Source organism: Deinococcus sp. KSM4-11 (assembly GCF_004801415.1).
In the GTDB taxonomy this organism is placed as follows: Bacteria; Deinococcota; Deinococci; order Deinococcales; family Deinococcaceae; genus Deinococcus.
The window spans coordinates 115,343-171,590 of the sequence record NZ_SSNX01000006.1 but is presented as its reverse complement, the minus strand read 5'-3'; the positions used below and the strand labels follow the sequence as shown (position 1 = coordinate 171,590).

Annotated in this window: 54 protein-coding genes (2 of these 54 cut by a window edge); 32 read left to right on the top strand and 22 right to left on the bottom strand. The window is 67.3% G+C overall.

Features of this window, described 5'->3' with window-relative positions; translation table 11 throughout:
• A protein-coding gene (locus E7T09_RS16455) for a GDSL-type esterase/lipase family protein (RefSeq protein WP_136390278.1) crosses the window boundary here: on the top strand, positions 1-985 show its 3' portion. 71 nt of this gene lie to the left of the window's left edge; 985 of the gene's 1,056 nt are visible here — the last part of the coding sequence; the start codon falls outside the window, past its left edge; it ends in the stop codon at positions 983-985.
• A 103-nt stretch (positions 986-1,088) separates the two neighbouring features.
• On the opposite strand, the gene E7T09_RS16450 is transcribed toward E7T09_RS16455, so the two are convergent.
• Both E7T09_RS16450 and E7T09_RS16445 read right to left on the bottom strand, forming a co-directional pair.
• Positions 1,089-2,150: a medium chain dehydrogenase/reductase family protein gene (locus tag E7T09_RS16450; RefSeq protein ID WP_136390277.1), complete on the bottom strand. Its 1,062-nt coding sequence runs from the start codon at positions 2,148-2,150 to the stop codon at positions 1,089-1,091.
• A 112-nt stretch (positions 2,151-2,262) separates the two neighbouring features.
• Positions 2,263-2,823 carry a TetR/AcrR family transcriptional regulator gene (locus E7T09_RS16445; protein ID WP_136390276.1) on the bottom strand — a complete coding sequence of 187 codons (561 nt, stop codon included), beginning with the start codon at positions 2,821-2,823 and terminating at the stop codon, positions 2,263-2,265.
• A gap of 89 nt (positions 2,824-2,912) precedes the next feature.
• Here E7T09_RS16445 and E7T09_RS16440 point away from each other — a divergent pair, with 89 nt between their 5' ends.
• Positions 2,913-3,686 (top strand): hydroxypyruvate isomerase family protein, encoded by a 774-nt coding sequence (locus E7T09_RS16440; protein WP_136390275.1) that lies wholly within the window; start codon positions 2,913-2,915, stop codon positions 3,684-3,686.
• 92 nt (positions 3,687-3,778) lie between these two features.
• On the opposite strand, the gene E7T09_RS16435 is transcribed toward E7T09_RS16440, so the two are convergent.
• The 3 genes from E7T09_RS16435 to E7T09_RS16425 all read right to left on the bottom strand — a co-directional run bounded on the left by E7T09_RS16435 (position 3,779) and on the right by E7T09_RS16425 (position 8,677).
• The gene (locus E7T09_RS16435) at positions 3,779-4,165 is read right to left on the bottom strand and encodes a plastocyanin/azurin family copper-binding protein (protein WP_255578441.1); all 387 of its coding nucleotides are present in this window, start codon (positions 4,163-4,165) and stop codon (positions 3,779-3,781) included.
• Positions 4,166-4,348: 183 nt separating this feature from the next.
• On the bottom strand, positions 4,349-6,733 hold the full coding sequence (locus tag E7T09_RS16430) for an excinuclease ABC subunit UvrA (RefSeq protein WP_136390273.1): 2,385 nt from the start codon (positions 6,731-6,733) through the stop codon (positions 4,349-4,351).
• A 57-nt stretch (positions 6,734-6,790) separates the two neighbouring features.
• Positions 6,791-8,677 carry an SARP family transcriptional regulator gene (locus E7T09_RS16425; RefSeq protein ID WP_136390272.1) on the bottom strand — a complete coding sequence of 629 codons (1,887 nt, stop codon included), beginning with the start codon at positions 8,675-8,677 and terminating at the stop codon, positions 6,791-6,793.
• 45 nt (positions 8,678-8,722) lie between these two features.
• Between E7T09_RS16425 and E7T09_RS21980 the strand changes: the two genes are divergently transcribed.
• A complete protein-coding gene (locus E7T09_RS21980; protein WP_168734896.1) occupies positions 8,723-8,869 on the top strand; it encodes a hypothetical protein in 147 nt (48 codons plus the stop codon).
• A 223-nt stretch (positions 8,870-9,092) separates the two neighbouring features.
• Here the strand turns inward: E7T09_RS21980 and E7T09_RS16420 are convergent, their stop codons facing one another.
• Both E7T09_RS16420 and E7T09_RS16415 read right to left on the bottom strand, forming a co-directional pair.
• Positions 9,093-10,346: an amylo-alpha-1,6-glucosidase gene (locus E7T09_RS16420; RefSeq protein ID WP_240741843.1), complete on the bottom strand. Its 1,254-nt coding sequence runs from the start codon at positions 10,344-10,346 to the stop codon at positions 9,093-9,095.
• A complete protein-coding gene (locus E7T09_RS16415) occupies positions 10,339-11,199 on the bottom strand; it encodes an ROK family protein (protein ID WP_240741842.1) in 861 nt (286 codons plus the stop codon). Before E7T09_RS16415 ends, E7T09_RS16420 begins: the two co-directional genes overlap by 8 nt.
• 218 nt (positions 11,200-11,417) lie before the next feature.
• On the opposite strand from E7T09_RS16415, the gene E7T09_RS16410 reads away from it, so the two are divergent.
• From E7T09_RS16410 to E7T09_RS16390, 5 genes are all read left to right on the top strand, one after another.
• Positions 11,418-12,500, top strand: a complete 1,083-nt coding sequence (locus tag E7T09_RS16410) for an ROK family protein (protein ID WP_136390270.1) — start codon at positions 11,418-11,420, stop codon at positions 12,498-12,500.
• Between the two features lie 33 nt (positions 12,501-12,533).
• The gene (locus tag E7T09_RS16405; protein ID WP_136390269.1) at positions 12,534-13,757 is read left to right on the top strand and encodes a sugar ABC transporter substrate-binding protein; all 1,224 of its coding nucleotides are present in this window, start codon (positions 12,534-12,536) and stop codon (positions 13,755-13,757) included.
• Between the two features lie 55 nt (positions 13,758-13,812).
• Entirely contained in the window at positions 13,813-14,691 is an 879-nt protein-coding gene (locus E7T09_RS16400) for an amidohydrolase family protein (RefSeq protein ID WP_136390268.1), read from the top strand.
• 121 nt (positions 14,692-14,812) lie between these two features.
• Entirely contained in the window at positions 14,813-15,688 is an 876-nt protein-coding gene (locus E7T09_RS16395) for a carbohydrate ABC transporter permease (protein ID WP_240741841.1), read from the top strand.
• A 9-nt stretch (positions 15,689-15,697) separates the two neighbouring features.
• Complete coding sequence (locus tag E7T09_RS16390) at positions 15,698-16,582, top strand: carbohydrate ABC transporter permease (protein ID WP_240741840.1); 885 nt, start codon at positions 15,698-15,700, stop codon at positions 16,580-16,582.
• Between the two features lie 64 nt (positions 16,583-16,646).
• Here the strand turns inward: E7T09_RS16390 and E7T09_RS16385 are convergent, their stop codons facing one another.
• From E7T09_RS16385 to E7T09_RS16375, 3 genes are all read right to left on the bottom strand, one after another.
• Positions 16,647-16,877, bottom strand: a complete 231-nt coding sequence (locus tag E7T09_RS16385; RefSeq protein WP_136390266.1) for a hypothetical protein — start codon at positions 16,875-16,877, stop codon at positions 16,647-16,649.
• Between the two features lie 164 nt (positions 16,878-17,041).
• On the bottom strand, positions 17,042-17,509 hold the full coding sequence (locus E7T09_RS16380; RefSeq protein WP_240741839.1) for a response regulator: 468 nt from the start codon (positions 17,507-17,509) through the stop codon (positions 17,042-17,044).
• Between the two features lie 146 nt (positions 17,510-17,655).
• Positions 17,656-19,416: an ATP-binding protein gene (locus tag E7T09_RS16375; protein ID WP_136390265.1), complete on the bottom strand. Its 1,761-nt coding sequence runs from the start codon at positions 19,414-19,416 to the stop codon at positions 17,656-17,658.
• A gap of 192 nt (positions 19,417-19,608) precedes the next feature.
• On the opposite strand from E7T09_RS16375, the gene E7T09_RS16370 reads away from it, so the two are divergent.
• Positions 19,609-19,899: a Dabb family protein gene (locus E7T09_RS16370; RefSeq protein WP_136390264.1), complete on the top strand. Its 291-nt coding sequence runs from the start codon at positions 19,609-19,611 to the stop codon at positions 19,897-19,899.
• Positions 19,900-19,958: 59 nt separating this feature from the next.
• Here the strand turns inward: E7T09_RS16370 and E7T09_RS16365 are convergent, their stop codons facing one another.
• Entirely contained in the window at positions 19,959-21,395 is a 1,437-nt protein-coding gene (locus E7T09_RS16365; protein WP_136390263.1) for a GGDEF domain-containing protein, read from the bottom strand.
• Positions 21,396-22,207: 812 nt separating this feature from the next.
• Positions 22,208-25,195 (bottom strand): phosphoenolpyruvate synthase, encoded by a 2,988-nt coding sequence (locus E7T09_RS22535; RefSeq protein WP_136390262.1) that lies wholly within the window; start codon positions 25,193-25,195, stop codon positions 22,208-22,210.
• Positions 25,196-25,925: 730 nt separating this feature from the next.
• On the opposite strand from E7T09_RS22535, the gene E7T09_RS16355 reads away from it, so the two are divergent.
• From E7T09_RS16355 to E7T09_RS16340, 4 genes are all read left to right on the top strand, one after another.
• Positions 25,926-26,354 carry a class Ib ribonucleoside-diphosphate reductase assembly flavoprotein NrdI gene (locus tag E7T09_RS16355; protein WP_136390261.1) on the top strand — a complete coding sequence of 143 codons (429 nt, stop codon included), beginning with the start codon at positions 25,926-25,928 and terminating at the stop codon, positions 26,352-26,354.
• A complete protein-coding gene (nrdE, locus tag E7T09_RS16350; protein ID WP_136390260.1) occupies positions 26,338-28,425 on the top strand; it encodes a class 1b ribonucleoside-diphosphate reductase subunit alpha in 2,088 nt (695 codons plus the stop codon). The genes E7T09_RS16355 and nrdE overlap by 17 nt, the downstream gene beginning before the upstream one ends.
• A 99-nt stretch (positions 28,426-28,524) precedes the next feature.
• Positions 28,525-29,547 (top strand): ribonucleotide-diphosphate reductase subunit beta, encoded by a 1,023-nt coding sequence (locus tag E7T09_RS16345; protein WP_136390259.1) that lies wholly within the window; start codon positions 28,525-28,527, stop codon positions 29,545-29,547.
• Positions 29,540-29,812: a thioredoxin gene (locus E7T09_RS16340; protein WP_205747040.1), complete on the top strand. Its 273-nt coding sequence runs from the start codon at positions 29,540-29,542 to the stop codon at positions 29,810-29,812. The genes E7T09_RS16345 and E7T09_RS16340 overlap by 8 nt, the downstream gene beginning before the upstream one ends.
• A 230-nt stretch (positions 29,813-30,042) precedes the next feature.
• Here the strand turns inward: E7T09_RS16340 and E7T09_RS16335 are convergent, their stop codons facing one another.
• From E7T09_RS16335 to E7T09_RS22530, 3 genes are all read right to left on the bottom strand, one after another.
• Entirely contained in the window at positions 30,043-31,443 is a 1,401-nt protein-coding gene (locus tag E7T09_RS16335) for an NAD(P)/FAD-dependent oxidoreductase (RefSeq protein WP_136390258.1), read from the bottom strand.
• 307 nt (positions 31,444-31,750) lie between these two features.
• Positions 31,751-34,114 (bottom strand): tetratricopeptide repeat protein, encoded by a 2,364-nt coding sequence (locus E7T09_RS16330; RefSeq protein WP_168734895.1) that lies wholly within the window; start codon positions 34,112-34,114, stop codon positions 31,751-31,753.
• 217 nt (positions 34,115-34,331) lie between these two features.
• Positions 34,332-36,212: a GAF domain-containing protein gene (locus tag E7T09_RS22530; RefSeq protein ID WP_168734894.1), complete on the bottom strand. Its 1,881-nt coding sequence runs from the start codon at positions 36,210-36,212 to the stop codon at positions 34,332-34,334.
• A gap of 759 nt (positions 36,213-36,971) precedes the next feature.
• Between E7T09_RS22530 and E7T09_RS16320 the strand changes: the two genes are divergently transcribed.
• From E7T09_RS16320 to E7T09_RS16305, 4 genes are all read left to right on the top strand, one after another.
• Positions 36,972-37,697 carry a FadR/GntR family transcriptional regulator gene (locus tag E7T09_RS16320; protein WP_136390255.1) on the top strand — a complete coding sequence of 242 codons (726 nt, stop codon included), beginning with the start codon at positions 36,972-36,974 and terminating at the stop codon, positions 37,695-37,697.
• 28 nt (positions 37,698-37,725) lie between these two features.
• Positions 37,726-38,064: a hypothetical protein gene (locus tag E7T09_RS16315; RefSeq protein ID WP_205747039.1), complete on the top strand. Its 339-nt coding sequence runs from the start codon at positions 37,726-37,728 to the stop codon at positions 38,062-38,064.
• A complete protein-coding gene (locus tag E7T09_RS16310; protein ID WP_136390254.1) occupies positions 38,057-38,731 on the top strand; it encodes an N-acetylmannosamine-6-phosphate 2-epimerase in 675 nt (224 codons plus the stop codon). Before E7T09_RS16315 ends, E7T09_RS16310 begins: the two co-directional genes overlap by 8 nt.
• A gap of 201 nt (positions 38,732-38,932) precedes the next feature.
• Complete coding sequence (locus E7T09_RS16305; protein WP_136390253.1) at positions 38,933-39,847, top strand: MBL fold metallo-hydrolase; 915 nt, start codon at positions 38,933-38,935, stop codon at positions 39,845-39,847.
• A gap of 45 nt (positions 39,848-39,892) precedes the next feature.
• Here the strand turns inward: E7T09_RS16305 and E7T09_RS16300 are convergent, their stop codons facing one another.
• The 3 genes from E7T09_RS16300 to E7T09_RS16290 all read right to left on the bottom strand — a co-directional run bounded on the left by E7T09_RS16300 (position 39,893) and on the right by E7T09_RS16290 (position 41,392).
• A complete protein-coding gene (locus E7T09_RS16300; protein WP_136390252.1) occupies positions 39,893-40,174 on the bottom strand; it encodes a hypothetical protein in 282 nt (93 codons plus the stop codon).
• Positions 40,175-40,551: 377 nt separating this feature from the next.
• The gene (locus E7T09_RS16295) at positions 40,552-41,034 is read right to left on the bottom strand and encodes a pyridoxamine 5'-phosphate oxidase family protein (protein ID WP_136390251.1); all 483 of its coding nucleotides are present in this window, start codon (positions 41,032-41,034) and stop codon (positions 40,552-40,554) included.
• 118 nt (positions 41,035-41,152) lie between these two features.
• The gene (locus E7T09_RS16290; RefSeq protein WP_136390250.1) at positions 41,153-41,392 is read right to left on the bottom strand and encodes a hypothetical protein; all 240 of its coding nucleotides are present in this window, start codon (positions 41,390-41,392) and stop codon (positions 41,153-41,155) included.
• A gap of 120 nt (positions 41,393-41,512) precedes the next feature.
• Here E7T09_RS16290 and E7T09_RS16285 point away from each other — a divergent pair, with 120 nt between their 5' ends.
• The 10 genes from E7T09_RS16285 to E7T09_RS16240 all read left to right on the top strand — a co-directional run bounded on the left by E7T09_RS16285 (position 41,513) and on the right by E7T09_RS16240 (position 50,864).
• Complete coding sequence (locus tag E7T09_RS16285) at positions 41,513-41,740, top strand: hypothetical protein (protein ID WP_136390249.1); 228 nt, start codon at positions 41,513-41,515, stop codon at positions 41,738-41,740.
• The gene (locus E7T09_RS22120; RefSeq protein WP_205747038.1) at positions 41,740-42,387 is read left to right on the top strand and encodes a lytic transglycosylase domain-containing protein; all 648 of its coding nucleotides are present in this window, start codon (positions 41,740-41,742) and stop codon (positions 42,385-42,387) included. The genes E7T09_RS16285 and E7T09_RS22120 overlap by 1 nt, the downstream gene beginning before the upstream one ends.
• A 29-nt stretch (positions 42,388-42,416) precedes the next feature.
• On the top strand, positions 42,417-43,400 hold the full coding sequence (locus tag E7T09_RS16275; RefSeq protein ID WP_136390248.1) for an AAA family ATPase: 984 nt from the start codon (positions 42,417-42,419) through the stop codon (positions 43,398-43,400).
• 1,445 nt (positions 43,401-44,845) lie between these two features.
• Positions 44,846-45,451, top strand: coding sequence for a hypothetical protein (locus E7T09_RS16270; RefSeq protein WP_136390247.1), 606 nt, complete (start codon positions 44,846-44,848; stop codon positions 45,449-45,451).
• Between the two features lie 76 nt (positions 45,452-45,527).
• On the top strand, positions 45,528-46,844 hold the full coding sequence (locus tag E7T09_RS16265) for a hypothetical protein (RefSeq protein WP_136390246.1): 1,317 nt from the start codon (positions 45,528-45,530) through the stop codon (positions 46,842-46,844).
• Between the two features lie 591 nt (positions 46,845-47,435).
• Positions 47,436-47,921 (top strand): AAA family ATPase, encoded by a 486-nt coding sequence (locus E7T09_RS16260; protein ID WP_168734893.1) that lies wholly within the window; start codon positions 47,436-47,438, stop codon positions 47,919-47,921.
• A gap of 45 nt (positions 47,922-47,966) precedes the next feature.
• Positions 47,967-48,350 carry a hypothetical protein gene (locus E7T09_RS16255; RefSeq protein ID WP_136390244.1) on the top strand — a complete coding sequence of 128 codons (384 nt, stop codon included), beginning with the start codon at positions 47,967-47,969 and terminating at the stop codon, positions 48,348-48,350.
• A complete protein-coding gene (locus tag E7T09_RS16250; RefSeq protein ID WP_168734892.1) occupies positions 48,262-49,110 on the top strand; it encodes a 3'-5' exonuclease in 849 nt (282 codons plus the stop codon). Before E7T09_RS16255 ends, E7T09_RS16250 begins: the two co-directional genes overlap by 89 nt.
• Positions 49,097-49,648: a hypothetical protein gene (locus E7T09_RS16245; protein WP_136390242.1), complete on the top strand. Its 552-nt coding sequence runs from the start codon at positions 49,097-49,099 to the stop codon at positions 49,646-49,648. Before E7T09_RS16250 ends, E7T09_RS16245 begins: the two co-directional genes overlap by 14 nt.
• Before the next feature lie 376 nt (positions 49,649-50,024).
• On the top strand, positions 50,025-50,864 hold the full coding sequence (locus E7T09_RS16240; RefSeq protein ID WP_136390241.1) for a single-stranded DNA-binding protein: 840 nt from the start codon (positions 50,025-50,027) through the stop codon (positions 50,862-50,864).
• 127 nt (positions 50,865-50,991) lie between these two features.
• On the opposite strand, the gene E7T09_RS16235 is transcribed toward E7T09_RS16240, so the two are convergent.
• The 3 genes from E7T09_RS16235 to E7T09_RS16230 form a co-directional block, all read right to left on the bottom strand.
• Positions 50,992-51,183, bottom strand: a complete 192-nt coding sequence (locus E7T09_RS16235) for a hypothetical protein (RefSeq protein WP_136390240.1) — start codon at positions 51,181-51,183, stop codon at positions 50,992-50,994.
• 94 nt (positions 51,184-51,277) lie between these two features.
• Positions 51,278-51,403: a hypothetical protein gene (locus E7T09_RS22480; protein WP_255578439.1), complete on the bottom strand. Its 126-nt coding sequence runs from the start codon at positions 51,401-51,403 to the stop codon at positions 51,278-51,280.
• A 137-nt stretch (positions 51,404-51,540) separates the two neighbouring features.
• A complete protein-coding gene (locus tag E7T09_RS16230) occupies positions 51,541-52,431 on the bottom strand; it encodes a hypothetical protein (RefSeq protein ID WP_136390239.1) in 891 nt (296 codons plus the stop codon).
• Between the two features lie 289 nt (positions 52,432-52,720).
• Here E7T09_RS16230 and E7T09_RS16225 point away from each other — a divergent pair, with 289 nt between their 5' ends.
• Entirely contained in the window at positions 52,721-52,981 is a 261-nt protein-coding gene (locus E7T09_RS16225) for a helix-turn-helix transcriptional regulator (RefSeq protein ID WP_136390238.1), read from the top strand.
• Positions 52,982-53,203: 222 nt separating this feature from the next.
• Here E7T09_RS16225 and E7T09_RS16220 read toward each other — a convergent pair whose 3' ends face one another.
• The gene (locus tag E7T09_RS16220) at positions 53,204-54,244 is read right to left on the bottom strand and encodes a hypothetical protein (RefSeq protein ID WP_136390237.1); all 1,041 of its coding nucleotides are present in this window, start codon (positions 54,242-54,244) and stop codon (positions 53,204-53,206) included.
• A 132-nt stretch (positions 54,245-54,376) separates the two neighbouring features.
• Between E7T09_RS16220 and E7T09_RS16215 the strand changes: the two genes are divergently transcribed.
• From E7T09_RS16215 to E7T09_RS16200, 4 genes are all read left to right on the top strand, one after another.
• Complete coding sequence (locus tag E7T09_RS16215; RefSeq protein WP_136390236.1) at positions 54,377-54,628, top strand: helix-turn-helix domain-containing protein; 252 nt, start codon at positions 54,377-54,379, stop codon at positions 54,626-54,628.
• Between the two features lie 169 nt (positions 54,629-54,797).
• Positions 54,798-55,277 (top strand): GNAT family N-acetyltransferase, encoded by a 480-nt coding sequence (locus E7T09_RS16210; RefSeq protein WP_205747037.1) that lies wholly within the window; start codon positions 54,798-54,800, stop codon positions 55,275-55,277.
• 122 nt (positions 55,278-55,399) lie between these two features.
• Positions 55,400-55,618 carry a hypothetical protein gene (locus tag E7T09_RS16205; RefSeq protein WP_136390235.1) on the top strand — a complete coding sequence of 73 codons (219 nt, stop codon included), beginning with the start codon at positions 55,400-55,402 and terminating at the stop codon, positions 55,616-55,618.
• Between the two features lie 467 nt (positions 55,619-56,085).
• Positions 56,086-56,248 carry the 5' end (the start) of an aminoglycoside adenylyltransferase domain-containing protein gene (locus tag E7T09_RS16200; RefSeq protein ID WP_168734891.1) on the top strand. It continues 602 nt past the right edge of the window, so the window shows 163 of its 765 coding nt (coding positions 1-163); it begins with the start codon at positions 56,086-56,088; its stop codon lies off the right edge, out of view.

Below are 56,248 nucleotides of genomic sequence, written 5' to 3'. Positions count from 1 at the left end.
TGCCACGTTATTTACGGGCTACGTGGCGCTCGGCGACAGCATCACGGCGGGGTACCAGTCCGCCAGCCTCACTCCGGCGTCGCAGCGGGCGTCGTATCCCCATCTGCTCGGTCAGCGTGCCGGACTGGACGTGCCCATGCCGGAGATCGGCGACCCAGGGTGCCCGCCGCCCGTCGGTGTGATGGGCCAGCCGAACTGCGAGCGCAGCCACCCGGACATCATTTCCCCGGTCGTCGCTGTGCCCGGCGCGAAAGTCCACGACGTCCTGGCCACCACGGATACGCAGGTGGTCAACCCGGATCCGCAGCTGTACGACGCCCGCCTGTACCGCGCCATCCTGGGCTCTGGCACCACGCAACTCGAGGCGGCCATTGCCCGGAAGCCGGTGTTCGTCACCGTCTGGATCGGCAGCAATGATGTTCTGCTGCCCACCCTGCGCGGCGACCTGAGCAAGGCCACGCCGGTGGCCGACTTCCAGGCGGACTACACCACGGTGGTCGACCGTCTGAAGGCGGCGGGCGCGCACCACCTGGTGTTGATGACCGTGCCGGATGTCACGCGGGTGCCCGCCCTGGTGCCGGTGCGGCTGCTGAGAGTGACCGGACTGGTGGACCGTTCCTGCGACGGCCAGGACACTTATTTCGGTACCAGTACCATTGCGACCGCCAGCCAGGACAAGCCGTTGTCCTGCACGTCGCCCGAGGCGCTGACCAGAGACGAGTACGTGCAGGCGCAGGCGATCGTGGAGCACTACAACGCCGCCATCCGGGCCATCGCTGCGTCCCACGGCGCGGTGGTGTTCGACGTGAATCCCGTTCTGGACTCGTTGCCGGGCCGACCGCTGATTCCCACGACCGCCTCACCCTTCGGCCGGACGTTCAGTCTGGATGGAGTGCATCCCAGCAGCTTTGCGCACGACCGCTTCGCGCGGGCCCTGGCCGCGTTCATGAATGAGCAGTTCGGCACCAGCATCGACCCACGCTGAGCGCAGGTGTCGTCCGGTGGCGGGTACGCCCGGTCAGTCACGACCTGCGGGCAGGTCAGCTGAACCGCCATCGTCTGCCCGGTGAGTCTCGGTGCCGACGGGCTCAGGGCAGCAGCACCACCTTCCCGAGTACCGTGCGGGATTCCGCAAGCTCCATGGCCTGTGCAACGTTCTGAAGGGGAAACCGCGCGGCGATGTGTGGCGTGATGGCTCCCTCCGCCAGGAGCGACAGCACCTGCGTGAGATCCTCGTGCTGCTTGCGGCGAAATGCGCGGGGCGTAAGGGTCTTGCCACCCCAGAAATCGTAGAACGACGCCCGGCGGCGGACCGGGAGGGCGTTCCAGACGATGATCTGACCGACCATCTTCCCGAACATCGACAGCAGTGACCCGCGTTCATTCAGGTCGGCCGCCATGCCGTAGGCGACCAGGGTGCCGCTGCGGGCGAGCAGCCCGAACGACCGCCGGGCACTGGCCAGCCCCAGGTGATCGAAGGCCGCGTCGACCCCGTCCGGCGCGAGCGTGCGGATCTGCGCTGCCAGATCCGGGGCGGCGTAGTCGAGGGGTTCCACCCCCAGGGCACGCAGGGCGGCATGATGCCGGGGCGCGGCCGTGCCGATCACGCGGATGCCGGCATGGCGGGCCAGTTGTACCAGCACGTTGCCCACGCCGCCGTTCGCTCCGTGCACCAGGATCGTCTGGTCGGCCCGTGCGCGGGCGTTGCGGTGCAGCATCTGCCACGCGGTGATGCCGTTGACGATGACCGTCTCGACCTCTGCCGGGTCGAGGGCCGCTGGAACAGGCACCAGATCCACGGCTGGAACGAGGGCATGGGTGGCCCATCCACCGGTTTTCGTGGCGGCGGCGACCCGTGTCCCGATCAGCGCTGGATTGACGCCGCGCCCGACGTCCTGCACGGTGCCGACGAGGTCATAGCCAGGCACGAAGGGAAACCTCGGCTGCCCCGGATAGCGGCCCCGCCGCATGCCCTGCTCGGCAAAGGAGACTCCGGTTGCCTCGATCCGGATCAGCGTCTGTCCGGCGCGTGGGGCCTCCAGGGGGCGCCGGTGTACCTGAAGACCGGATGGTTCCACCAGTCCTGGCAGGATGATTTCGGTGATGGACGTGGTGAGGGTGAGCGGAGCGGTCGAGGGGGCAATAGTCATGGCAGATCTCCTGAGGTCAGACGAGGGAATGGACAGGCGGGCGGATAGTGTGTGATTACTCACTCACTTTTTGGTGCGGTTCAACATTCTGAAGAGGGTGGTTCCACCGACTTCAGAAATGTCGAATGTTTCTGGTCAGCAGGCGCGCCCAGTCGGCCGCATTGTCGTCGAGCTCCGCCACGGTGATCAGGTGACACAGCTGACCGAAGGCGATGAACTGCTGTACGGCCGCGTCCGGAGCCTGGGAGCGGGTCTTGACGAAGGTGGTGACGAGGGCAAGTCCGGCACGCAGCGAGGCGGCGATATCTGGCACGGATGCGGCGGATTGCGCGTGGACCTGGAGCATCAGCAGCGAGCGGTCGGCGATCAGCGACGCGTACGCCTCTCCCATCGCGGCCAGGATGTCCTCCGGGCTCCCGTCCGGGACAGTCTGCGCGCCGCGTTCCAGCGCCGACCGTATCAATGTGAAACAGCGTTCGAGGGCGGCGACGAACAGGTCCTCCTTGCGCGGAAAGAGTTTGAACACATACGCGGGCGAGATCCTGGCGTGCTCGGCCACGGCGCTGACCGGCGTACCCAGGTAGCCGGCCGTGGCGAAGACGGTCACGGCACTTTGAATGACCGTTTCTCGCCGCGCATCCGAGGTGGAGAGGGTGAGAGGACCGGACGGCATGGAGTGAGTGTACACTCACTCACCAAAGGATGCAACCCCCGCGGGGGTTCTGCCCGGTGCCCGCTCAGCGGCGGGATACAGTGGACGACATGCCAATCGCCCAATCCTTCGCGTGGTGGAGCTTCGCGCAGCCGGACACGGATCCCGCCACGCTCCTGCGCGCCGCCGCGGACGCCGGATACGCGGGCGTCGATCTGATCGACCCGTCGCTCTGGGCCCTCGCGAAGGACATGGGGCTGCAAATCGCCGCCGTGAACGGTCACACCTCCATCACCGAGGGCCTGAACGACCCCGCACAGCACCAGCGCATCCACCAAGAACTGCTCAGCCGACTGAAGCTTGCCGAGCAGCACGGGATTCCCAACCTGATCGTGTTCAGTGGCAACCGCCACGGCCGCGACGACACCTCAGGAGCTGCCGCCACCGCCGACGCGCTGCGCGCTATCGCGCCACATGCCGAGGACGCCGGCGTCACCCTGGTGCTCGAACTGCTCAACAGCCGGGTCGATCACCCGGACTATCAGGCGGATCACACGAGCTGGGGCCTCGCCGTCGTGGAACAGGTGGCGTCACCCCGCGTGAAGCTGCTGTACGACGTGTACCACATGCAGATCATGGAAGGCGACCTGATCCGCACCATCGGGTCAACCCACGCTCGGATCGGGCATTACCACACGGCCGGAAACCCCGGCCGGCACGACCTGGACGCTCAGCAGGAGATCCAGTACGACGCGGTGTTCCGCGCCATCCGTGACACGGGCTTCGACGGCTTCATCGCCCATGAATTCATTCCCAGAGGCGATCCGCTGCTCGCGTTGCGGGCCGCCTTCGAGACCTGTCAGGCCAGCCTGAACACCCCCTGACCGCCTGTGGACGCGAGGGTACAGCGAGGGTACAGATCGTCGGACGGGGCCCTCATACGACGTACTCAGCACATGGGCCGGACACGTCGGCGTCAATACGATTTCGTGGGTGGCGTCGATTCGGATGCGCCGGCGACCACATGGACGACGGCGGTCATGGTGGGATGAACCGCGCAGTGGTACGCGTAGGTGCCGACCTTGGTGAAGGTCACGCTGTCCGACCTGCCCTGGCCCAGCGTGGCCGTGCCGAACGATCCGTCGTCCGCCGTGGCCGTGTGGGGGGCGCTGTCCTGGTTTGTCCACCGGATACTCTCGCCGACCTTGACCGTCACGTCGGCGGGAGCGAAGGCGAACCCCTGAATGGTGACGGTCGCCGCCGGTGCTGGAGCCATGTCCGTCCCCGTTGGGGTGGAAGGTCCTGGCGCACACGCGACGAGAACGGCGGCGACCGTCCAGGCGGTCAGGGGAATTCTGAACATACGCACCTCCACACGCGGCCGCGGAAAGCAGTAGCCATCCGACATGAACGGCAGCGCACCCCCATTTCAGGCGCTGCCAGAAGCGCTGTCCAGGCTCCAAGGTCGCTTCAGTCCTGCGACCAAAGTCCCGATAATCGTCCGATCCGGCCTCGAGGCTCGAAACCTTCCCTACACATTTTGCCGCTACGGAGCGACGTAGGCCGCAAGGTGCTGCCCGGTCAGGGAGGCGCGGTCGGCCACCAGGGCGGCGGGCGGGCCCGTGAACACGACCTGGCCGCCGCCCTTGCCCGCGCCCGGCCCCAGGTCGATGATCCAGTCCGCGTGCGCCATGACCGCCTGGTGGTGTTCGATGACGATGACCGACTTGCCGGAGTCGACCAGCCGGTCGAGCAGGCCGAGCAGCTGCTCGACGTCGGCGAGGTGCAGGCCGCTGGTCGGTTCGTCGAGGACGTACACGCCGCCCTGCTCGCCCATGTGCGTGGCGAGCTTGAGCCGCTGGCGCTCGCCGCCCGACAGGGTCGTGAGCGGCTGGCCCAGGCTGAGGTACCCGAGCCCCACGTCGGCCAGCCGCCCGAGAATGGCGTGTGCGGCTGGCACGCGGGCCTCACCGCTGCCGAAAAAGGTCAGGGCCTCGGTCACCGGCATGGCCAGCACCTCGCTGATGTTCCGGCCGCCCAATCTGTACTCCAGCACGGCGGCCTGGAAGCGTTTGCCCCCGCACTCCTCGCAGGTGGTCTCGACGCTGGCCATCATCGCCAGGTCCGTGTAGATGACGCCCGCTCCATTGCAGGCGGGGCAGGCACCCTCGGAATTGGCGCTGAACAGGGCCGGCTTGACGCCGTTCGCCCTGGCGAAGGCCGTGCGGATCTTGTCGAGCAGGCCAGTGTACGTGGCGGGATTGCTGCGCCGGGAGCCCCGGATCGCGCCCTGGTCGATCGACACCACACCCTCGCGTCCGGACACCGAGCCGTGGATCAGGGAACTCTTCCCGGATCCCGCCACGCCCGTGACCACGACCAGCACACCGAGCGGAATGTCGACATCGACGTCCTGCAGGTTGTGGGTGCTGGCCCCGCGCACTTCCAGCGCCCCGGAGGGCGTCCGCACCACCGGTTTGAGCGTGGCGCGGTCATCGAAATGCCGGCCGGTGACGGTGCCGCTCGCCCGCAGGCCGGCGACGTCGCCCTCGTAACAGATCGTCCCGCCCGCCGTCCCGGCGCCGGGGCCGAGATCGACGACGTGGTCGGCGATGGCGATCAGTTCCGGCTTGTGCTCCACGACCAGCACCGTATTGCCCTTGTCGCGCAGGCGCAGCAGCAGGTCGTTCATGCGCTGGATGTCGTGGGGGTGCAGCCCGGTGGTCGGTTCGTCGAACACGTAGGTGATGTCCGTGAGCGAGGAACCGAGGTGGCGGACCATCTTCACGCGCTGCGCCTCGCCGCCCGACAGCGTGCCGGCCGGCCGGTCGAGCGAGAGGTACCCGAGTCCGATCTCGACGAACGACTCCAGCGTATGCCGCAGCGTGGTCAGCAGCGGCGCCACCGACGGTTCATCCAGGGCGCCGACCCACGCAGCGAGGTCCGTGATCTGCATGGCGCAGGCGTCGGCGATGTTGATGCCCCCGATCCTCGACGACCGGGCCGCCGCGCTGAGCCGGGTGCCGCCGCAGTCGGGGCAGGTCGTGAACGTCACCGCCCGCTCCACGAAGGCGCGCACGTGCGGTTGCAGTGCCTCGATATCCTTGGACAGCATGGATTTCTGCACCTTCGGGATCAGGCCCTCGAAGGTCAGGTTGATGGTGTCCACCTTGATCCGGCGCGCCTCACCGTACAGGAAGTCCTGCCGCTGCTTCTTCGTGAACCTGGCGATGGGCACGTCCGCCGGCACCACGGCGGCGAAAATGCGGCCGAACCAGCCGTCGGCGCTGTAGCCGGGCACGGTGATCGCCCCCTCGCGGAGCGACTTCGACTCGTCGAACAGCTGTGTGAGGTCGATGTCGGTCACCGACCCCCGGCCCTCGCAGCGCGGGCACATGCCGCCTGTGACGGTGAAACTGCGGCTTTCCCGGACGGTCTCCCCGCCGCGTTCGAGCGTGATCGCGCCCGCACCGCTCACAGAGGGCACGTTGAACGAGAACGCCTGGGCGGAGCCGACGTGCGGCTGCCCCAGCCGGCTGAACAGGATCCGCAGCATGGCGTTCGTATCGGTGGCAGTGCCGACCGTGGAGCGCGGGTCGGCCCCCAGACGCTGCTGGTCGACGATGATCGCGGTCGTCAGGCCCTCCAGGACATCGACGTCGGGCCGCGCCAGGGTCGGCATGAAGCCCTGCACGAAGGCGCTGTACGTCTCGTTGATCATCCGCTGCGATTCGGCGGCGATCGTCCCGAACACCAGCGAACTCTTGCCGGAGCCCGACACGCCGGTGAAGACGGTCAGGCGGCGCTTCGGCAGCTCCACGCTGACGTCCTTGAGGTTGTTCACGCGCACGCCATGCGCGCGGATCAGGTCATGGCTGTCGGACACCTGCCGCGCGGCGGACGGCGGACTCGCTGGTTTGGCCTGGCCCATAGGAGTTCCAGCATAGGGGATGCCGGCGGCCCGCTCAGACGGCCACCGGCGACGCCCTCAGTTGTACATGTGGCGCCGAAGCTCGGCCGTGTACTGGGCGAGTTCCTGCGGGGACGCCACGTGCCGGGCGGCCGTCACCCGGTCTTCCATCACGGAGCGGTCGTACGGATCGACCCGCAGGTACTGGTTGGCGAGCAGCACGACCCGCCGGTGGTCGTGCTGGCTCTGCGCCCGGACCATCTGCGCGCTCAGTTCGAAGGTCAGGGCGTAGCGCAGCGCGTCGCGTTTGGTGTCCACCCACTCGCTGGCGTCCGCGCCAGGTAGGAAGTCCCCACGGTACAGGGCCAGCGCCCGCGCCGTCTCACGGCGGTCGACCGCGTCGAGCAGGTGGGTGAGGTCGAGTTCGACGTGCACCTCCGGACCCAGGCGGTACCACGGCGCGTGGTGCGGCCCCTGGTGCTGGATCAGTCCGTGCCCCAGCCGGTCACGCACCTCCTTGATGCACTGCCGCACGTAGGAGCCGGCGGTGGCCGCGTCCTTGTCGGGCCACAGGTCGAGTTGGATTTCCACGCGGGTTCGGCCGGGATTGAGCGCCAGGTATACCAGCAGGGGCACGCAGCCCTTGCGCGTGAAGGTCACCTCGATGCCGTCCTTGAACACGGCTTGCCGGCCCAGCGTCTTCACGTTCAGCAGCGTCATGCCGCTCTCGGGCGGTCGGGGAACGCCGGACAGATCCGCCAGGTGCTCCAGGAACGGTTCCATCAGGGTGGCCGTGTCCGGTTCCAGCAGCGCGTAGTGCAGCAGTTCGCTGAGTTCCTCGAAATCCGGCGTGAACTCGCCGAGCTGCCTCAACCGCAGCAGGTGCGTGACCGCCTCGGTCAGGGCGGGGACGACCGCCTGGCCTGGATCATCTCCGCAGCGCAGCGCGGCCGCCGCCGCATGCAGCTGCACCCGGCACAGCTCCGGAATGCGTCCGGCGGCGCGCAGCAGGCCGGCCGCGCGCGTGAGGCTCTCCTGTGCGCCGCGCAGGTCGCCCCGGCGCCGCTGCAGGATGCCGTGCGTGGCGACCAGCTCGGCGGGCCAGTCGGCCGGCATGCTGCCGAAACTGAGCAGCGCCTCCAGGGCCTTGCCATGCTGACCGTGCAGGCTGTACAGCTCCGCCAGCCGTGAGAGCGTCCACAGCCGCAGGTCGTGGTCGCCGAGCTGGTCGGCCAGCGGACGCAGCTCCTCGAGCACCCAGCCGTAGGTCTGCGTGTCCCGTGTCAGGCGGCACAGTTCCGCCTCGCTGCCGAGCAGCAGCGCCGTGAGCCGGGGCGAGTGGGCCTGGGGCAGCACGAGTTTGGCCCGGTCGAGGATCACCCGCGCCTCGCGGTATTCACCACGGCCCAGGTGGAGTTCGAGCAGGAGCTTGAGCGCCTCGACGTGCGGCCCCGGGTACTCATCGGCGGGCAGGGCGTGCACCGTCTCGGTCAGCAGCGCCTGCGCGCGCTTCTCGTTGCCGGTCACGCGGTGCATCTCCGCGAGGCACAGGGCCACCCGCGCGCCCGGTTCCCCGTCGCCGAGCGCGAGGTACCCATGCCACGCGCGTTCGACCCGCTTGAGGCCGTCCTGAACGCGGCCCAGGCGGAATTCCGCGACGCCCCACCAGCGCAGGGCGCGCAACTGCAACTCGCCGCTGAGCGTGGGCGTCACGGTCTCGAAGTAGTCGATGGCGTCCTCAAAGCGACCCAGGAGCCGCAGCACGTTCCCGAGTTCGACCTGCGCCTCGGCGTCGCCCTGCATGGCCGCGCGGGTCAGCGCCACCTCGGCGTCGGCCAGGCGGCCCACGCGGATCAGGGCGATCCCCAGCAGGGCCCCCTCCCGCGCTCCTTTCGCGTGGCCGAGCAGCAGTGTGACCACGGCCTCGTACTGCCGGGCCTCGAAGAGGCGTTGTGCCTGACTCACACGGGAATTCCTTTCATACACGGATCGCCACCTAGTGTACGTCGCATGAAGACAACCGTAGTCCGGACGTGTATGGCCCTTCTGTGCGTGGTGCTGGTCGGCGTGGCGAGCGCCGGCGGCCCCACGAACTTCGGCGAGAAGCCGGCCGGCACCGTCACGGTGTCCGGCGGCCCCACGAACTTCGGGGAGTAAAGCGGTGGCCCGCCCCGCGCCGGTCCGGCCCCAGCTGCGCCCCCGACCGCTTCCTGAGCGGCCCAAGGAGGAGCGCCTCGACGATCCTGCGGGCAGGATCCTGCCCGTGATGATCGGCGGCTGTCCGAATTTCGGAGAATAGAACCACGCGGTCGCCAGGCACCCTGGCGACCGCGTCCGCGGTGGTGCGCTGGTCGGGCGAGTGCCCAGGTTCCCGCTCCGCTCAAGGCCGCGCGGCGAAGGGAAGGGCCGGGAAGATGCCGGACCGAACCGCCTGATACGCGCACACGTACATCCCCGCCGACCACGCCTGCAGGGGGTGGCCCATGGGGCGCCCGGAGCGGCCGTGCAGCCACTCGTTGAACTCCCACGGCCGGGTGCGACCGAGCTCGTTCGCGGCGGCCAGGTTCAGCAGCGCTTCCTCGGCCCGCGCCTGCTGGCCCGCGCGCACCAGCGCCAGGATGTAGAACCCGCCCAGAAACGGCCAGATCCCGCCGTTGTGGTACTGGTCGGGCAGGTTCAGGTTGCGGCTGCGGTAATACTCGCGCCAGTCGCGGTCGCCCGGATAGATCGGCGGGAAGAAAGCCTTGAGCGGTGCGGGGGCGTCGGTTCCGGCCGCGTAGGCGTAGTCGAGAATACGTGCCGTCTGGGATGCGTCCGCGATGCCGAACAGGATGGCAAGCATGTTGCCGAAGCCGTCGAAGGTGTCCCCGAACTCCCGGAATCCGGCCCACGAGAGGTAATACGGTTTCTCCGTCAGGGTGGCCGTGTTCTGGTACAGCAGGAACCATTCCAGCCGCAGGGCCTTCAGGCCCTCGAGCTGCTGTCCGAAGGCGTGACCGTCCCAGGGGCGGTCGAGCCACAACACGAGGTTGATCTTGCGCCTGACGTCGGCCGCGCGGTCGAGCCAGGGCTGGCCGTCCTCCTGCACGGCCCCGGCCAGCCGGGCGGCGGCCTCCAGAGTGCCGACATACAGCGCATTGGCGTACAGGGTGTTGTAGCGCGTGGCGTACAGGTCGGCCCAGTCGGCCGCTTCCGGCGCTTCCAGCAGGCCGCAGCCGTTCATGTCCTGGTACTCCAGCCACGTCAGCGCCGCGCGCAGCTGTGGCCAGGACTCCCGCAGGAAAGCCGTGTCCTGCGTGGCCTGCCAGTGCGCGTGGTGGCCGAGCAAAAACCACATGTTCGCGTCGATGGCCCCGGCATTCTCGGTCGTGACCGACCCGGTGCGCGTGTCGACGTTCAGGGGAATCATGCCCAGCGCGCTCTGGTGGGCGCCGAGCGTCTGGAGGCTGACCCGCGCCGCCTGCGTGAGGGCGTCGTCGCCGGTCATCAGCGCGCCCAGGGCCGTGATCGGCGCGTCCCGGGCCCAGACCTGCGGGTAGCCGCTGCCCAGCGCGCTGGCCTTGAGGCCCAGTGGCGAGGCGCAGTCGCGCAATACCTTCACCGCTTCCTGATACGCCTGATCCGCTTTATCCATGCTGGCCTCCTGCGGCCGTCCGCGCCAGGTACAGGCCCCCGACCAGGGCCGCGTTGTCACCATGACGGCTGAGGGTGGGCCGCGGAACGTGACGGAGCCGGGCGTGAACCTCGGTCCAGGCCGCGTCGATCAGCTGTGGCACGTGCAGGCCCACGCCACCGCCGAACACGATGGCCGCCGGATCGACGCTGAGGGTGAGCACCTGCAGCAGATAGACCAGCGCCGCCTGGGCGTCGCGGCGCGTGCGTTCCCCGGCGCTGCCGGGGTCGCTCAGGGCGTCCCCGGTGCCACCGTACTGGAGGTGACGCCGCTGGAGGCCCGGGCCAGACAGCAGGTCTTCGAGCACGCTGCCGTCTGGCAGGGGCAGCAGGCCCAGCTCGCCCGCCTGGCCGTGCGCGCCGGTCATCACGCGGCCCCCCCGGATCAGGCCGCAGCCCAGCCCGGTGCCGATGGCGATGAACGCCAGGTCGTCCACCCCTTCTCCCAGCGCGGCCAGATTGCAGTCGTTCATGAACGTCACCGGGCAGGGGAGAGCGGCGCCCAGGCGTTCGAGCGCCGAGGCGTCCTGGAGGGATGGCAGGTTCGGCGCGTCGAACATCCGGCCCTCATGCACCACTCCCGGCAGGCCAATGACCACGTGGTGCAGGGGGCCGACGTCATGGTGCACGGCCTGCACCAGCTGTCGGATCTGCCGCTCCGGGTCGTGCGCCTCGCTCGGCTCCCGCTCAGCCCGGAGCGGCACGTCGGGGTCGCCCATGGCCACGGCGTGCCGCAGGTGGGTGCCGCCCATGTCGAGCGCGAGGACGGTGCCCGAACGGTGTGGGGCGTGCTGACGGCTCGGCTCGGTGCTCAACGGACGTCCTCCTGTGGGCCACCGGCCCCGGTGAATTGAAGGTGTCCTAACTATATGCCGGGGACAGGATCGCGGGGGCGCAGGTCGAATGGCCTGCACCCTGACCCTTCAACGGCCGGAACCATCCCCGCATTGACACGCGCCGCCCTGCGGGACTACCATTTCTGACAAGTTCCCTAACTAAGTCGCAGGATCCGGGCAGGTCGTCGGGAGATACCGTGAATACGGCTCAGCAGGTGATCACCTACATCCGCCAGCATGGCCCCTCCTCACGGGCCGAGCTGGCCCGCCAGGTTCGGCGCTCCAAACCGGCGACGTCGGCGGCCATCGATCAGCTGTTGCAATTGGGGGTGCTCGCCGAACTCGGGCAGGGCCGCCCCAGCGTCGGCCGTCCGCCCACGCTGGTCAACATGAACCGCCGCTTCCGGCTGGTGGCCGGCGCGGAGGTCGATGTCGGGGACGTGCGCGTCGGCATCGGCGACCTGCACGGTGACCTCATCGAGCAGCGCAGCTACGCGTGGGACACCGGAACCCTCGGCGTCACCCTGGCGCGCGCGCTGGACGAACTGGGCGCGGCCCACGGCGCCGGGCCGGTGCATGCCCTGGCGGTCGGCCTGCCCGGCGTGGTGCGCGGCCCCGTGGTGTCCCACGCCCCCAACCTGCCGGAACTCGAGGACGCCGCTACCCTGGACGATCTCCGGCGCGCCCTGCCGCTCCCCACCTCTTTGCACAACGACGTGAACCTCGCCGCCGTGAGCGAGGCACGGCCTGGCGAGTCGCTCGCCTTCGTCTCGATCGGCAGCGGCTTTGGCGTTGGCATCACCCAGGGCCGCGAGCTGCTGACCGGACACCAGGGCCGCGCCGGCGAACTCGGCTACCTGCCCGATGCGCGCGGCCAGAACCTCGAGGGCGTGCTGTCCGAAGCGGGCCTGGCCGCCCTGCTGGGTCTGACGCCCGACCAGCTCCGGCCACTGCTCGCCGGGCGCGACCCGGCCATCCTCGGCCGCGCCGCCGCCCGGCCCTTCGTGGATGGTCTGCTGACCGTGCTGCAGATCCTCACCCTGACCCTCGACCCCGCCCGCATCGTGATCGGGGGCCGCATCGGCCGCCGCCTGTTCACGCAGCTCCCCGCGCTTCAGGAGGAACTGAGGCGCACCCTCCCGTTCGCTCCTGAACTGTCCATCGCCCAGGATCCAGGCGGCGCCGTCGTGCAGGGCGCCGTGCAGATGGCGGCCGCCCGCGCCACGACCGACCTGCTGGACGAACTGAGCCGCCGCACCCCACCTGACGCCCTCGCCTGAACGTTCCGCGCCCTTCCGGGCTGGAGGTCTCCTATGAAAACAGCGTCCCTGGTCATCCTGTCGAGCCTGCTCCTGAGCACGTCCGCGTCGGCCGCCACGAACCTGGTCTTCTCCTTCTGGGGCGATCCGGCCGAGGCGCCGCCCTTCCTGGAGATCGTCAAGAACTTCAACGCCTCGCACCCGGACATCCAGGTGACGTACCAGCAGACCCCGTGGTCCGGCTACTGGACGAAACTCGACGCCCAGCTCGCGGCGAAGGCCGGGCCGGACGTCATGTTCATCACCAACGTGCCCACCTACGCCAGCCGCGGCCAGCTCCTCCAGCTTGACTCTCTGATCTCCAAAGACAAGTTCCCGATCAACCAGTTCAATCCGGAATTCCTGGCCATCCACAAATACAAGGGCGGGCTGTACTCGATTCCGCGCGACAACGACACCATGGTGCTGTACTACAACAAAGACGCCTTCGACGAGGCCAAGGTGCCGTACCCCACCGACGCGTGGAAGTGGGCTGATCTCCGCAGCGCCGCCTTGAAGCTCACCAAGCGCGACGGCAGCCGCGTGTCGCGCTACGGCGTGGTGCTCGAGAACAACAAGTGGCCGACCTTCGTGTACCAGAATGGCGGCAAGGTCTTCGACGACCCGCTGAACCCCACCAAGTTCATGCTGAACGACGCCAAGGGGACGGCGGCCATCCAGTTCATCGCAGACCTGATCAACAAGGACAAGGTCGCGCCCGCCTTCCAGGAGATGGCGCAGATCGGGGACAGCACCCAGCTGTTCAGCAGCGGGCAGGCGGCCATGGTCATGACCAACGCCGCGCGACTCACGACCTTCAAGTCCGCGCCCTTCAAATGGGCGGTCGCGCCTCTGCCCGCCGGGCCGACCGGCGTACGGGCCAACACCGTGGGCGGCGCGGGCTTCGGCATCAATGCCAACACCCAGCACAAGGCCGAAGCGTGGACATTCCTGCAGTACCTCGCCGGCGCGCAGGGCCAGACCATCTTCGCCAAGGGCGGCGGAGCGGTGCCGGCCATGAACCTCAACAAGACCGTCACCGGCGCCTTCAACGTGCCCTTCGAGAACGTCTTCCTGGCCGAGAGCAACCGCCAGGGCGTGTATCCGAACTTCGCCAAATACGTGCAGATCAGCAACACGCTGCTGAACCCGGCCCTCGACACCGTGTGGAACGGCGAGAGCACCGCCCAGGCGGCCCTGAGCAAGATCGCGCCGGACGTCGACCAGCTGCTGAAGTGATGGGCTGAGCGGCCCTGGACGGGCATGAGCTCCTGTCCAGGGCCCCGGAGGAATTTTGAAGATCATCGACGCACACGTGCATTACGGCCACTGGGATCGCCTGACCACCCGTGGCGCCGAGGACGGCTTCCTGGAGGAGATGGCCGAGGTCTGCGAGCAGGTGGGAATCGTGAAGATCGGCCTGCTCGCCAACCCCGGCCGGGGCAACGACGCGCTGGCCCGCGCGCTCGAACAGCGCCCGGATCTGGTCATCGCCATGGGCCGCCTCGACCTCGACCGCGACCCGCCATCCCTGGTGGAGGACTTCTACCAGCGCGGCTTCCACGGCATCAAGGTCATCGGCGTCTCGAAGAACTACGACGATGAGGCGTACTACCCCTACTACGAACAGGCCCAGGCACGCGGCCTGCGGATGCTGTTCCACACCGGCATCCTGGGTGGGCCGGTGGATTACCTGATGGGCGCGCAGGAAGACGCGTGGAAGGCCCCGCCGGAGGGTGCGGCGGAGGAAGCCCTCGTCCAGCAGCTCGGCCGGCAGATCCGCACGCGGCCCTACGGCTTTTCCAGCGCCCGCATGCAGCCCATCTACCTCGACACCATCGCCTTTTACTTTCCGGAGATGTTCATCATTGGCGCGCACCTGGGCTGGCCGGACTACCGTACGGCCTGCGCCATCGCCCGCTGGCGGCCCCGGCTGTACTTCGACGTGAGCGGCGGCGACGTGGTTCACCATCACATCGTCGAGGGCGGGTACATCGGCAAGGAGATCTCGCCGCGCAAACTGGTGTACGGCTCAGACAGCGATCTGAACCGCATCGCTGGTGACGTGGCCCGGTGGAAAGCGGCCTTCGACGCGATGGGCCTGAGTGCGGACGACCAGGAGCGCATCTTCTACAAGAACGCCGCGCACATCTTCGGGATCGACGGCGCGTGAACTGGAACCTCCGCCATTCTAGGATCTGCTGTGGACAGCTCGGCGTGTCGTTCCGCCCAGCCGGTTCCGTCTTCTTTTTGTGCAAGCTCCGCTCGGCTCACCCGAGTTTCGTATGAGCCGCATGGCCCGCGCCGAGGCGCGCAGCGCGTGGCTGTTCCTGGCGCCCAGCCTGGTGCTGTTCGCCGTGTTCGTGCTGCTGCCGGTGCTGGCCGCCTTCGGAATCTCGTTCACGTCGTGGGACCTGTTCACCGCGCCGCACTTCGCGGGCTTTGAGAACTACCGGCAGCTGCTGTTCGAGGACAAGCTGTTCCACAAGGTGCTGGGCAACACCGCGCTGTACGTCGTGTGGACGGTTCCGATCCAGATGGCGCTGGCCTTTATCGTGGCGCTGCTCCTCAACCGGGGGGTGTGGGGCCAGAACGCCCTGCGGGTGATCTACTTCCTGCCGGTCGTGTCCTCGACAGTGGCGGTCGCGTTGATCTGGTCGTGGATTTTCAACTCTAACTTCGGCATCCTCAACGCGCTGCTCAGCCGACTGGGCGTGCAGGATCTGCCCGGCTGGCTGAACTCGTCGCGGTACGCCCTGCCGGCGCTGATCATCGTGGCGATCTGGCAGGGCCTGGGCTACTCGATGGTGCTGTTTCTGGCCGGACTCCAGGGCATCTCGCGCGACGCCTACGAGGCGGGCGAGATCGACGGCGCGGTTGGTTGGAAGAAGCACCGCTATATCACCCTGCCGCTGCTGTCGCCCACCACCTTCTTCGTGACCATCGTCAGCCTGATCGGCTCGTTCCAGGTGTTCGACCTGGCCTTCGTGATGACCCAGGGCGGCCCGGCAAACGCCACCAACACCATCGTGTACTACGTGTACCAGAACGCCTTCCAGTTCTACCGCATGGGCTACGCCAGCGCCGCCGCCATGATCCTGTTCGCGATCATCCTGACCTTCACCCTGATCCAGTACCGCCTGCAAAATCGCTGGGTGCACTATGACTGAGGTGAAGCCGTGACCGAGGCCCTGCGCCGCTCCGCCGAGGAGACCGTCCGCCAGCCCAGTCGGCGCCGCAGTCGATCACCCGTGATCGACTGGCTGGTCTTTCTCGCCCTGCTCGCCGGCGCGCTGAGCATGTGCGCGCCCTTCCTGTGGATGATCTCCAGCAGCCTCAAGGTGCCCACCGAGATCTTCCGGTACCCGCCGGCGCTGCTGCCCGAGCATGCCCAGTGGCCCAACTACACCCGCATCTTCACGCTGATTCCCTTCGGCCGGCTGATGCTCAACAGCCTGCTGGTCTCGCTCGCGGTGACGGCGCTGCAACTGCTGGTGTGCAGCATGGCCGCCTACGCCTTCGCGCGGTTGCGCTTCAGGGGCCGCGAAGTCCTGTTCCTGCTGTACCTCAGCGCGCTGATGGTGCCGTCGCAGGTGACCCTGATCCCCAACTTCATCCTGGTGCGCAACCTCGGCTGGATCGATACGTACGCGGCGCTGATCCTGCCCTTCGCCTTCAGTTCCTTCGGCACCTTCCTGCTGCGCCAGTCGTTCCTGACAGTGCCGAAAGAACTGGAAGAAGCCGCCCGCATCGACGGCGCGAGCTACGCCCAGACCTTCTGGCGGATCATGGTTCCGCTGGCCCGGCCGGCGCTGGGGGCGCTGGGCATCTTCACGTTCATCGCCCAGTGGAACAACTTCCTGTGGCCACTGATCACCACCACCAAACCGCAGATGCAGACCCTGACCGTAGGCCTCGCCGGTCTGCGCGGGCAGTACAACACCGACTGGGCCCTGTTGATGACCGGCAGCGTTCTGGCGATCCTGCCCATCTTCGTCGTGTTTGCCATCGGGAACCGCTCGTTTATTCAGGGCATCACGTCAGGCGGTTTCGGCGGGCGGTAACGGGCAGCACATCCGCCCAATTCACACGGGCGGCGGGCGGACTGCTCCCGAAGCGGTCAACGGTTCAGGTCTTTGACTCCTCGTCCTTGGGCGGCCGGTCACCCAGGGTCGGCATCATGGGAATTCCCATTCCGGTCCCGGTCGCCGTTCCTCCAGCGCCACCCAGGCCGGTCGGGGGAATCATCACACCGACCACTGGCTGCTGGTGGCGATCCTGATGGTCGGGCGTGAGGTTGCCGGACTCCTGCTCGATCTCTTCGACGGACTTCCCCAGCGGCGTGGTGTCTTCCATCATGCGAAACCTCCAGAACGGACTGCTGACGGTAGGTAGATTGCCTATCGTGGAACCCTTTCATCATCCCGACCTGGGCCGTGGAGATGGTGGGAACCCTCCCAACGTGTCTGTAATCGTCGGTGCAGGGCATTAGAGTTACGAACCGAACAGGGGCGTCGGTGTTTTCAGGCAGGCCGATCAGGACGGGTCGTCGTGCAGCACCGGAGCCAGAACCGGACGAAGGCGTCGATCTGGTTCACGAAGCGCTCGAAGTTCAGCTCCTTGATCAGGTAGGAACTGGCATGCAGGGTGTACGCCCGGTCGATATCGCTGGTGACGGCCGAGCTGCTGAGGATCACGACTGGGATCACACGGAGGTGGGGGTCGTCCTTGAGCTGCGCGAGCACCTCGAAGCCAGTCAGTCCGGGCATGTTGAGATCGAGCAGCATCACATCGGGCAGCGTGGTGCCAGGGGCGCGCAGGAAGGCGAGGGCCCGGTCTCCGGAGGCGCAGGTATCGACAATGACGTTCTGTTCGTGATCGCCGAAGGCCTCGCGTGCCAGTTCACGGTCGGCCGGGGTGTCGTCCACCAGCAGCACACGCAGCGGACGTCCTGGACGCATGACGGAGAGAGGGGGGAGGTCGCCAGACATGCCAGAGGCTAGCGCAGGATTGAGCGAAAATTAATGCAAGTCACATGAGCAGAGTCAGTCTGTGCTTTGTGTTCGGGATTTGGTGGAACATCAGTTCCACCAACAGTCCGTAGATTTGCGTCTGTCAGGGGCGTCGCCTGCCACGTTCAGAAGGATTTCGGCAGGGTGAAGCCTAGAGTCGCGCCATCGCCGGGTCGACTTGACGCCATGACCTCGCCCCCGTGGCGCTGAATGATCCGGCGGACGTTCGCGAGCCCCACGCCCGTGCCCTCGAACTCATCGGCGCGGTGAAGGCGTTTGAACACGCCGAACAGCTTGTCCGCGTAGGTCTCGTCGAATCCGACACCGTTGTCGTGCACGAAGATGGCCCATTCCTGCGGGCGATCCTCCGCCCAGACGCGGATGACGGCCGTGCCCTGCAGGCGGCTGTATTTCACGGCGTTGGACAGCAGGTTCATCATGACCTGCCGCAGCGTTCCTTCATCTCCCGTGACGGTCGGCAGGGGGGCCACCTCCCACAGCACTTCCCGGCCGGCCAGATCCGGCTGCAACTCGTCTTGTACCTGTGCCACCACGTCCGCTAGATTCACGTCGTTGCGCTGTAGGGGCTGGCGCGACACCTGCGACAGGGCCAGCAGCGCCTCGATCAGGTCGTCCATGCGGTGCCCGGCCTGGTGGATCACGTCCAGATGACGCGCGGTCTTGGCCGTGATGCCCGCGCCCAGGGATCTGCGCAGCAGGTCGACGAAGCCCAGGATGTGCCGGATGGGCGTCCGCAGATCGTGCGACACGCTGTAGGAGAACGCTTCAAGATCCTCGTTGGCGACCCGCAACTTGCGCCGCTCCTCGGCGAGTTCGGCGACCCCCTGCGATCCCTCAATTACGAGGCCGAGGCTGCGCACCGTGGTGACCAGCGCGGCCCGGTCGCCATCACTCCAGCGCCGCTCGTGGAACAGCGGCACATTGAAGACCCCGATGACCACGCCGTTCACGATCACCGGCAGGGTCGCCACGGCATTCACGTGGCTCACGACGTCCGGCGCAGTGTCCAGGCCCTGTGGGTAGACGTCCTGGAACAATGGTTCCCTCGTTTCATACGGAGTGTCCAGGGTGTAGGTCTCGCCAACAGGCAGGCCAGCGTCGATGGCCACCTGAAGGGCCGGGTTCCCGACGTCGCCGACCTGGACGGTGGCGTGCCAGCGTGGGCCCTGGATCTCCCAGAACGCCGCGTATCCGGGCGGGAGCAGCGACAGCACCATGGTCTGCGCGCGGCGGATCAGGGAATCCCGGTCGCTCTCCAGCGCGAGATCCCGGAACAACTCGGCAATGCCCTCCAGCGCCCTCGTCCGGGCCAGCAGATCGGTGTTCTGCGTGGCGAGTTCAGCATTCTGGGCCTCCAATGTCGCCAGCGCCTGCACCCGGTCGGTCGTCTCGAGGACAGTCACGAGAATCCCGCGCACCCCGCGCTGTCCGTCGCGCACTGGCGTGTAGGTCAGCGTGAAGTATCCCAGATCCGGAACACCGTAGCGGGAGAGCAGCAGGGCCTGATCCGTGAAGGTAAAGGTCTCCCCGCGTTCCATCACGCCCTGGTAGATGGGACCGGTGAAGTCCCACACCTCGGGCCAGCACTCGAAGTTCGGCTGTCCCAGGCCGCCCGGATGCTTGGTGCCCATCACGTCCCGGTACGCGTCGTTGTAGAGCTGCACGAGGGCGTCGCCCCACAGCAGGATCATGGGAATCGGACTGGACAGCACCACGCCGACCATGGTCTGGAGACTCTGGGGCCAGGTGTCTACGGGGCCAAGGGGCGTGGCCGCCCAGTCGTGTCCGCGCATGCGCGTGGCCAGTTCGCTGTTCCCAGGGAACACCTCGTCGGGGAGGAGAGGAGGAGGGGCAGCGTGGCTCACGGTCTTGGCGCAGCTTAGCGTCCGTGGCCTCAGTTGTCGCCATGAATTTATCTTCGATCAAGGGCGCATGGCCGGTGGTGTCGGGATCAGGCCTGGTGTCGCAGCGGTCGTTGCATCTCAGGTGGGGCGTTTCCGTGCCACCGATAGGCAACGCCCGGCATACCGCTACCCGAACGCGGCACACTGAGGGCGATGATTCGCCATACTGTCGTGTTCAGGCTGAAGCATGCCCCCGGTTCTGTCGAGGAGCAGTCCTTCCTGCAGGGTGGACGGGCGCTGGCCGACCTGCCCACGGTTCAGCGCTTCGAGCAGCTGCGGCAGGTCAGCCCGAAGAACAGCTTCCAGTTCGGCTTCTCCATGGAATTCGACGATCAGGCCGCCTACGACGCCTATAACGTCCATCCGGTGCACGAGCAGTTCGTCCGCGAGCGCTGGCAGTCGGAGGTCGAGGACTTCATGGAGATCGATTACATACCGCTGTGAGTCAGCCCTCCTGACACCTCGAGCAGGTTGCGTCAGCCATGCTGCCGATCACCGGCAGGTCAGGCCTGCGGCTGGCGGGTGCTGTGCAGGGCACCCCCGGTCTTTCCACGCTTGTTCGCGTACATCCGCTGATCGGCCAGGGCCAGCACCTCGGCGGCCGTCTGGGCTTCACTGGCATGTGCCACCCCCACACTCACCCCGACGGCCTCCCTGGCCATCACGACTTCAGCGCCCGGCAGGGCACTCACCTTTGCTGTCAGGGTGGCCAGGTCTTCCATGGGAACGTCGCGGAGGATCAGCGCGAACTCGTCCCCACCCAACCGGTACAGGGAATCACGTGCAAAGAAGGTCTGGCGAACCACGCCGGCGAAGATCCGCAGCACCTCGTCTCCCTGGGCGTGCCCGGCGCGGTCGTTGAGGCGTTTGAAGCCGTCCAGATCCATCACGGCCAGGCCGTAGCCCCGGTGCGCCGGGGTGCTGTCGAGCTGCTTGAGGGTACGTGTGAAGGCGCGGCGGTTCAGGCAACCGGTCAGGACATCGTGGTTGGCAAGGGTGTCCAGCGTGGTGACGTGCAGGTGCCGCTCGGTCGCGGAGCGGATGGCGCGCGCCGCCGCCGTGAGGAGCTGCCGTTCCTGAACGCCCCAGCGTTGACCGGTCGCTTCGGATCCCAGCACCAGCAGGCTGAACCGGGCGTCACCGGGCACGTGCAGGGGCAGCATGGCCCAGGCCGTGGGACGCCCGCCCAGCGTCAGGGTCGCGGCTGGGGCACTGCCGCCATTCATGAACGTCGCCTGTTGCGACAGGTGGGCCTCCCACAGTGGCGACCCTGGACTGACCTCGGGCACGACGGCACCGCTGGAGCCAACCGCGTTCAGGGTGAGTGGGCCGTCCGGAATGGACGTCACCAGCGTCACGCCGCCCAGCGACAGGGCCTTGCGGAGCACCGCCTCGGCCGCCTCCGCCGCAGGCAGGGCGCCCAGGTGCCCACGGGCGGACACCTGGGCGAGTTCAGCCATGACCTCCAGCTTCTGCTGGTCTGCGGCGGCCCGTTCGAGGGTCTCGTGAAGCAGAAGGCGCAGGCGGACGGTGGGCTGCACCACCAGCACCACTGCACCGGTCAGGGTCAGGTGCAGCAGGGCGGTCGGCAGGACGGGCGTGGTTGGCGCACCGAAGTGACGGGCCAGTCCGTACAGCCCCACACTCAGGGCCAGGCCCAGTACGGGCATGACGAACGCGTGGCGCGGCCACAGCGAGCTGTACAGGATGACCAGGGGCACTGTGGCAAACCACCCGAGTCCGCCCCAGTACACGAGCATGGCCAGTGTGACGAACACCGTCAGGAGCAGCGCGCCGATCCAGAGCTCGTTGGGCGGCCGGTCAGCGCTCAGCAGCCTGGAAGCGTGGGCAATTCGGGGATCATGGTCATCGGCAGAGGACGGAACAACGGGAGGGCAGACGCCGTTCTGGCGTTGACGGTTGCCTTCATGCGTCGTCATGGCCCTACCACCTCCACAGAGTTGAACTTGATCTCTGCCCAGAGAATCACCACAGGTGTGACGATGGTCTTACAACCCCAGGCCTGGAGGCCGCAATCAACCTTAGGAGTGCCAAAGGGCGAAATTCATCAGTGAGACCGGCCAACGTTGCCGTTGAGGGCAGGTGCATTCCACCTCTTCTCTATAGCTACAGAGAGCGACATGCACAGCCCCTGAAGCCACTCGGCAGACCTGGAGATTCATTCGCAGGTTCCACAGGTTTGTCCCATTCATTCAGACCGTTCAGAAAATTGTCCACGGATTACAATGTTGTTCGAGGAGCTGAACGAACCGCCAGACCAATCAACCAACGGAGAAATATATCCATAAGGCGTGTTGTGTAAAGTTTCTTTGAGGCTGAGTGGCCTTGGGTTGGACGGGGTTCGGCTCTCTCCTGACGTAGGTACAGAGTGACCGAACAGGTCTGCGCGCCTCGATCGCCGTACCGGATTCGCCTGCGGATCAGGCCACGCGGCGGCTGGCCATCGACGGGAGTACGTCGGGTGAGGGCGGCGCTGTCAGAGCCGCTGGTGTCTTGGCGGTTCTAACGGAACGGGGATCACGTCCGTGCCCGGCTGGGTGTCGTTCCGGAAAGCGTGCTGCTCAGCGCGTCGACCGAGGGAGCCACGGAACGGATGAACCATGCGCTGGGCGTGTACGGCGAATGATGGGCACTCGACGGTCATCGTCGCACTCCTCAGGCAGCATCTGTCTGGCCTGTACTCCGTTCACCACTACTGGTGGCCTGTCAGCCGCCCTTGTGGTGGAGTCAATCAGCTCGAGCGTGGGACTGGTGCGGTTGCACCGGCTTCCGCGTCGTCCAGCAGCTCCACGTAACCCAGGTCGCCGTTCACGCGCAGGCGCTGACCGCTGACGATCTGGGTGGTGGCGCGGTCGACGCCCACCACGGCCGGCAGTCCGTATTCGCGGGCCACCAGCGAGCCGTGGGTCATCAGGCCGCCGATCTCGGTGACCAGACCGGCCGCCGCCACAAACAGCGGAGTCCAGCCGGGATCGGTGAACGGGGCGACCAGGATCTCGCCGGGCTGAACCGGCGGATCGTCCAGTCGGCGCATGACCCGCGCGGGACCTTCCACCACTCCGGCCGACACGGCCTGACCGCTGAGGGCACCGTCCGGCACCCGCGCACTCCGGAGCTGGCCCCTGATCTGCTCACCGTCGCTGGTCATGACCCTGGGGGGCGTGCGCCGCGCGTCCGCCGCGAACCGCTCACGCCGCGCCGCGATCCTCAACCTCAGGTCCTGTGGTGGATTCGTCAGGGCCGCGCGCAGTTCAGGTAGCGTGAGGAACCACACGTCGCCGGGGACGTCCAGCGTTCCACGCGCCGTGAGCACCACGCTCGCCTCCAGCACCACCGGTTTGAGCAGATCGAGCATCTGCACGAGCATGAACTTGGGATGCTCGCGCAGCGGCAGGTAGGTACGCACCGAACGCAGCAGGTGGCGCATCACCACGCGTCGCACCGGCCCGGCAGCGTTCAATACCCGCGCGGCCGCCTCGGTGGCGCGCTGCTGCCATTCGGTCGCCAGCGCGCGGTGGGTGCCCGTTTCCCCGGTCTCCAGGCCGCCGACCACCATGTTGAGCAGCGATGCGGGATTTTCGTGCCAGCGCGGTTGACTGAGGTCGATCTCGCCCGGCCCGCGCGCGCCGTAGCGCGCCATGAACGCCTGCCAGCGCTCGAGGAACGCTGAACCTCCGGGCACCCCAGATACCGCCAGGCGTTGGCGAACATCCAGGTCGGGGCGCCGCAGGTGCGCGCTCAGGGCCGGCTGGCCACGCGCCGCGTCCGCGAGGTCGCCCACCGCCAGCCCCATCTCGGTGGTGACGTTGCCCTGCTGCCCGGCCCCCAGGGCGATCAGGTCGGCCCTGGAGGCCACGCCCCGGCCCAGGGCGCGTAGGGCGGTATCGGCGAGGATGCCCGCAATCACCCGGCCGATCAGCGGGTAGAGGGCTGGCCCCAGCAGCGATGCGAGGGTGGTCAGGGCCACGTCCAGCCGCAACTCCAGCGAGGACGCACTGTCCAGCGCCCGGCGGAACTCCGCGATGCGGGCGTGGATGTACCGCACCTGCTGTCGGGCGACGGTGCCGCGTTCCGGGAACGCCAGGACGCGCGCCGCCTGGCGGAGGATCGGCGCGGCGCCCCGGACCGCGCGGAACAGGTGCAGGGCCGGCCCACGCTGGAATTCCGGTCGGCCGGCCAGGGCCGCCAGTGCCCCGCCGACGCGGGCGTCCACGTTTGCGCCGACTGCCCGGGGAATCACGCGCCTGAGCAGCGGATGGCGCAGCGCGAACGAGACGTCCACATACAGCCGCCCGCCGGCCACCGTCAGGTAGGGATTGTCCAGGGCCGTGCGCGGATGCCCGAAGGGAAACAGTACCCGCCACACCGACGCCGCCAGCGGGGGCATGGCGTCGGTCATGACCTGCAGGTGGCTGAAGCTGAAGTAGGCATGCAGCTGACCGTCCACCGGCTGGGGTTCCGGCAGCGGATACAGGGTCGTGATGGGCCGCGCCTGCAGGATGAACCAATGTCCTTCCCGGTAGGCCCACTCGATATCCTGCGGCGTGCCGTAGTGGGCCTCGATGCGGTCGCAAATCTCGGTCAGTTCGGTCACCTCGGCGTCCGAGAGCGCCGGGCGGCTTCGCTCCGGGCCACTCAGGGGAACACGCTCGACGCCGCCCCCCGGCGCCGACCGGATCGCGAAGGGTTTGACCGCCACGACACGCTGAATGACGCGCCGCGTCCGGCGATCCACGTGGTAGGCGTCGGCGCTGACCACCCCGGACACGAGGGCCTCTCCCAGACCGAAGGCGGCGTCGATCCGGGCGACGTGCCGCTGGCCCGTGGTGGGGTCGGCGGTGAAGAGGATGCCCGCCACCTCGGGCTCAATCATCTGCTGCACCACCACTGCCAGGGTGACGTGACGTTGGGAGAGCCCGAGCTGGGCGCGGTAGGCGATGGCGCGACCGTTGTACAGCGATGCCCAGCAGTCCAGCACCGCCCGCCGCAGCGCTTCCCGCCCCCGCACGTTCAGGAAGGTGTCCTGCTGCCCGGCGAAGGAGGCGCCGGGCAGATCCTCGGCGGTCGCGCTGGACCGTACCGCGTACGCGTGATCCGGGCCCAGCGTGTGCCACGCGGCGTCCATGGCGCTGTCCACCTGGGGCGGCAGCGGCAGGGCCGCCACCCTGGGTCTCCAGCGGGCACTCGCGGCCTGGGCGGCGGCCGTGTCGTTCGGTGCGATGGCCTCTAGCTCGCGCCACATTGCTTCACGGTCGGGCAGGGCCTCAAGTCCCAGCTCGAAGGCCCTCACGGTGATGCAGAAGCCCGGCGGAACCGGGAACCCGGCTGCGGTGAGTTCCCCGAGGTTCGCTCCCTTGCCTCCGACCAGTGGCAGGTCGCCCGCGCGGACCCTAGCGAACGGTACGACATACGACGCTGCGGTCATGTTCCCCCTCTGTGCCCTCACCCATGCCGGGGCTGCGCGACCCGCTGCGCTTCCTGCAGCATGTTCCGTATCACTGCCGCCGCCCGCGCGTTGACCCCAGCCATCTCCTGGATGCTCTGCGCCGCCCAGTCGAACCGCTGCTCCATCCACTCGCCCGGCCGGGAGCGGGAGCACCGCGTCGTACCAGCCGAACACGTCGAACTGGTCGAAGGTGATCCAGTCCTCGGTGGCGTCCTGCCAGGAGCGGGCCACGGCATACGGGCTGGTACGCAGGAACGTGCGCACATCGTCCACGTTCGGGGGGTGGACGTTCCATCATGACGGCGAACTTCCGGAGCTCACTCATACGCCTTCCCTTGGGATGCTGGCCGCCCGCAGTCGGGACGCGTGACGGGTGGGGTGCCGCCGGGCCACGGTCGGCCACCCGCAACCGGACAAGAGGTGGCCGGGTCTGGAGGGCACGCATCAACGCTGCCTTCGCCTCCAGGCTGCTTCCACTGTAGACCTCTGGGAGGGTCAGGACATGGCCAGGCCCCGGAGCTCCCGTCAAGGTTCTTCGGCTATGGTGCCCCCGAAGACAGCGAAGTGGCTGCTGCTCCCAGCGCTGTCACCATTGACCCCGTCGTGTACTAGATGTAGTATCCATCTGTCGCTTTCATGGTGAAAGCCTCCGCAGGAACCGAGGGAAGTCCGGTCATGCCCCGTTACGCACGGGGTTCAGTCCGGCACAGTCGCGCTACGGTCTCAGTCCGAACGCTCGCCTCGCGGAGATACGCCCGTTGCTTGCCCCCGCGTCAGGGGCGTGAGGTGTGATCCTTTGTCCAACTGAACCACACATCCTCGTTCCCGCCCGCCGGGAGCGTCTTTTTTTTCCCAGCACGGTCGCCACACTGGCCCGTGCCGCCCTCCTCGTGTGTACAACCGGAGACGCCTTGAACCCTGCCTCCATGACTGCGAAACGTGCAACCGGCACGTCGTCTTTCGTCTCACCTCTGCTGCATTCCCCGGCACCTGAGGCCTGAGCGTGCACCTGGTCTTCGACTCGCTGACGGGGAACGTCCGGCGACTGGCACACCGGATTGCCGCGCGGGCCGCCGGCATGGACGTGCAGGACGTGCGTTCCGGCTGGATCGGCGACCCCTTCTTGCTGTTGACCTACACCTTCCACCGGGGTGACGTACCCGAGTCCACACGCGCGTTCCTGCGCGGGGCCGGGCGCGGCCTGCGTGGGGTCGTCGCCAGCGGTTCCTACCACTGGGGCACGAACTTCGCCCGCGCGGCGGACGTGATTGCCGCCGAGCACGCCGTTCCCATCATCGCCAAGGTCAACAAGGGCGGCACCGATGCGGACGTGGCCCTCATCCTTGCCTGGCTGGCGAGCGCCACGGCCCCCAACCCCACGAACCTTCAGACCGTCACCTTCACCGGAGGCACGCATGGAACGCTGGATTGAACTCAACAACAGGGTGCTCACCGGCACGAGCGTGGATACACGGCACGACCTGGACGCCCTACAGGTCTATTTCCAGGAGAAGGTTAACCCGAACACGGTGTTCTTCCACACCCTGCGCGAGAAAGTCCGGTACCTGGTGGAGCACGGCGTGTGGGACGCCTCCGTGTTCGACCGCTACGCCTGGGAGGACGTGCAGGCCGTCTTCGACCGGGCGTACTCGTACAGGTTCCGCTTCCAGTCGTTCATGGGGGCGTACAAGTTCTACAGCGAGTACGCCACCATGACGCCGGATCGTGCCCGCTGGCTGGAACGCTACGAGGACCGCATGAGCATCACGGCCCTTGCCCGCTCGGAGACGGCCGGGCAGGCGCTGGAACTGGTGCACCACTTGGTGAACCAGACCTTCACGCCCGCCACGCCCACGCTGATGAACAGCGGAAAGGCGAACACGGGGCGTCTGGTGAGCTGCTTCCTGCTCCAGGACTGCACGGACAACCTGGAGTCCATCACCAAAACGCTGTCCTTCGTGGCCGAACTCAGCAAGGGCGGCGGGGGGATCGGGGTGGAGGTCAGCAACCTGCGGGCGCGGGGCGAGTCGCTGCGCGGCATCCAGAACGTCACGAAGGGCGTGATGGGCGTGGCGAAGATGCTCGACAACATGCTGCGCTACGCCGACCAGGCCGGGCAGCGCCCCGGCGCGGGAGCCATCTACCTGAGCGTCATGCACGCGGACTTCCAAGACACGCTGAACGCCAAGAAGATCGCCACCGACGAGGACGCCCGCCTCAAGACCCTCAGCGTCGGCGCGACGATCCCCGACATCTTCATGGAGAAGGTGCGCGCGGGCGAGGACATCTTCCAGTTCTACCCGCACTCGCTGTGGCAGGAGACCGGCTGCGAGTTCACCGACATCGACTGGACGCGCGAGTACCAGACGCTCGCCGACAACCCCCGCATCCGCAAGAAACGCGTCTCGGCGCGGCGGGTGCTGGAGGACATCGCCATCACGCAGGGCGAGAGCGGCTATCCGTACCTGCTGCTGGAGGGCAACGCCAACCGCGCCAACCCGATTCCGAACGTCGGCACCATCAAGATGAGCAACCTGTGCAGCGAGATCCTGCAACCCACCCTGCCCAGTTGCTTCCACGCCTACGGGCAGGAGGCGAAGGATCGCGTGGGGCTGGACGTGTCGTGCAACCTCGCCTCGCTGGTGATCGGGCAGGCGATGGGCAGCGGCGACCTGGGCCGCGTGGTGCGGGCCGCGGTTGGGCTGCTGGACAACGTGGCCCGTTCCACCACCATCGGCGAGGTGCCCGCCGTGCGCCGCGCCAACGAGGAGATGCGCTCTGTGGGCCTCGGTGCCATGGGCTTGCACTCCTTTCTGGCCGCCAATGAAGTCGTGTACGGCAGCGAGGGGGCGCTGGAATTCGTGGACGTGTTCTTCGCCGCCGTCCACTACCACGCCCGCAAGGCCAGCATGGAGATCGCCCGCGACACCGGGTTCGTATTCCGGGGCTTCGAGGGCAGCCGCTACCAGTCCGGGGAGCACTTCCAGCCGTATCTGGAACGCGACTTCACGCCCCGCACGCCGGAGGTGGCCGCCCTGTTTGGCGGTCATGCCCTGCCCACCCAGGAGGACTGGCGGCAGCTCGTGGCGGACATCCGGACGCACGGCCTGGCGCACTCCTTCGTCATGGCGGTGGCCCCCACCGGCAGCATCAGCTACGTGTCGCACGCCAGCGCCAGCATCATGCCCGTCACCGAGAAAGTGGAGACGCGCACGAGCAACAAGGCCCGCACCATCTACCCCATGCCACACCTGAACGAGACCACCGAGTGGTACTACGAGGAGGCCTACGACATGGATCAGCGCCGCGTGCTGGACACGGTGGCCGCCGCGCAGCGCCACGTGGATCAGGGCATCAGCTGCACGCTGTTCGTCCCGGCCAGCGTCACCACGCGCACCCTGCAGAGCTACTACCTGTACGCCTACCGCCTCGGGCTGAAGACCCTGTACTACACGCGGCTGCGCAAGACGAACGTGCAGGACTGCCTGAGCTGCGTGGTGTAACCGCCGGGCAGGGCCTTCGTTTGAAGTCTCGACGCCCCGCGCGTTCTCCCCACTTCGTCTCTCCCCTTCCGGCGAGGCGCCTCAACAAGGAGTTGTCCTGTGTCCCATACGCCGTTTTCGGCCACAAACTGGTCAGAGCCCGAGGACGCCTTCTCGGCCACCTTCTACGAGAAATACACGTCCCAGCTGTGGTTTCCCGACGAAATTCCCCTCACAAACGACGCGCTGGTGTGGAACGCCCTCAGCGACGAGGAACGCTGGACGTACATCCACGCCTCGGCGGGCCTGAACGCGCTCGATACGCTCCAGGGCGAGGTCGGGATGCCCGCCCTGCGCGGTCTGATCGGCGGGCACATCCGCAAAGCGACCCTGCAATTCCAGGGCATGATGGAAGACATCCACGCCCGCAGTTACAGCCTGATGAACAAGACCTTCCTCTCGGCAGGCGAGGAGCGCGAGGTCTTCGAGTGGGTGCGCACCCAGCCGCACCTGCAATTCAAGATCGCGTTCATCCAGGACGTCTTCGGCGATCCGGACGTGTCGCGCCTGGGCCTGTGGAAGAAACTGACCGTGTCCTGCATGCTGGAGACGGCGCTGTTCTACAGCGGGTTTTTCTATCCTCTGTACCTCGCCGGGCAGGGGCGCATGGTGGCGGCCGGCGAGATCTTCAACCTGATCATCCTGGACGAGGCGCTGCACGGCGTGTACGTGGCCCTGCTCGCGCAGGAGCAGTTCGACGGCCTGAATGACGCCGAGCAGGTCTACGCCCGCGCGTGGTACGGCCAGACCCTCCAGACGCTGTACCGCAACGAGCTGGCGTACACGGACGTGCTGTACGCGCCGCTGAACCTGACCGGCGACGTGAAACGTTTCATCCGCTTCAATTTCAACGTGCTGGCCGACAATCTGGCCCTGGATCGCCCCTTCCCGGACGAGGAGATCCACCCGGTCGTGCAGAACGGCATCCGGGCGGGCGGCACCACACACGATTTCTTCAGCGCGAAAGGCAGCAGCTACGCCAAGATCGGCGTCGAACCCCTCACCGACGCGGACGTGGACGCCCTCTGGGCGGGGGACTTCCCCGACCTCAGCCGTCACGCCGGGCGGGTCTCCCATGACTGATGCGGCTCCCTACATCCTCCTGACCCAGGAGGCCTGCGCCGAGTGCGAACGCCTCAAACGCCTCCTGGCCGGGCCGCTGAAGGGCCACTATGGGGATCGCATCACGGTGATCCATCGACAGGAGCAGCCCGAGGCATTCGCACACCTTGCCGAGCAGTACGAGCTGCGCGCCGCGCCAGCTCTGCTGCACGTGGCCAGCGGCCGAACGCAGCGCGGGAAGTTCGGCCTGGGTGAGGTGCGGCGCTTCCTGGAACAGGACTGGTAGAGCAGCAGAGTGTGACCGGGAAGCACCACGCGCTGGTCACCTCGATGATTGAGACGCTATCAACCAGGTGTGGCTCGTAGAATTTCCCATTGACGAAACAACCGGTATTTGGTGCTTCTGGCCGGACAGGCGGCTATTGAGCAGGCGACCTGCTCACCAAGTCGCCTGCTGTGAATATCGATTCTGATCAGATTGGTGCGTCCGACCACACACCGGTCTCCGACGTCGTCCTACCGCGCCGGCACGTGCTGTCCCGTCCGGTGCCCCTCGGCCGGATGTCCCAGCCGCGCCCGCAGGACCCGGCCGACCACGGCAGGACGGAACAGGCTCTGCGGCGGCCTGAGCAGGTTGGACACCTGATGAAAGGCCAGCGCGACCTGCCCGTCGTGCTGGGCGGCCAGATGGACATGGCGGACATAGCGCTGGATCAGGCGCCCGGCGACGGTACGCGGCCCCTCGACCTGGGGATAGGCCAGGTCACTGCCCACCGCCAGCGTCCAGGGAATGTCGATGACCCCGGCGGCCTGCTTGAAGAAGCGCTGCCACGAGACCTGGCCGCCCGCGCGCAGGCACTCCTGGAGGGCGAGCGCTTCGAGGGCGGCGACCGTCATGCCCTGACCGTAGATCGGGTTGAAACTGCACAGCGCGTCGCCCATCACCAGGTACTGCTCCGGAAACCGGGTCAGGCGTTCGTAGTGGCGGCGCTGGCTGTGCGGGAAATGGTGGGTGACCGGCGCGCCCAGTGGAGTCAGGCGCTCGATCAGGCGGGCGATCTCGGGCGACGGCAGGGCCTGGGCGTAGGCGTGGAATCCCACGGGATCGCTGGGCGGCTGCTCGCCGAGCATTCCGGCCAGCCCGATCATCCAGCGGCCGTGCTCGCAGCTGAGGGCCACGCCGCCCCGTTTGCCGTGCGGCGCTTCCTCCATGATGATGTAGGCGTTCACGTCGTCCGGATGCTGTGGCGCCGCGTCCTGGTAGACCTGCGACGTGTAGGTCACGTCGATGCGAACCACGCTCTCCGCGGGCGCCGCGTAGCCCAGGGCCCGGAGCCACGCGGGGCTTCTGGAGCCGCGTCCGGTGGCGTCCACCGTCAGATCGGCGCTCAGCTCCTCGTGCCGACCCTGGCGCCGGTCTTCCAGCTGCACGCCACGAACCCGGCCCTCCCCGTGCAGCAGGCCCTGAACGCTGACATCATCCCGGAACTGCACGTTGGGCAGGCGGCGCACGCGCTCGCGCACGACCCCCTCGATCAGCGGACGGCTGGCCAGCACGCCGTGGACATCGCTTCTCTGGCGCACCTTGAAGCCACCGACCTGATACCACCGGATGTTCCAGCTGCTGTCGCCGGGAAGGCCTCCGGCCTGCACCAGCTCGGCGCCGAAGCCCGGAAACAGCCGGTCGAGGGTTCGGAGGCCCGCCGCCAGCAACCCGTGAGGCTGACGGCCCTGCGGCACTCCCCGGCGCGGCGCGGTCTCGTTGGGCAGCGGATCGCGTTCGAGCACCGTGACCTGGGCGTAGTGGTCGGCCAGGACGCGGGCGGCCAGCAGGCCCGCCATGCTGGCCCCGAGGACGATGGCGTGCCCGGTGGCAGGCGGCGCGTGCACGGACGTGGACGTGGGCAGGGTGCTCATGGAGTCTCCTTGGTGGGGTGATCTGAAGGTCTCGGATGGATTGGTGTGGATCGGAGGTTCAGGGGAGATATAGGGCGGATCTGCTCGGATTTACGGTCAGGCGGTCTGACGTCAGGCCATACCTCCTCCTTCCCGCAGGAAGGGATCTCCCGGCGGAAGCTGGTGGGGTGGTGTATCGATCGGTCGGATGGGGTCGGCGATGTCGCCGGGGCCAGGGTGGTGACCTGGATTCAGTGTGCGCCCCACACGCACAAACGCCAATACGTAGGGTTACGTAGGCGCGGAATTTGGGGAACCTGGGCGGCGCTCAGTCCAGCTGGTGATCCAGCGCAAAGCGGGCCGCCTGGGTGCGTGTCCGGACGCCCAACTTGGCGTAGATGTGGCTCAGGTGCGTGCTGACCGTCCGCGGCGTGATCCTGAGCAGCGCGGCGAGTTTCTTATCGGTGTAGCCCTGGGCGAGCAGGCGCAACAGTTCGAGTTCCCGCCCGGTCAACCCCAGGCCCGAGAGCGCCGGATCTGGCGCGTCGGTCAGGGGCAGGGCGGCCACGTCCGCCAGCAGCGTCTCGAGCGGCAGGGCGTGTCCGCGCGCCAGGGCCTCGCGCCAGACCTCCGGCCCCAGGCGGCGCTCGGCGGGAGCGAGGTGCCGCCCGGCATCCTGACGCTCCACGGCATCGGGTTCCAGGCCCAGCTGTCTGTGCAGGCGTTCCAGTGCGCCGTACACCCAGGCCGCCGCCCGGGGCTGCTGAACCGCCAGGCAGCAACTCAGTCCGAACAGCGCCGTGGCCGTGTTGGGCGCGTGCCCGTGCTCCAGTGAGAGCTGGAGGCTGGCCAGGAGCTGGGTTCTGGCGCTGTCCCACTGCCCCCGCCGGATTGCCACGAACCCCAGGCCGTAGCGTTCGATGCCTTCCGTGCGCACGTCGCCCAGCTCGCGGGCCACGCGGAGGGCGTCGTGATGGAGCCGCTCGGCCCGGTCGTAGTCGCCCGCTTCCAGCAGCGCGTGCGCCAGGTTGCCCAGCGCCGCCGCCTCGCCTTCCCGGTCGCCCAGCTGGCGGCGCAGCGTCAGGTGGGCGCTGAAATGTTCGGCGGCCACCGCCGGCTCCAGGCGGCCCAGCGCCAGGGTGCCCAGACCGTTGTGGATGGCCGCTTCGAGCAGCGGTTCAACCGATTGCTGGGCCAGTGGCAGGGCGCCGCGCAGGTACGCCTCGGCTTCCTGGGGCCGGCCCAGGCGGCGGCACACGATCCCCAGGTTGTTGAGCACCGAGAGCTCGCCCCGGACGTGCCGGACGCCCTGCCACAGCGTCAGGGCCCGGCGCAGAAACCCCTCGGCGGCGGCGAAATCCCCGCTGTAGATGGCGCAGCCGCCGCGTCCCCCCAGGGCCTTGGCCAGCGCGGTCTGCTGCGCGGTGGTCGGCGGCGGCCCAGGCAGCTGCGCTTCGAAGGCCTGGGCGTCCAGAACCTGGTCGAGCCAGTCCACGGCTTCGTGCAGGTACCCGTGCGAGGCCCAGAACAGGGCCAGCGTTCCGGCCAGCTCCAGGCCCAGCGCCAGATCATGCCCCAGGCTCCAGCCGAGGGCCAGCCGAACATTGGGCTGCTCGTCGTGCAGCCGCTGAACCCAGTGATGCCCCTCGGGGCCGCGCAGCGCCAGTTCGGCCTCGCGTGAGCGCGCGAGCATCCAGCGGGCCTGCCGCGCCTGGGTCTCCTCCCACTCCGGCCCGGCGCGCAGGTGGGCGTGGGCGTACTCGTGTACGGTGTTCAGCATCCACAGCCGTTCCCCATCGCGCTGCAGCAGGCTGTGTTCCAGCAGGGCCTCCAGGCTCCCCAGCGGTGCCTGCGCCACATCCTCGGCGGCCTCGACGGTGCAACTGCCGGCGAACACGCCCAGGCGCAGGAAGACGCGGCGCTCCTCCTCGCTGAGCAGGGCCGCGCTGCTGTCCAGAACCGCGTGCAGGCTGTGGTGATGGGTCTCCGGAGACGGGCGGCACTCCAGCAGCGCCAGGTTCAGCCGGGCAAGCAGTTGCCGGGGCGAGAGCAGCCGCAGCCGGGCGGACGCCAGTTCCAGCGCCAGCGGCAGGCCGTCCAGGCGGCGACACAGTTCGCGGGCGGCGTCCAGCTCATCGGGGGTGGTGGGCGCGCTGCTGGCCAGCAGCAGGTGCAGGCTGGGCGCATCGGGGTCGGCCGCCGACGGCAGCGCCAGCGGCGCCACCGGGTACTCCTGCTCCGGCGCCACCCGCAGCGGATGGCGGCTGGTCAGTACCAGCTGGAGCCGTGGGCAGCGTTCCAGCAGGGCCATCAGCGGCGGCCCCAGCGATAACAGCTGCTCGACGTTGTCGAGCACGAGCAGGCACGCCGACTCGCCGACCATCACACAGACGCTGTCGAAGGGGTCGTCTCCGACCTCGCGGCCCAGCGCGCGGCAGATCTCCTCCAGCGCCCGCTGCGGCGACGATGTCCCGACCAGCGACACGAACACTGCGTCCGGGAGGGCGGTACACAGTTCGACGGCCAGCCGGGTCTTGCCCACGCCGCCGGGCCCGGTCAGGGTGAGCAGTCGCACGCCGCGCTGCGCCACCAGCGTGTGCAGTTCTGCGACTTCACGTGCGCGGCCCAGCAGCGGGCGGCTGGGAGCAGGCCAGCGGATTCCCGGCTGCATCTGCTGCACGGGGAGATTCATCCCTGAAGTGTAGGCCGTGGCACTGGTATGAACCAAAAGTGTCGATCCTGGATCTCGCCTGACTCGCCTGCGCCCTCTAACAGATCCCAGGCGGAGACTCCTCCACTGGTGGCTAATGGCTGGCCGCGGATGGCCTGAGGTGCGAGAACCCATCTTGGAGAGGCCCGATACGCCATTAGATCTCTAGCGCCGTTGCTACAGGGCGTTCAACCGGACATCAGTCGGGCAGCAGGAAGCTGAAGGTGGCGCCTTCCCCAGGCACACTCGCGGCCCAGACCTGCCCGCCATGGCGCTGCACAATCCGTCGCACGTTCGCCAGGCCAAGGCCCGTGCCCTCGAATTCGGACGGGTGATGCAACCGCTGGAAGGGCAGGAACAGCTTGTGCGCGTACGTCGCGTCGAAGCCCACCCCATTGTCCCGGATGGAGATCAGGGTGCCGTCCTCCATGTGGCTGGCCGACACCTCGACCACGGCACAGTCCGATTGGGACGAGTACTTCAGGGCGTTGCCCAGCAGGTTCTGCAGCACCAGCGTCAGCAGTCCGGCGTCTCCCTGCACGGTGGGAAGGGGGGAGAGCCGCCACTCGACGGATCGGGCGGTCGCGTCGGCACTCAGCGTGTCGATCACCTGCCGGGTCAGCTGGTGCAGGTTCACGTCGGTTCGGTGCAGGGGTTGCTGGCTGGCCTGTGAGAGCAGCAGGAGTCCGTCCACGGTCGCCGTGAGCCGCTGCGCGCCATGGCGGATCTGGCCGAGGGCCTGCTCGGCACGGGCGTTCCCGGTCGGAAGCTGGCGCTCGAGGAGATCGGCGAAACTGGTGATGTGCCGGATGGGCGTGCGCAGGTCATGTGAGACCGAATGCGCGAAGGCCTGCAACTCCTCGTTGAGCTGCTGGAGTTCGGCGGTGCGTTCCCGCACCCGGTCTTCCAGCTGGAGGTTCATGGCATCCAGGGCCCGCTGCACCTGCGTCCGTTCATGGAGTTCCACCTGGAGGGCCTGGTGCAGCCGGGCGTTCTCGACCGCCTTGCCCGCCCGGTTGGCGACCTGCTGGGCCAGCTCCAGATCGGCTGGCGTATAGGCCCGGTCCACGTGCGTCCGTGCCAGCCCGAGCACCCCCACCACGGTGCCGGCCGCCACCATCGGTACGTTGATGATGGAGCGCAATTGCAGTTGCCGCACCTCCTCCTTCGACGCTTCGTCCAGCGGGCTGGCCTCGTACATCTCATCGGTGATCGTGGGAACGAGTTCGGCCCGGCCGGTGGTGAAAACCCGGCCGACGCCGGAGTCGGCGGTGGCGCTGGTGGGATGCCGCCGGGTGAACGCCCTGAGAAAGGACACCTGGGCCGGATCCTGGTGAACGATGGTCACCGGTTCGAGCTGGCCGTTCTCGCCGGGCAGGTGAATGACGCACCAGTCGGCGATGCGCGGGATGGTCAGGTGGGCGATGGCGTCCAGGATGGTCGGCAGGTCCAGTGAGCGGCTGAGGATGGTGCTGGCCTCGGCCAGGAAGCCCAACTGTTCATTGAGCCGCTGGGCTTCGGCGAGGGCCGTACTGCGTTGCAGCGACTGCGCGCACAATGACGCCAGCGTGCCCAGGAAGGCCCGGTCCATGGCGTCAAAGGCGCGTTCTTTGTGGAAGGTGAGCGCAAGGACGCCCAGGGTCTCCTCTCCCACCAGCAGCGGCAGGGCGACCAGGCTCCCGGCCGTGCTTGCCATGACGCCGCGCAGCACGGGGTAATCGTGGACGGCCTGTTCGACCGTTTCCACGATCACGGGAACCCGGCTGAGGAACGCCTCGGTGGAGGGGGTAATGCGGGTCAAGGGAAGGTGCCGCCAGTCGGCCAGGAGACTGGGCTCGTAGCCGACGGTGGCGCTGAGCTCCAGCGCCTGACCATCCGGGTGAGAGAGAAACACCGAGCCGGCGTCGGCGCCCAGGGCCTGCACGCCCTCGTGCACCACGGTGTCGATAACGTGTTCGGGCGTCACACTGGTGCCCAGCGCCTGGGTGACGCGCCACCAGGTCTGCACGAACGACCAGGCCCGCTGGGTGGCCAGCTCTTCGGGTGGAAAGGGCGTGGCGGGCGGTGGCAGCTCGGGCATGGCCAGAGCATACGAGTCGTGGGGCGTGGCAGGTTCCCAAGTGGTTCGTGCCATGTGTCTTCCAAGGGCTGTCAAGGTGATTGCCGTGGTGGGATCCTCGGTGACAGTCTGGGTTTTTTGTCCGGCCACATCGGGTTCGGCGACGCCGAGTCCAATGGCGTGAGCTCAGATGTCTGAGCTCTCAAATCACGCGAATCGTCCTGCTGGATCACGGCCATGGGCATGCTGCGCTGCATGGGGAAGCGGTTTCTGCGGTCGGCCACCACCTTGAGGTCATTTTCATTGATTCTCTGGAAGCCATCCTCGCCGACCCACCTGGGCTGCTACTGTTGGGCCGGCCTCAGACCCTGCTTGAGGATTGACAGTGTGTCTGGAAACTGGTCTGTCCGTTGCCACCGAGAAACCGGTCGGTTCCTATGCAGCGGAACTTGCACCGCTGGCTGGGCTGATCGGCACCGCAACGCGTTCGTCAGCGTGGCCCAGTCGTATCTGCTCAAAGAATTCCGGGCTCTGTGCACCGAGGAGGCGGGAACCTGTCACACCTGCAGTTTCGCCGGGTGAACAGGTGACTGGACACCCATCGGGAAGGGCTGGAACTGGCCGCGTGGGTGACCGAGGCCCAGACGCCGCAGGTCACGCTCGCCTTCGCCGCGGAGGCACCGGCCAGGAACTCCGTAGAGGTGTTCTTGACAGAGATCTGAGCTGTATCTATCTTTCATCCATACATCAGACATCTGACAACCTGGTGGGGGTGGACGTATCGCCAAGGTACCCGTACATCGACAGGCCCAGCTGGCCATCCGCCGCTTCATTGAAGAACAGCACCTGCAGCCAGGCGACGTCCTGCCGCCCGAGGCCCAGCTGGCCCGGGACATGGGCATCAGCCGACTGTCCCTGCGTGAAGGCGTCAAATCCCTGGAAGCCGTCGGCATCCTCGAAGCGCGGCAGGGAGAGGGCCTCTACGTCAAGGCCTTCTCCTTCGACAGCATTGTTGAGAACCTCCCCTACTCCTTCGCCACCGATGGCAGATCTCTGCGTGACCTGCTGCAGGTGCGCACGGCACTCGAGGAGGGCCTGGTCGGCATGGTGGTCGCCCGCACCACGCCCGGCCAACTGGCCCAACTTGAGGCGCTGGTGGCGAAAATGCTCGCCAAGGCTGCCACCGGCCGCACCTTCGAGGATGAAAACCGCGAATTCCACCGCGTCCTGTACGCCCCCCTGGAGAACGTCTTCCTCGACCGGCTGGTGGGGTTGTTCTGGGAAGTCTTCCACCGCCTCAACGCCACCGCCGACATGTCGCAGTGGAACCTCGCACAGACCGCCCACGACCACAGGGCCATTGTGGATGCCCTGCGCGCCGGAACGGCCACACAGGTCACGGCAGCGATGCACGCCCACTTCCAACAGATCCACGCCCGCCTGAACCCGGAACAGCCCGCCCCTGTGGTCGCCGATCTGGGATTCGGCGCCGCCGGCCAGCGTTGACCGCCCCTCACCCCGCACAGGAGTCCGTATGTCCAAGCTCGCCCTCAGCCTCGCCCTGACCTGCACCGCCCTGGCCGACAAGGTTCCTACGGGCGCCTTTGACCAGGGCCCAGGCGACGCGCCGCCGGACTGGGTCGAGGGCCGGCGCATCCAGGAGCGGCTGATCCGGCTGTTCGCCATTGCCCTCCAGGGCTCGCCCCGCACGAGTCCCTGCGCCTCCGGCGTCGGCGGCTTCAAGGCGGCCCTGCACCTGAGGGGCCTGATCCCCACCCTCCACATGCACCGCCTGAACCTGCCGCTGAACGACGCCGAAACCCGGCGAATCGAGCACATCCTGGCAGCAGAGAGACTTCTCCCCCATGCCTGACCAGGGGGTGCTGGAACGCCTGCGGGGCCAGCTGGTCGTGTCCTGCCAGGCCAACCCCGACAGCCCGCTGCGGGACTCATTCATCATCAGCCGCCTGGCCCTCGCGGCCGTGAAGGGCGGCGCGGGCGGCCTGCGGATTCAGGGCTTCGACGACGTGCAGGCGGTGCGGGCCGTCACTGACCTGCCCATCATCGGCCTGACCAAGACCGACCGCGCCGACACCGACATCTACATCACTCCCACGAGCGCCGAGGCCGTTCGGCTCGCCGAACTGGGCGCGCAGGTCGTCGCGGTGGACGCCACGCTGCGTCCCCGTCCGGAACCGCTGGGCGACATCATCGGGGCCGTCCACGCGGCGGGTGCCCTGGTCATGGCCGACATCAGCACGCTGGCCGAAGCCCACGCGGCCGTGCAGATGGGCGCCGACATCGTGAGCACCACCATGAGCGGCTACACCCCGTACAGCCCCCAGAGTGGTTATCCGGACTGGGCGCTGATGACTGCCCTGCACGCCGATGGCCTTCCCTTTGCCGCCGAGGGCCGTCTCAACACGCCTGCCGACGCGGCCCGCGCGCTGACACTCGGCGCGCAGTGTGTCGTCGTGGGGAGCGCCATCACCCGGCCGGACGTGGTGACGCGCTGGTTCACGCAGGCACTCCAGGGCTGAGTCTGGTCACCGGCATTGCTGCGCAGGCTCCCTGACTGGGGCTGTTGCTCAGTGTGGCCATCAGTCTGACGGTGCTCGGGTGGGCAACGACCCAACCACACCGTCAGTCTTCTGTGGAGCGGCAGGACGTTTCATTCCCTGTACCAATGGCCTGGACAGGTGACAGGTCAAACCCGGCGGCACGCGCCAGACTCGCCCTATATGACCAACCCGTGGATCGAAGACACGCCGCTCTCCCCCATCGACCCGGACGAATTCACGGCTGTCCTGCTGGGCACCGGGACGCCGCGTGCCTACCCCGGTGCGGCCAAGCCAGCGGTGGCGGTCGTTGTCGCTGGCCGCGTGCTGCTGTTCGACTGCGGCGCCGACACCGTCCGGCAGCTGATCGATTCCGGGCTCATGCCCCAGCGCGTCCGAGACGTTTTTTTCACGCATCACCACTACGACCACAACGCCGGGTTCCCGGATCTGTTCATCAGTTCCTGGCGGACCCACGTGGGGATCATCGCCGGTCGGGCCGTGCCCATGCGGGTCTTCGGGCCACAGCGCACACAGGACATCATCGGCCGGTTCTACGCCGCGCTGGAGTACGACATCGGCCTGCGGGTGTCGTACAACAAGTCCGATCTGGACGGCGCGCGGATCGAATTCGTGGAGGGCAACAGCGGAGTGCTGCTCGACGAGGATGGCGTGCGGATCACGGCGTTTGAGGTCGACCACCGTCCCGTCGAGCCCGCCGTCGGGTACCGGATCGAGTGGCGGGGGAAGGTGCTGGTCATCTCCGGCGACACGCGGCCGGTGCCCACCACCGTGGAGGCCGCGCGCGGCGCCGACGTCCTGATTCACGATGCCTACAACGCCGCGTGGCTGCGTGAGATCAGCGACCAGAATCCGGAACTCGCCGTTCAGGTGACCAATCCTGCCAAGTACCACACCACAACCCTGGAAGCCGCGCAGATTGCGCAGGACGCGGGCGTCCGCCACCTCGTCCTGACCCATCACATCCCGGCACCGAAACGGACGCCGGCGGCGGAAGCGTCCTACACCGAGGGCATGGCCGCCGTGTACGCGGGGCGCGTGACGGTGGGGCGCGACCTCATGCGGCTCCCGGTGTGAAGGGGACTGGGCGTGCTTGAAGCCGCCTTGCAGGCCCATGGCGGCTCATCCGGAGCCCTCTTGTTCGTAGGTGTGCAGCACCGTGAGTCCGAAGGTGGTGAGGCCATACCGCACGTACCCGTAGTCGTGAATGGTCCACGTACTCAGGGCTTCGATCAGCCCCTGGGATTCCAGCGCTTCGATCTCCGAGCGTTCCACTGCCGCGCCGCCCATGAAGTATTCGAGGTGTTCACCAGCTCCGGTCATGTCTGTCCGCTCGAGCAGGGTACCCAGTTTGATCCAGTTCAACAGGTGTGCCTGCGTCTCACTCAGCATCTTGACTCCCATGCCCATCTCCTCTGCGTATAGAGAGTCCTGCCGGGCCGGCCGCCTCAGGAACTCATCCTAGCGAGGACAACCCCCTGTGCCCACCATTCAAGGCTCATCGAGAAAGGTTGGGACTGTTCGGTGTGAACTCCATCAGACAGTACGGTGGATCGACGGCCTCTGGAAGCAGGGTGCGTCCGCACTCCGGGCAAAGGTGGTTTTTCCGGCAGCGGCCTTTATTCAAGCCTCACGTCAGGAATGACGGCAGAAGTTGTTCTGGGTAGGATGACATTAGAGGATAGGAGTGTATATCAAGCAGTGGATATGATAATTGCTCTGATCCACCTTTCTCTTTGCTCTCCTTCGACTCATTCTTCCTTTTGCTCGGGCATAGGCACCTAGGCGAAGACTGGTGACTCATATCCAATTGCATATTCGTCGGAGCGCAGCAGGGCACGGGCGCAGTGCAAGAACGCTTCGTGCACCTCCACGACGATCAGGGTGACGGGCGGCCGGCCGAGATAGGCGTACCGCTCCAGCACCGCCGGATCGCGGGTGAGCCGCGCGACCCCATTGACCCGGAAGCCCTCGTTGACTCCCGGTACCAGGAACAGCAGGCCGACCTGCGGGTCATGCAGGATGTTGCGGATGCTGTCGATGCGGTTGTTACCGGGGCGATCCGGCAGCACCAGGGTGTGCGGGTCGTCCACGAACGCTGCCTGCCCGGGGTCGCCGCGCGGCGAGCAGTCCACGCCAGTCTCGCCGTGGGTCGCCAGCAGCACCAGCGATCCCGGATGCACCAGCAGCCGGGCAGTCAGGGAGGGCGCCCCGTCGAGCAGTCGGGGCATGAACGCGGACGTCGAACGAAGCAACTGGGTCATGGTGGCACTCCTTGCAAGGCGGGGATGGGGGTTGGCCGGGACAGGGCGGAACGCTCCGTCGCCACAGGGCATGGGGCGGCGCGGTTCACAGCACGCGGGAAGTGGACCGTCCCGGCGGTCAGGTCGGGGGGGTCAGTGGCCACGTGGCGACCCGGGCCGCGAGCTGCGCCGTGGCGTCCTCGGCCAGCATCATGTCGTTCCAGATCTCGGCCTCCGGCGCCGGCGCGAACACCTCGACATCGTCCACCGTCAGACCAGCGCAGGTCACGAACGCCACCACCGATCCGCCGTGCACCAGGCGGCGTACATCCGCCGGGTGAACCGGCAGGATCAGGGGCCGGACGTCCGCGCCGGTCATCCTGCTGGCCGTGATTGCGCGCACCCTCGTCAACATCGACGAACGCCAGGCCAACGCCACGCCCGCCAGTGCCCTGCCGCCCCGCGCGGTCACCCGGCCCCACCCCGGCACCCCCAGCTGATGGCCCGCCGGCGCCTCACTGCGGGCGCCGCCCTGGGCGCGTGCCTCCTCACGGCCACCGCTCCAGCAGCGCCCGCGTGCGCGCCCCGCTATGACCTGCAACCGGTGGCCCTGCTCGCCGACCGCCAGTACCGCCTCGCCCCCCTGCTGTTCCTCGCCATGATCACCCAGGAAAGCCAGTGGTGCCCCACGTCAGTGGCGCCGGAGCCCTCGGAATGGGTCAGCTGATGCCAGGAACGGCACGCGATATGGGCGTTCGCGCGCCCTTCGATCCCGTCCAGAATCTGTACGGCTCCGCCCGGTACCTCGCGTTGATGCTCGCGCAATTCCGCACCGTTCCCCTCGCCCTCGCGGCGTACATCGCCGGACCAGGCACCGTACGCGCCGCCGGCGGCCTGCCGGACATTGCCGAAACATGCACGCACGTGACCAGGGTGCTCGGGTATTACGCGGCCTTCCAGCAGGCCGCCACACAGCCCACCGTGCGCGCTGCCAGCACCCGCCCCGCTCCCGCCCCGACTGCACCCGTCCGCAGCGCCCCAGCATCCCCGACGCCCGCCAGAGCGAACGCGGCCGCTGCCCCCGCAAGAGCACCCGCCGCGACCCTGCCCCGCCGTCCACAGACCGCCCCAGGCGCGCCCGCCACACCCCGGCCCACCAGGCCCCTCACGGGCTCCACCAAGGCCACCGCCAGCCCCGCAAAGGCCACCTCCAGCCCCACCGCACCCCCCACACCAGCGCCAGTTCCAGCTCCCCTGACCATCGTGCCGCCCACCGTCACCACCCCCGGCATCACCACCACCGTCCTGCAATCCGGCACGCCCAGCACCCCTGCCACACCGCCGAGCACCACCGTCATCCGCGCCGCCCACTGACTCCCTGAGCCCCTTCCCAGGTGACCCGAATGCCCCTGTCCCCACCACCGCCGATGGACATCACGACCCCCGCCGAGTACCACGCTGTCCTGAAAATCCTGCCCGATCAGATGCGGCAATGTGTCGAAGACAACATCCATGTGATCGAGGAGATGTACCTCGATCTGGGCATGGACTTCGGCGTCAAACTCGACGGTGTCCGCGTCGATTACCCCATCGAAGTGACGCCCGGCGACCTGCTGTACCTGCTCGGCCAGCTGGCCCGCAAGTTCCGCAGCGACGGCCGCCAGGGCATCGACGGTACCCTGCACCGCATCTCCGCTGAGTTCGACGAAGACGAGCTGGTGATCTCGGTCGTCATCCGCGTGGCCCGGGTCACGGCCTACGTCGCCGAACCCCTGCGCCGCTACATCGAACTGGCCACCGGCATCCTCGCGATCGGCCCGCCCGCCGTGGGCAAAACCACCCTGCTCCGTGACATCGCCCGCATCCGCGGCGAGACCCTCGGCAAGGGCCTGATCATCATCGATTCCTCCAACGAAATCACCGGCGACGGTGACCGCCCCCACCCCTTCCTGCGGCACGTCCGGCGCATCAAGGTCGGCGACCCGGCACGGCAAAGCGAAAAGCTCGGCCGCGCGATCCGCAACGGCGGACCGCAAGAAGTCCTGCTCGACGAGGTGGGATACAACGACGACGTGATCCTGGTCGCACGGGCCGCGAACCTGGGCATCTCCGCCATCTCGACCCTGCACGGCCGCACCTTCCGCGAAACCTTCGACAACGACATGTTCTGGCCCCTGCTGGGCCTCAGCAAAGACCAGACCACGGGCCTCATGCACCGGCGCAAAAGTGCCGCGTTCAGCCTCGCCATCGAGGTGCGCGCGAAGGGCTGTTACGTCGTGCACCCGAACGTGAACGCGGCCGTGGACGCCCTGATCCGGGGCGAAGGCGCCGACGGTATCCGCGTGGGGAACTGGCCAGAACTGCAGGTGGCCGCCCTGGCGTCCTGACCGCAACCCCCATCCACCGGCCCGCGTGAGCACACCGTGGGCCGTCCTTCTGTGGGTCACCCACCCCTGCCCAGACGGTGCCGGAGCTGCCCTGCAGGTGCCATCAGACCGCCCTTCCGCACCCGCACCATCGGGCGCGGCTGTCCTCACCAGGCACCACCGGCCGCATCATTCGCGCGCCGCCGGCACCCGTCCCCCATGCCTCCAGCAGAACTCCGAACGCCCAGACGCATCTCTTCAGGCACGACTGACGACGGCCCCCACCGCCCCCTCCCGGCCTGTCCTACCCACCGCCTGTCGGCCCGAACTGGCCAGTCCGCAGGCTGGACGCCTCGATTCCGGAGTCCCACGTCCCCACCGACCATCCCTAGGTTCACCACCCTGCAAGGCTCAACGACGCCACCCATACCCTGACCTCCTGTGCTCTGGCCGTCCACATTGAGGGGTCACCAGCAGGCATCTGACCAGCCCAGACCCGGGCGTTTAACAAACCCAGACCCAGGCCCATCCCCATTTCCACGACCAGCATCGACGGGATACCAGGCCGAACGAAAGAACAAAATCGACCTCCGAACGCAGGCACACATCACGCCGTCGAGACCCCAGATTTCGTCATCACGGTCTGGCTTCGCCGTGGGATGACCGGGTCGATTCGCGCGGCGCAATGCTCCCTGGAAGCGGGGTCATACGAGGCACTGCCGGTATCAACCCACCACTGAAGACACCCACCGCTGCCCCGCACACGCCCCGGTTGCCGACCTGAAACGGCCTCACGCCCACCATGATTTCCTCATCGTGGCCCCCTCCTCCGGCCTTCCAAACGGCCATACCCCTATGTCCGCCATGGCCCATCAGGCCCCGTCGTCCCCTGAACATCCGATGCCCGTTCGGAGGTGTGACGACCGCTGATGCTCCTCAATTTCCCAGTCCATCGCCTGGATTCACCAGGTCTAACGGTGCCCGTCGCACGCCGACCGCGACCTGGCCCGAAGGGGCCTGAATGCACCTGTGTTCCACCTTGTTCTGCGTTCCAATTCCGACAGGAACCTGGGGATCAGCATGGCCCAACGAAGCCTCAAAGCACCTGCGTTCTGCCTCTTCTGGAACCTGAATGCGGCTGCGTTCTGCCTCTTCTGGAACCTGAATGCGGCTGCGCTCTGCCTATCCTGGCATCACGATCCACACGGAAATCCAGCAGTCGACCTGGCCCAACGGGCCCCAAAGCACCTGCGCCTTCCCGCATCTGACGCCCCAGCTCCCACGAAAATCCGGAAGTCAGCATAGCCAGCTGGAACCTCAACGGACCTGCGTTCTCCCTCCTCAGTCGGCCCGCCGGGGTCTGCCACCACGGTCAACTCGACGGCAGACCCCGCACGCCGGCCCCCCACGGGAACCGACACTTGCACTCGAAACCCCTCCGTTGAGAAGGTGCCTTCGGAGGCACCATGACCGACACCACCACCCCGCCCGCCACCCCACCTAGCCCTGAGCGCCCGGTTGAGAACCCGTCCGATCCCCTGAGCGGCACCTGGCTGGATCATCAGGACGCCCCCACGGATGGGGCCGCGCCGGATCCGTTGACCACCAAAAACGGACAGCAGCTGCGCCGCTGGAGTGAGGTGGTGGGCACGATTCCGGAGGCCGAGCGGATGCTGGCGATCCTGGATTTCGAGGAGGCACTGAACGCGGACATCATCATCGCCGCCCCCCTGAACGAGACGGTCACCGTGCGCTACCTGGGGCGGAACAACCGGGTGGTGGAGCACAAGATGGGCGAGGAACTGATCCTCATCCCGGATGATGCGAGCGCCATCGAGGAGTGGATTCAGACGAAACGGACGGAGACCACGTACGCCCTGTTGAAGGCCGATCCGAAGTTCCGGGTGTCCATCGACAGCCTGCGGGAGGGTCACCTGGACGTGGCGACCATCCACGCGATGCGCAAGCAGGCGCGGCAGGTCAGCTCCCCGCCGACCACCAAAACAGACCCCAAAGCCCCGGTGAAACCGGCCACAAAAAAGGGAACGGGCGGCACGAAAGGCAAGAGCTGAGGCGTGCATCGAACCCAGTCATGACCACGTTCAGCATCCAGCTACCCATGCCGAGTCCCACTCCTGAGCCCCGCCCATGACCCTTCCGACTCCTCCACGGTTGACCCTCACACCCGAGGAACTCCGCGCCCTGACCACCCTCTACACGACCGACGGCGCCTGGACTGTCGAGGAAGGGCGGCGCCACTGTGACCGCCTCGACGTCCTGCTCGCCGCCGGTGTCCTCATGCCCGTGCAGACCCTGCTCGGCATGATGTACCAGCTCAGTCCCCAGGGCCGCCTGCAGGTCTTCGGTACCAAAGACCTAGCCCACAGCCTGAGACGACAGCAGGACCGGGCGTACCTGCGGCTGTGCCTGCAGCACTACGGCTGGACGCGCACGACCCCGCACACCACCCGCCACCTGACGAATTACCTGGGCGGTCGGCAGCTGATCGAGGTCATGACCGACGGCGGCCCGGCCCTGGTGGGCGGGCAGATGACCTCCGGCGGGTACCGGGGACTGGCCATCAAGGAGATTGGGGAGCGCCTGCGCTCCCCGGCCCTGCATGACCGCTTTCAGGTCATCCTCTTTACGCCGCGGCCCAGCATGGGGCAGACGGCCGCCGCGCCATTCGCCAACTTCCTGACCCTGATTCCCCTGGTACCGGCAGGAGAGCCGGACATCCATTACGGCGTCCCGACCCGGGCGCAGTACGTACCGCCACCGCCACCCTGGGACACTGATTTCGAGTGGGACACCCCGCACATCACCGCCTCGATGGCCGTCCGGCTAAGGCGCGACGACAGCCCCCTGCCACGCTCGTCGGTGGCCATCCTGTGCGAGCCCAGATCGGCCCGCATCGCGCGCTTCAAGGCTGACCTGACGATGGACCTGGCCATCGCGGACACCCAGCTGCGGCGGCACTACGGCCTGAGTGCCGAGGACATCGAGGGGGTGCCATTCGTGGACGCGGTGCTGCGACCGATGCATGCGAACACCTCGCTTGAGGTGCAGACGGCGGTGTACCTCCGCTCGGCCACCCTGGCATACCGCAACGACGCGGCCCTGATGCACCTGGTGGGCGTGGGGGAAATGCGGCGGCATCTGAACGTGGTGTACCCCTCACAGTGGACCGTCTCCACGGCGGGGCGGCACCGGATCGAGGAGCCGGATGCGCTGTGGCATCGGGGGGCGTTCGACGTGGCCGTGGAGTATGACACAGGGGAGTACAAGCTCCACCATGTGCTGCGGAAACTGGATGGATTTGCGTCGCGCGGGCTGCGGGGTCCGGTGTGGGGGGTGCCGTCCGCACGGCGGGCGGCGTTCCTGCAGGGGGAGGTCGGATCCCGCCTGATGGAGCCACCGCTGGTGACACAGTGGTGGCTGCCGGAGACGCCGTTCATGGTTTGACCAGCTGCGGCCCGGACTTCTGAGCGGCGCCAAACTCCTCACAACGCTCTGCGACATCGTGACGGCACGCCGGCAGAACCCCTCACAACGCTCTGCGACATCGTGACGGCACGCCGGCAAAACCCCTCACAACGCTCTGCGATTTCCGGAATCTAAGAGAGTCCTACCCCATTGCGCGCACAGGCCTGTTGCGTCTTGCTCGTCAGCGGAAACAGGGCGCGTGGCGTTCCAGGGGTCGTGCCGGGCTTGAGCACCAGCAGATGCACTCCCAGCAGCGTGTCGTGGGGTGGTGGACGTGGGCAGTCTGGCGGCCACGCGACGGCGTGGCGTGACCGCAGGAGTGTCGCACTTCGCAGCGCTCCCCTCGTGCCGGCCGAGTGACCACACCATCCGAGCGAGCTGACCCGTGCAGAGGTCACGCCTCCCAGCTTCACATCTCGACCTCGCCACGGTGACCTGATCCCTCCAGGTTCACGTGTGCCCACTCCTCCGCCCAGGTCTTCAGCGCTCCGCCGTGACACTGCACGGGACGTCCGGGCGAGATGCGATCCCCCACACCTCACCCGCCCACGGCGGGACGAGGCGGGCATGATGACTGACGCCCTTCCGTCCCCGACCACGTCCGCCCTGTTCGCGCCGGGAGAGCCCGGCGCGGGCACCCTCGGCGGTGTGCCCTTCGACGCGCCCGGCATCCTCGATACCCTGCGCAACCCGTCCGCCCGTCCGGTGGTCGCCCAGGCCTGCTCGCAGTTCACCCGTGAGCAGGTGAACTCAGTGCACCATGTGGTCAACACGCGGGGGCACGTGGTGGTCCGCTCGACCGCCGGGTCGGGCAAGTCCAAGCTCCTCAAGGTGATGGCTGAGGTGCTTCCCGCCCGGCAGCGGATCGTGGCCGTGGCGCTGAACGTGTCGATCGCCCGGGAGCTGAAGGTCAGCCTGCCCCCGGACGTGCACGCGAGTACCGTCCATGCGCTGGGGTCAGACCGCGTGCGGGAGTCCTGCCCGACCGAGGCGAAGTTCGTCCTGTGGAAACGCAAGCACATCATCGACCGGCTGCTTAAGGAGCGGGGCCTGTAACGCAAGCAGGAAGCCAAGGCACTGCTCCAGCTGACCCGCGCGACCATGACGGACATCGCGAACTCGGCCGAGCAGATCGTGGCGCTGGTGGATGACCTCGACCTGGTGTTCCCGCCGGAGTGGGACGTCGTGGGTCTGGTCAAGGCGGTGCAGCAGGCGGCCCTCGACGAGTTCCTCAGCGCAGGTCACGACGACGAGGACATGCTCTCCCTGCCGCTGAAGATGGGCTCCGGGTATGGGTCGGTGGACGTGGCGCTGGTGGATGAAGCGCAGGACGTCTCCCGACTCCAGCACCGCCTGCTGCGACACCTGCTCGGCAAGACCGGACGGGATGGTGCTGGTGGGCGACGAGCACCAGGGCGTGAACGGCTTCGCGGGTGCGGACATGAGCGGCATGTCGCGCGCGGCCGACCTGCCGGGAACGGCTGACCTGCGGCTCACCGTGACGTTCCGCTGCCCCCAGGTCGCGGTGGATCTCGCGGCCGAGTTCACGGACGACATCAAGGCCGCGCCGGGAGCCAGACATGGAGAAGTGGTGCCCGGGTCGGAGGACGAGCGGCTGACGTGGCTGCGACCGGGGGACCTGGTGATGGCCAGACGCAACGCGCCGGTGGTGAGCCTCGCGCTGAAGCTGGCGTCGCTCGGCGTGCCGGTGGAGGTGCTGGGGCATGACCTGACCAAGCTGCTGGAGGGACATGTCGGTCGGGCCCTGGCGTACCCGTTCGCGCTGTCGGAGATCGAGGGCCGACTGTCGGAGTACGGGATGGCCAGACTCCAGGAGCATTACGAGTCGGGCGTGCGGGGCAAGGCGCTGCGCCGCCAGTTGCGGGAGGACGCGGACCTGCTGGCGTGCATCGCGACGGTGGCGGGCGAGGTGGCGTGGCATGCGGAGCAGGAGGGCGCGCGCGGCACGGCGGCGGGCGTGATGGCGGTGCTGGGCAGTCTGCTTGGCGCGAAGGGCCGGGCGGTGCGGCTGTGCACCATCCACAAGGCCAAGGGACTGGAGGCGGAGCGGGTGGCGGTGCTGGAGGCGGAGGAGGTGATGGAGGCCGGACGGCAGGACGCGCAGCGGGGCGACCGGGCGCTGGCGTTCGTGGCGCTCACGCGGACGAAGGACGTGCTGTTCCTGGCGTCGGCGGAGACCAGCACACCTCACCCCGAGGGGGAAGGCAACCATGAAACCGATTGATGTCAGAGACCTGCGGGTGTTGCGGGTGCGGGCCTTGCAGCTGGCCGCCGCTGAGGGATTGACCTTCGGCCCGGCCCTGGGCACCACCGTGGCCCCGGCCCTGCCGACCGTCGCGGCCACGCCACCGGTGAGCAGAGCGACTACGGCCCTCCCCCCAACCGGAGCGCAGCCACCAAAAGCAGAGCAGGCCACGGATCCGGCCACGGCTTCAGCTGGTGAGACCACGGTGCCGGACTTCGTGCGCCGCCGGGTGCGGGTCACGCCGCCGGTCATGCCGGAGGTCACCGAGGCAGCTGCGCCGGCAGAACCTGCACCGACCGCACCGACCAAGGCGACGACCGCGCAAACCCCAGACCCGGCAGAAGACAAGCGCCCGGCACCAGAGGACACCCTCGCGCTGCCGGACTTCTCGGACGAGGTGATGGGCTCGGAACTCGACGCGGCCCGGGCGGGCATGGCCGCCATGCTCCAGGGCACCCTGGGCGCCGGCGTGACCCGGGGCGTGCAACGGGCACGAGACCAGCAGAGCAGGAAGTGACCAGGGGACGCCCGCGGGCGTCCCCTGTGTCATGACCCCACCGCGCCCGGTGGCCTCACCAGGATCCGGTGCCAGGTCAGCCCCGCTGGCCGTGACCACCAGGAACCTTGGCACGCACCGACCGGACACCCATTGCCGCGTGGTGGCCAGGCCAGGTCATGACGAATGAACGCCAATGGTGGAGGGCGCAGCGACTGAACAGCCACAGCCGCGAGTGGGCCAATCCCGGTGACGTCACTGGGGGGTGAGACCCGCTTCCAACAGATGGACTTCACCGCGCGTCCGCGCGGCACAGGAACGCAGGTCGAACGTCCTGCCACCGGCAGGCTCCCGGCGCACCGGAGACACCGGCGCCACCCGACCACAGGAGTGCATCATGCGTGGAATCAACAAAGGTCTGCTCACCGCGTCCCTCGTCCGCACGCCCATCACCTGCGAAGTCCCCATCAGTGGCTCCGCCGCCACCCTCACCGTCGCCCTGATGACCCTCGCCGTCGCCACCACCCGCGACAACGGCACCCAGTCCATCCAGTACCTGCCCTTCACCCTCATCGGCGCGCAGGCCAAGAACCTGGTCGACCGCATCGCCAAACTCCCCGAAGGCCCGGTCGTCCTCGTCGGCACCTACGCCCTCGAACAGGACCGCTGGGATGACAAGGCGTCCGGCGATCCCCGCTCCCGCCTCGACGCCAAGATGCTCCACGTCGAGATCGCCGACGGCCCCTTCAGCTTCCGCACCGACCGCAAGGGCAACTACATCCTCGAAGGCGGCATGAACAGCATCACCGTCGGCGGCAACACCACCGCTGAACCCACCGTCCGCTACGCCCCCAACGGGGACAAGATCGTCGAGGTTGGCGTCGCCCTGAACGAGGTCTACCAGAAGGCCGGTCAGCGCGCCGAGAAGGTCACCTACGTCCGCGTGACCGCGTGGCGTGAGCAGGCCGACATCCTCGAAGCGCTGCCCAAGGGCAGCCCGCTGATCGTCGACGGCGCGCTGAACTACGAGAACTGGAAGGACGATGACGGCAACCAGCGCTCCACCCTCAAGGTCGAAGCCCACCGCATCGTCGTCGTCGCCAAGCCCGGCGCCGCCCTCACCCCGCCCGCCCACGTCACCCCGCCCGCCATCCCGGACAACGCCGCGACCGCCTCGAAGATCCCGGACGTCGCCAGCCCCGACCAGGCCCCCGAGGAAGAAGACCTCCCCTTCTGATCCACCCGCACCACCCACGCCCCCCCAGCAATGGGGGGGTTCGTCATGCACGGGCGCCCCCCGCCTCCACTAGGGTCATGCCACCTCACCACTCACCCCGCTCACGCGGGGACGGGGCGGGCATGACCTACACCGTGACCGACGACACCCAGGCCTGTGCGTTTCCGGCCAGCGACTGCACCGCGTGAATGACCGCGCACCACCGCGGCCTGCCCCGGCAGGCGGTGGTGCTGACGGTCGCGGCGCCGCTGTACTGGCCCATCAGGGCCAGCAGGAGGCTCATGACGAGGGCTGCGCCGGCAATGAGGTGCTTCTTCATGGTGGTCATCGTAGACGTCACAGGGTTCTGCTTCGGGGCCCGGCATGGAACAGCGGCAGCCCGGATCTGGAGGCTGCCGCTGCGGTGGGAACGCTCAGGAAGGGCGGATAAGGGGGGCGATGGGGGTGAGATCCGGGCGTTCCGCGCGGACGGGCGCGTCGGCGATGGTCATGGGGATGGGGTCGGAGTCGTTGGTGACATACAGGGCGTTCAGGGTCATGAGCCAGTCGAGGTAGTCATAGACGAGATTTTTGGGGGGCGCATCAGAGAATGCTTACACTTCAATTTACCAAGGCGACATCTTCATGGCCACTGATTCAAGATGACGACGAGAACCTGATTGCCGCACCAGAGGCGTCACTCGACTATGTATTCCGGCGGGCTAGGACTAAGGGCAGGATGGGCTCTGGCGACTTTCCGGACGTACTGGTGCACCGGAAGGGGTTCGAACGGAGAGCTGAACCACGGCCCGTACGCCGTGACGGGCCACGGAGCCACGAGTTCCGCCGGCGCCTCCGTTTCCATGAGCAGGCAGGCGCCAAGCAGGGCATTCATCACCAACTGTGGATCGTCACAGTCCGTGGTAAGCCACTCCGGACGAACCCATGCCACCCGGCCGCGTACCGGACTCTCGCCGACTCCATTAAGGGCCACCGGCCGCCCATTCACGCAGGCCACCATCCGGCGGCGGGTCGAAAACTGCAGATAGGACGTCTCCCGCGGCCGGAGGTCGAGTACCGCCTGCTCCTCCAGGGTCGGCGGCCTGATCTCGATGCCATGCCGCTGCGCGGCGGCCACCGCGTCCTCGATCGGAGCCCGGTTGATCAGGTGCCCGGTCAGTCGCACGTGCCACAGAGGCTCGGCCGTCCAGCCGCGGCCACCGTAGATCGCCTCCATGTCCATCCGCAGAGGCGAGTCAGGCAGCCAGGCGGCCACACGAAGCGGCTCCAGCCTCCACCGGTCTATAGACAGTGAAATGGAGACTTCAATCTGCGCCAAGAGTGGCTCAAGGAGATCCACGTCCATCGGCCCGGTTAGCGCGACAACGCGGGCATGGCCCGGCGCCAGCAGCTCCCACCACGCGGTAGCGACCGTCTGGCCGCGCCCCCAGGCGATCCAGACTGGCGGATCCTCGATGTGGGGCAGCGGCGGGAGTTGCGCGTAAGGACACCACTCGTCGTACAGCCGCCCCCCCCGTCCGTAAGGGAGTTGCCGGTCTAAGAAGGTACGGATTTCGCGGCTGTCCATGCGGGAGGCCAGGTGTATTGCGGAATTAGGGTCACTCGTTGTCATTCAGTCTCCAGGGGTGATGAGGTGACGATGGCCATTCGGAACAGTCAACTCATCAGTCAACTCCCGAGTTGATGTAGGTGCCGCCGCCAGCATGGTCAGGCATCCGGTTCACGGCGACGACAGCTTCAGATCCGCCGACTACTATCCAGAATGACAGTTTTGATGTCTTTTGTAAACGAACCTGTTATAAAGCGTACTGCTGTGAAGCGTCGCACTCTGGGGTGTCGCTCTGCAGGCTTAAGGGATGGTTCGCCGACCGCGCAAGGTACATCCGCCCACGACTGAAGATCTGGCTTTCCGTCTGGCGCTGGGACAACGAATCCGGGCATTACGGGTATCCGACTACAGCCAGGATGAGTTCGCAGATGCCATTGATGTTTTCCGCAGTCATATGAGCGCCATCGAACGGGGCAAGACCGATCTTAAACTCTCGACCTTGCGGCGTATTGCCTCAGCGCTGAACCTGCCTGTAGACGAATTGCTCCGTTTGGAATCCACAGAATAACTTGTCACCGAGATGAAAGGTTGGCCCGTACCAATACAAAGTTGCGATTCATTCCGCCCGAACTTGAAGAGAACATGCTTGAGATGGATGTAGCGTCTGCTCAATCATAGTGCAGGCGATTGGAGTGGTTGTCCCGGAATCTCATTGCTCCCTACGAACGTCAATGGAGTCCGCGATACCGAATACTTTCGAGAGAACGGTGGTGCCCATTAAGTGTGGCAACTAGCGCAGGTTTGGAATCGTTCTACTATCTCCCCTCTCATACACTCCATCATCCCTCCTCACGCCACGGGGCACCGGCGTCCCCAGCCCCAACCACAGGCGGTACGGATTCCAGCCAAGGGTGTCCTCCCATGGTTCGAGGAGACGGTCGTGATCGACCGTCAGGACATAATTGCCCTGCTCGCTCCACGCCAGCGGTGTCACGAACCAGTCGTCCAGCGGCGGGCGGCGGCCATCGGCGCGCAGCAGGTCGGGCATCACGGTCATCCCACGGAGGAGGCGGGCCAGCAGAGCGAGACTGATGAGTGGGGAGCGCGCCGTGTCGTCGATCCACACGGGCTCGGCTGCGATGGTTCTGACCTTGGCATCGTTGAACGTCACGCCATTGACGGCCAGGATCTGGCCGTCTCTGCTCGCTTCCCAGAGCGTTTCCAGCTGGTACCTCGGGCGGGGGAGCTCACCGGTAATGGACAGCAGTTCCCGGATACCACTGGACTCGGGGCTGAGGGGGCGAAGCGTGATGCCCGCGTCCGTCGCCTGTCTCACCACGCTTTCCAGCACCTCGTGTCGCGGCGTCGCGCCCTGGAGCAGGCCGAGCCACATTGGGTTCGGTCGTGACCAGCCCTGTTTCGTGTAGGCCGCGCTCAGGCGATTCGCATGGGCACCGACCGGCACCCAGGCGGTAACCGTTCCAAGGCGGATCACGCCGGCTGAGGCGATCACTTGCACGCAGGCCTGGGCGTAGCGCAGCAGCTGCCAGGTGGGTTCGTCGTACTGCGGATCCGTGAGTACGACGACCTGCACGTTGCATCTGTCCAGCAGTTCGTACCAGCTCACGCCGACCACCCTTCGGCCGGCCGTCACGACGAAGACCTCGTAGTACGGGACAAGCACGCCCAGCGCTGGTCGCCCTCCCGGCCATACGACGTCGAACTTGTTCCCTCCATCGACAAGGAACCGCTCGAAAAGCTCCCTGATGTTCGGTTCGTCTGTGGGGCGCGCAGGACGAATGTGGCTGAGTTCTGGCTGTCGGCGTGCCATCAGCGGGGTGTGTTGCGGCGCCCTGTCGCTGTGGGTGTTGAGTCCCGCTGATCCAAGACAATCATCTTGGTACAAGATTACCATTGACTTGATTCACTGTACATGCAGTTATGAACTGCCGACGCTTCCGGGGTGCCACGCACCAGCCGACCCTTCAGTCCCCTACGCGCCGTCTTCGGCGCGCGGTATCGCGCGGCCCGGAAAACGCGAGGCCTGACGCTTGATGACGTCGCCCATGCCGCTCAGATCGACTGGTCGTACCTCGCGCAGCTGGAACGAGGCCAGCGTAACGTTGGCATTGACGTCATGGACGCCCTAGCCCGGGCCATAGGGGTACCACTGCATGAACTGCTAGTGCCGGAGGAAGGAGTCGGTGAGGAGTGATGGACACCTGACGTTGATTCGAATCAAAAGACAGTTAGAGACGATCATCGATCCGCAGGGTCGCAGCTCAGAAGACGAAACACTCCGAGCACACATCCTGGCCCGTGCCTAGGCGTTCACCCATTCCATCGGTTCCCTCACAGTCGAGCGCCTCCAGGCCGGAATTCCCGTGCCGGCAGGCCACGTCTCCCTCATCGCTCCCGACCCTGCTCAGTGGGGCGCATTCGACAGTGGCGACGCCCAGCTCAACATCATCATCCTGGACGAAATCGCTGATGCCCAGCGAGGGCTGGTGGCGCTGTATGGACTGACACGCGGCGACACCCGTCTGGCCGTGCTTGCCCTACACGTCGGACTCCAACGGGCCGACCCAGCGATCCTGAACAAGGTGGATGGTCAGGCGTGCGTTCCCACCCTCATCATCCCTATCGTCGCCGTGCACCGAGATCACCAGCGTCAGGGCGTCGGCCGCCAACTGATGGACGTCGTGATCAGCGTGGCGCGGGCCCGGGCACCGTACCTCGGCATCACGACGCTGTCGCTCACCTCGACGCCTGAGAGTGACGCGTTCTACTCAGCTCTGGGCTTCGAACGTGACGAGGTAGCTGCTCCCGACGGCACCCGGGCGCGCTGGCTGCGGCTGCAGTGACGACACAGCCTGCACCTTGACACCCTGAGACGTCACCCCAGCGCACCGTTCACGATCGCCACCCACGCTGTGCGCATCATAGGGACAGTGCCTACCTGTTCCCCTGTCCATCCCGGCGGCCGATGACGCGCCGCATCAAACCCGCTCCACGACCCCGCTACCAGCAGACGTACCCTGACCATCTGGCCACCGCAGAGGATTTGCGCGCCCTTGGCCTGCGCCCCGCCCCGAACGAGCCAGCGGCGATCCTCGAGTACGCCTTCAAGGACAGGAGCGGCATCTGTGCGCTGTACGCGCGGGACGAAGCCGTGCCGATCACTGCCCCGCGCGAACCAGCCTGAGGACAGGTTCCGTCTGGCAACGAAGAAGGCGACCTCTCGGCCGCCTTGATTTCTTCACTATAGCCCGGTATTCACGGATACGCAACCTGGCCAGTTCGATGGAAAATTAGCCCTCCCAGACAGGCATCCCTTGATGCCGTTCTTCCACGGCCTGCATACCCGTCACCGGCTATGGGGAGCCAACAGTCGCTCGAGCACCGCCATCAGATTGCCTGGCAGCGTTCCAGACATCTCTACCGCCCCCAGATGACCGCTTGCCGTGCCTCCAGACGCGCGTAGAACGTCGTCCCCAGCAGCTGACGGCGCAGCGCCGCATCAAACATGGCCCGGGCCTCCGCTGCGGTGTCCTGCCGCTGGACTGGCGGCAGGCCCCGAGGATGTGGGGTGATGATCTCCACGGCAGGGCCCTATCCCCAGCGGTTCCCTGCCACACTTATTCTGTGCTCCCCGCGAATCTCACTGGTCTCTTGGCGCGCCTCCTGGCCGAACAACGGGCCATCCTGGACGACCACCTGCTCGGCGTCTACCTGCGTGGCTCGCTGGCGCTGGGTGACTTCGACCCCCACACCAGCGACGTCGATCTGCTCTGCGTCGTGGATCAGCCTCTGAGTGACGCGGTGTTCGACGCCC

Bases quoted from the DNA above. Each gene is read 5' to 3' on its own strand.
- E7T09_RS16450 (WP_136390277.1), bottom strand. From the start codon at position 2,150: ATGACTATTGCCCCCTCGACCGCTCCGCTCACCCTCACCACGTCCATC.
- E7T09_RS16445 (WP_136390276.1), bottom strand. From the start codon at position 2,823: ATGCCGTCCGGTCCTCTCACCCTCTCCACCTCGGATGCGCGGCGAGAA.
- E7T09_RS16440 (WP_136390275.1), top strand. From the start codon at position 2,913: ATGCCAATCGCCCAATCCTTCGCGTGGTGGAGCTTCGCGCAGCCGGAC.
- E7T09_RS16435 (WP_255578441.1), bottom strand. From the start codon at position 4,165: ATGTTCAGAATTCCCCTGACCGCCTGGACGGTCGCCGCCGTTCTCGTC.
- E7T09_RS16430 (WP_136390273.1), bottom strand. From the start codon at position 6,733: ATGGGCCAGGCCAAACCAGCGAGTCCGCCGTCCGCCGCGCGGCAGGTG.
- E7T09_RS21980 (WP_168734896.1), top strand. From the start codon at position 8,723: ATGAAGACAACCGTAGTCCGGACGTGTATGGCCCTTCTGTGCGTGGTG.
- E7T09_RS16420 (WP_240741843.1), bottom strand. From the start codon at position 10,346: ATGGATAAAGCGGATCAGGCGTATCAGGAAGCGGTGAAGGTATTGCGC.
- E7T09_RS16405 (WP_136390269.1), top strand. From the start codon at position 12,534: ATGAAAACAGCGTCCCTGGTCATCCTGTCGAGCCTGCTCCTGAGCACG.
- E7T09_RS16395 (WP_240741841.1), top strand. From the start codon at position 14,813: ATGGCCCGCGCCGAGGCGCGCAGCGCGTGGCTGTTCCTGGCGCCCAGC.
- E7T09_RS16385 (WP_136390266.1), bottom strand. From the start codon at position 16,877: ATGATGGAAGACACCACGCCGCTGGGGAAGTCCGTCGAAGAGATCGAG.
- E7T09_RS16380 (WP_240741839.1), bottom strand. From the start codon at position 17,509: ATGTCTGGCGACCTCCCCCCTCTCTCCGTCATGCGTCCAGGACGTCCG.
- E7T09_RS16370 (WP_136390264.1), top strand. From the start codon at position 19,609: ATGATTCGCCATACTGTCGTGTTCAGGCTGAAGCATGCCCCCGGTTCT.
- E7T09_RS16365 (WP_136390263.1), bottom strand. From the start codon at position 21,395: ATGACGACGCATGAAGGCAACCGTCAACGCCAGAACGGCGTCTGCCCT.
- nrdE (WP_136390260.1), top strand. From the start codon at position 26,338: ATGGAACGCTGGATTGAACTCAACAACAGGGTGCTCACCGGCACGAGC.
- E7T09_RS16340 (WP_205747040.1), top strand. From the start codon at position 29,540: ATGACTGATGCGGCTCCCTACATCCTCCTGACCCAGGAGGCCTGCGCC.
- E7T09_RS16335 (WP_136390258.1), bottom strand. From the start codon at position 31,443: ATGAGCACCCTGCCCACGTCCACGTCCGTGCACGCGCCGCCTGCCACC.
- E7T09_RS16330 (WP_168734895.1), bottom strand. From the start codon at position 34,114: ATGAATCTCCCCGTGCAGCAGATGCAGCCGGGAATCCGCTGGCCTGCT.
- E7T09_RS22530 (WP_168734894.1), bottom strand. From the start codon at position 36,212: ATGCCCGAGCTGCCACCGCCCGCCACGCCCTTTCCACCCGAAGAGCTG.
- E7T09_RS16315 (WP_205747039.1), top strand. From the start codon at position 37,726: ATGTCCAAGCTCGCCCTCAGCCTCGCCCTGACCTGCACCGCCCTGGCC.
- E7T09_RS16310 (WP_136390254.1), top strand. From the start codon at position 38,057: ATGCCTGACCAGGGGGTGCTGGAACGCCTGCGGGGCCAGCTGGTCGTG.
- E7T09_RS16305 (WP_136390253.1), top strand. From the start codon at position 38,933: ATGACCAACCCGTGGATCGAAGACACGCCGCTCTCCCCCATCGACCCG.
- E7T09_RS16300 (WP_136390252.1), bottom strand. From the start codon at position 40,174: ATGGGAGTCAAGATGCTGAGTGAGACGCAGGCACACCTGTTGAACTGG.
- E7T09_RS16295 (WP_136390251.1), bottom strand. From the start codon at position 41,034: ATGACCCAGTTGCTTCGTTCGACGTCCGCGTTCATGCCCCGACTGCTC.
- E7T09_RS16290 (WP_136390250.1), bottom strand. From the start codon at position 41,392: ATGACCGGCGCGGACGTCCGGCCCCTGATCCTGCCGGTTCACCCGGCG.
- E7T09_RS16285 (WP_136390249.1), top strand. From the start codon at position 41,513: ATGGCCCGCCGGCGCCTCACTGCGGGCGCCGCCCTGGGCGCGTGCCTC.
- E7T09_RS22120 (WP_205747038.1), top strand. From the start codon at position 41,740: ATGCCAGGAACGGCACGCGATATGGGCGTTCGCGCGCCCTTCGATCCC.
- E7T09_RS16275 (WP_136390248.1), top strand. From the start codon at position 42,417: ATGCCCCTGTCCCCACCACCGCCGATGGACATCACGACCCCCGCCGAG.
- E7T09_RS16270 (WP_136390247.1), top strand. From the start codon at position 44,846: ATGACCGACACCACCACCCCGCCCGCCACCCCACCTAGCCCTGAGCGC.
- E7T09_RS16265 (WP_136390246.1), top strand. From the start codon at position 45,528: ATGACCCTTCCGACTCCTCCACGGTTGACCCTCACACCCGAGGAACTC.
- E7T09_RS16260 (WP_168734893.1), top strand. From the start codon at position 47,436: ATGACTGACGCCCTTCCGTCCCCGACCACGTCCGCCCTGTTCGCGCCG.
- E7T09_RS16255 (WP_136390244.1), top strand. From the start codon at position 47,967: ATGACGGACATCGCGAACTCGGCCGAGCAGATCGTGGCGCTGGTGGAT.
- E7T09_RS16245 (WP_136390242.1), top strand. From the start codon at position 49,097: ATGAAACCGATTGATGTCAGAGACCTGCGGGTGTTGCGGGTGCGGGCC.
- E7T09_RS16240 (WP_136390241.1), top strand. From the start codon at position 50,025: ATGCGTGGAATCAACAAAGGTCTGCTCACCGCGTCCCTCGTCCGCACG.
- E7T09_RS16235 (WP_136390240.1), bottom strand. From the start codon at position 51,183: ATGAAGAAGCACCTCATTGCCGGCGCAGCCCTCGTCATGAGCCTCCTG.
- E7T09_RS22480 (WP_255578439.1), bottom strand. From the start codon at position 51,403: ATGACCCTGAACGCCCTGTATGTCACCAACGACTCCGACCCCATCCCC.
- E7T09_RS16230 (WP_136390239.1), bottom strand. From the start codon at position 52,431: ATGGACAGCCGCGAAATCCGTACCTTCTTAGACCGGCAACTCCCTTAC.
- E7T09_RS16225 (WP_136390238.1), top strand. From the start codon at position 52,721: ATGGTTCGCCGACCGCGCAAGGTACATCCGCCCACGACTGAAGATCTG.
- E7T09_RS16220 (WP_136390237.1), bottom strand. From the start codon at position 54,244: ATGGCACGCCGACAGCCAGAACTCAGCCACATTCGTCCTGCGCGCCCC.
- E7T09_RS16205 (WP_136390235.1), top strand. From the start codon at position 55,400: ATGACGCGCCGCATCAAACCCGCTCCACGACCCCGCTACCAGCAGACG.